This window comes from Actinokineospora sp. UTMC 2448, assembly GCF_024760565.1.
Classification (GTDB): domain Bacteria; phylum Actinomycetota; class Actinomycetes; order Mycobacteriales; family Pseudonocardiaceae; genus Actinokineospora; species Actinokineospora fastidiosa.
Genome location: NZ_CP031087.1, coordinates 2095137 through 2151618 on the forward strand (window position 1 = coordinate 2095137; position 56482 = coordinate 2151618).

Below are 56482 nucleotides of genomic sequence, written 5' to 3' on the forward strand. Positions count from 1 at the left end.
ACGCCACGCCGGGGACATCGACCCGCAGCTCCCGGTAAGTCACCCCGGCAGTGTCGCAGCGCCCACCGACACGGCCCACCGGGCGAGCGGCATGACCCGCCCGGTGCTCGGCGTCAGCAGCTGCCGCAGCAGCCGCAGCCGGGGCCGGAGCAGTTGCTGCAGCCGCAGCCGCAGCCCGCGGGCCGGACAGACTTTGCGCGGGGACGAGTGCTCATCGCGGGTCACCTCTCGTGCGCGGTCAGTGACCTATACGCTACTCGCTATATATCGAGGTAGGCAGCGGACGAAAGCGGGACAGGCGGTCCCCCGGACGGCCCAAGCCCCGATCTCAGGCGGCGAGGGCCTTCTCGATGGTCACCGCGACCGCGGGCGCGCCGTCGCGGCCGCCGCCCGCCACCCCGCCCTCGGCGATCTTGTCCAGCACCGCGAGGCTCGCCTCGTCCAGCGTCGCGAAGACCGCGTAGGTCGGAGGCAGCGTCGAATCGGCGTACACGAGGAAGAACTGGCTGCCGCCGCTGTGCGGCTCGCCCGTGTTGGCCATGGCGACGGTGCCGCGCGGGTAGGTCACGTAGCCCGCCGTGCTCGCGGGCTTGAGGTCCGTCGGGTTCTCGTCCGGCAGCGTGTAGCCCGGGCCGCCGGAACCCGTGCCGGTCGGGTCGCCGCACTGGAGCACGGACAGGGTCTCGGCCTTGGTCATGCGGTGGCACGGGGAGCCGGTGTAGAAGCCGGACGTGGCCAGGTGCGAGATGCTCGCCGTGGTGCACGGCGTCGCGCGCGACATCGCCATGGTGATCTCGCCGTGGTTGGTCAGCAGGATCACCACGTCCGGGGCGGCGACGCCGGACGGCAGGCCGACGTCCCTGCCGTCCGCGGGCGGGTCCTCGGGGGTCGGGCGGTAGTCGCAGGACGCCGAGGTGGTGGCGACCGTGGTCGTAGTCGCGGTTGTCGCGGCGGACGCCGCGGCGCTGTCCGGAGTGGACGCGTCACAGCCCGCCGCGCAGGCCAGCAGCGCGACGGCCATGACGAACCGCACTCTCACGCGACCTCGACGCCGCTGATCACGACCTCGGCCGAGGGCTTGCCGTCGCCCGGCATGCCCTCGGAGACCGTGCCCGCCTTGGCGATCTCGTCGACCACCGCCATGCTCGCGGCGTCGATGCTGCCGAAGACGGTGTAGTTCGGCGGGATCTCGCAGGCGCCGTAGACGATGAAGAACTGGCTGCCGTTGGTGCCGTTGCCGTCCGATCCGGTGCCCGCGTTGGCCATGGCCAGCATGCCGCGCCCGTACTCGAGTTCGGGGAACACCTCGTCGTCGAAGGTGTAGCCGGGGCCGCCGCTGCCCGTTCCGGTCGGGTCGCCGCACTGCAGGACCTGCAGCGACTCCGCCGTCGTCAGGCGGTGGCACGTCGTGTCGTCGTAGTAGCCCTGCTTGGCGAGGCTGACGAAGTTGTTCACCGCGCACGGGGCGAGCGCGCGGTCCAGCGTGACCGCCACGTCGCCGCCGCCGAGCGCGATGGTCGCGGCCGCGGTGCCCTGCGCGGACACGCCGGTCGCGGGCGGGGCGTCGACGTCCTTGGCCGGTGCCGCGCCCTGCTCCGTCCGGTACTCGCAGTCGACCTTGGCCGGGAGCGCCGTGGTCCGCTTGGGCATCGGCGCCAGTTCCGTCGGGATGCTCGCCGGGACGTCCACGTCACCCGCGGGCGCGGTGCTCGTCGTGGTCCTCTCGGTCGTGGTCCGCTCGGTGGTCGACCCCGACCCGCTGGCGCTGCCGGACACGGTGGACGCGCAGGCGGTCAGCGCCGCCGCGCCGCAGAGCAGCGCGGCGGCCAGGCCGACCCGGGGCGCGATCACGCGATCTCGACCGCGGTGATCGCCACCTCGGTCTTGGGCTTGCCGTCCCCGGGCATGCCCTGGGAGATGGTGCCCGCCTTGGCGATCTCGTCGATCACCTTCATGCTCTCGGCGTCGATGCTGCCGAAGACGGTGTAGTCCGGGGGCAGCTCGGCGGAGCCGTAGACGATGAAGAACTGGCTGCCGTTGGTGCCCTCGCCCTTCTTGGTGCCGCCCGCGTTCGCCATGGCCAGGATGCCGCGGCCGTACTTGATCTCCGGGAAGGTCTCGTTGTCGAAGACGTAGCCGGGGCCGCCGCTGCCGGTGCCGGTCGGGTCGCCGCACTGCAGGACCTGCAGGCCCTCGCCGGTGGTCAGGCGGTGGCAGGGGGCGTCGGCGAAGTAGCCCTGCTTGGCGAGGCTCACGAAGCTGTTCACGGTGCACGGCGCCAGGGCGCGGTCCAGCGTTGCCTTCACGTCGCCCGTCGAGAGCTTGATGGTGGCCTGCACGGTGCCCGTCGCGGACACGTCCGCGGTCGGCGGGGCGTCGACCTCCTTGGCGGGCTCGGCGCCCTCCTCGGTGCGGTACTCGCAGGTCGTCGTCGCGGGCAGCGCCTTGGGCCGCTTGGGCACCGCCGCCAGCTCCGTCGGGATGCTCGCGGGCACGTCCGGCGTCGCCTCGGGCGCGGTGGTGTCGGTCTGCGCCGCCGGGTCGGTGGTGTCGTCGCCGCCGATCGTGGTGAGCCAATAGATCAGCCCCACGACGAGCACGACGCCGATGACGGTGGCGCCGACGGCGAAGATGCGCCGCTTCTTGGCGCGCTCAGCCCGGCGGACCATCTGGCGTTCCAGCTTCCGCTTCGCCGCTTCCCGGCGCTGCTGGTTGGTCGGCACCTGGCACCCTCCCGTGACGTGATCCCTGGCAGGCGCGCAGTCTAGGGGGCACCGGGGTAAGAACAGCGTGGGAGGTCGCCCCGACTAGGCTCGCGCGGAGAGGAAATCGGCTCCCGGAGGTCCGCCCGTGCTCGTCGTCGGCTTCCCCGCCGGTGCTTTCCAGACCAACTGCTACCTGGTCGCCGCGGGCGATGGGGCGCCCTGCGTGATCGTCGACCCAGGTCAGGAGGCCGAGGCGGGCGTCGCGGAGGCGATCGCCAAGTACCGGCTGTCCCCGGTCGCGGTCGTGCTGACCCACGGCCACCTCGACCACACGTTCTCGGTGACGCCGGTCTGCGACGGCAACGACATCCCCGCCTGGATCCACCCCGAGGACCGCGTGCTGCTGTCGGACCCGATGCTCGGGATGAGCAAGGAGGCCGCCGCGTTCTTCGGCGAGCTGGCGATGCGCGAGCCCGCCGAGGTCCGGGAGATGACCGACGGCGCGGAACTGGACCTCGCGGGCCTGACGCTCACCGTCGACCACACCCCCGGCCACACCCGGGGCTCGGTCACCTTCCGCACCGCGACCGAGGAGGGCGGCGAGCTGATGTTCGCGGGCGACACCCTCTTCGCCGGGTCCATCGGCCGCACCGACCTGCCCGGCGGGTCGATGGCGGAGATGACCGAGTCGCTGCGCACCAAGATCCTCCCGCTGCCCGACGACACCGTGGTGCTGCCCGGGCACGGCCCGGCGACCACGATCGGCCGCGAGCGGGCGAGCAACCCGTTCCTCACCGGCATGATCGACCTGTCCGACCCGGGGTCGGCGCACCGCGGCCGGGGCCGGGGCATCTGATGGAGGCCGTCCCGCTCAGCGTCCCGACCCGGCAGACCCGGCGCGGCTGCGCGACGGCGGTCGTCGCCCTGCTCGGCGTGGGGGTCGGCGCGGTCGTCGGGCTGGTCGTGGGGCTCATCGCGGGGTCGACGGCCGGTTTGACCACGGGTCTGGTGACCGCGGCCGTGCTGGTGGCCGTGTTCCTGCTCGTCTCGTGGGCAGCAGGGCGAAGGCGGCTGACGCTGGAGGGCACGACGGTCGTCGCCCGCACCATCGGCAGCAAGTCCGTCGACCTGCGGCACGCCGACCGCATCGAGCTGCTGGTCAGCGACGTGCGCGGCATGCGGACGGTCAGCGTGCTGGTCGCGCAGGGCAGGCGCACGATCAACATCACGCTGGCGGTGTACGCCGGGACCGGCGGGCGCGAGCTGGGCATCCTCGCGCTGCGCAGGCTGGCCGACGCGATGGCCGCCAGCGAGCACTCGGCGGGCCTGGTGTTCTCCCAGCTCCTGGTCGCCCAGCTGCGGGCGGAGGCCAAGGGCGAGGCCGCGCCGGAGCGGCCGCTCTACCAGCTGGCGGCGGCCGCCCCGCAGGGCAAGCTCGCCCAGCGGCTCAGCGGCGACGCCGTCACCCGGTTCGTGGCGTCGCTGGACTGACCTCGCGCACGGCGACCAGGGCCGCCAGCGCGGTCGTCACGGGCACGGCGGCCACGAGGCCGATGCTGCCCACCAGGGTCCGCACGATCTCCTGGGCGATGTCCTGGGACCCCAGGATCGCGCCCGCGCCGACGCCGGAGACCGACGAGTAGAGCAGCAGCGGCAGGGCGGCGCCCGCGTACGCCATGACGAGCGTGTTCACCGCGGAGGCGACGTGGTCGCGGCCGATGCGCACCCCGGCGGCGTACAGCTCCCGCCATCCCAGGGACGGGTTGGCCGCGCGGAGCTCCCACACGGCGCTGGTCTGGGTCACGGTCACGTCGTCGAGCACGCCCAGGGCGCCGATGACGATGCCCGCCAGCAGCAGCCCGCGCGTGTCCACCTCGCGCCCGAGGACGCCCACCAGCGTCGCGGTCTCCTCGTCCAGCCCGGTCAGCGCCGCGAACGCGGAGAACAGGGCGCTGAGCGCCCCGATCAGGGCGAGGCTGACCATCGTCCCGAGCACCGCGGTCGACGTCCGCGCCGAGAACCCGTGCGTCAGGTACAGGACCGCGAACATGATCACGCCCGCCGCCGTGATGCCCACCAGCAGCGGGTTCTCCCCGCGCACGATGGCGGGCAGCACGAAGACGACCAGCACCCCGATGCTCACCCCGAGCGCGGCGAGCGCGGACAGCCCCTTCCACCGGGCCAGCGCGATGACGGCCATCGCGAACACCGCGGCCAGCAGGACCAGCGGAAACCCGCGCTGGAAGTCGACGACCTGGTAGGACTGCCCGCTCAACGGCTCGCCGCCGTTGTAGGCGAGCACGACGTCGTCCCCCACGGCGAAGCGGGGGGTGCTCGGCTCCAGCGGCACGGTGGTGCGGATGTCGCTACCCGCCCCCGCCCCTTCGGTGAGCTGGACGGTGAGCGTGAGGCAGTCGGTGCCCCCCACGTCCCCCTCGGAGCACGGCCCCGCCTGCGCGGCCGTCACGGTCCCGTCGATCGGGGTCAACCCGGAACTGCTGACCGCGGGCGCGTCCCCGGTGGGGAACAACAGCACCAACCCGACCAGCGAGGCCAGGGCGAAGGGGGTGAGGAGGATGGCCAGCAGCTGCCGCACGCGAGTGGACGCCGGAGTGGCCGGTCCATGGCCGTGTCCGTGCCCGGTGGGCAGGGGAGGGGAGTCCGCCCCCCGGTCCTCGTCGTCGGCAGGCTCACCAGGAGCCTCGGCGCCCGCCGGACGTGCCGCAGGGCCGGAGCGTCCCGTGGCCCGGCGCTGCGGCGATTCAGCAGCCCCACCCGGCGCGGGCTCGGAGGAGCCGCTTTCGTCCCATCGGTTGCCGGGCGGTTCTGCGCCGGGCCTGCGCGGTGGGGGTTGGGCGGCGCTTTCGAACCAGTCGCCGGCAGGCGGCTCGCCGGCTGACCTGCGCGGGGCGGGGTCGGAGGAACCGCCATCAGACCAGCGACTGGGCGGCTCTGCACCGGAGTCTTGCCATGCGGGTTCGGAGCCGCCTTCGGCCCAGCCGGGCGGTTCGGCGCCGGACCCGTGGGACGGGGGTTGGGCAGCGCTTGCGAACCAGCTTCCAGCGACTGGTTCGTCGGCTGGCCCGCGGGGCGGGGGTTCGGGCGAGCGGTCCTCGGGCCAGTGGCCGGTGGGTGGTTCGGCGCCGGGTGTGTGGGGCGTGGGTCCGGAGGTGCCGCCTTCGGACCAGCGGGTGGCCGAAGGGTCGGCGGCTGGTCCACGCGCGTGCCTGCCTCCGCTGCGCTGCTGACCGCCAGTCGCGTGCTGGCCGCTGGTGGGGTGTGTGCCGCTTGTCGGGTGCGGGCCGCTGGCGGGGTGCGGTCCGCCGATGGGGTGCGGTCCGCCGGTGGAGTGTGTGCCGCTGGTGGGGTGCTGGCCGCTGGTGGGGTGCTGGCCGCTGGTGGAGTGTGTGCCGCCTGTCGGGTGTGGGCCGTTGGTGGGGTGCGGGCTGCCGGAGGGCGGGTTCGGGACGCGGGGGATGGGGTGGGTGGGCCAGTCGTCCACGCTGGTCATCCTTCCTCGGTCGCCGGGGTGAGCGGGGGCGCCCAGCGCAGGTGGGTGCGCATGGCCTCGGCGCACGCGCGGGCGGCGCGGCGCAGTCGGTGGCGCGGTGTTCCCGACAGCAGTACCCACGGCACGCCCCGATCGCGCAGGGCGCTGGCGAAACGGGCGGTCATCCACGCGCGCAGGTGCTCGCCGTCGCGCCAGCCGTCCTGCTCGAAGGGGACGCCGACGTGGTCGGTCAGCAGGTACAGCGCGGGCGTGCGGGACGGGATCGGCAGCGCGCACGGCCTGCCCAGGTACCGCTCCGCCCACACCGTCGCCGCCCAGGCGTCGTTGTCGCACACGAGCAGGGGGCCCTGGCCCGCCGCCGCGTCCTCGGCCGCCGACTGGCGCAGCGCCACGTCGACGAAGTCCCCGTCGGTCCACACCAGCTCGTCCAGCCCGGGCGGGGCCGCCTTCTCCAGCTCGCGGGCCGCCGCCAGCTTGCGCTCGGTGTGCTCGCGCCCGTACTCCCCGACCCACGGCGCGCCGAAGTGCTCGGCCAGGGCACGGGACAGCGTCGTCGTCCCCGTCGACTCCGCGCCCACGACCACCACCCGCACCGCCAGCCCCGCCCGGGTCGACGACGCCAGGTCGCCCCACCGGCCCACGGGGTCGCGCCGCACCGCCGTCCCCGACACCGACAGCCGCTCCACCCGGACGTGGGCGGCCCCCAGCCGCGCGGCCAGCTCCGGCCCGTAGTCCTCGCCGCTGAACACCGCGTCCACCACCGGAGATCCGCCGTCGGCCATCGCCCGGCGCGCCAGCACCGCCCGGATCACGCCCAGGTGCGCTTCCCACACGGCGTCATCGTGGAAGTCGATCGGGTGGTCGTCGAGGTCCCCGAGCACCATCACGCCCGGGTCGCCCGCGTGCTCGGCCGACAGCCACGACACCCGGTCCGGGATGGACATCGACTCCACCGACGCCCCCAGCATGGCCACCGTGGTCCGCTCCGACACCGCCGCCGCCGACCGGATCAGGTGGTGGTGCCCGCGGTGCGGCGGGTAGAACTTGCCCACCACCAGCGCGTGCCGGAACCTCACGCCGCCACCGGCGAGCGCAGGTCCGCCGACCACCGCCGCAGGCCGTTGACGCAGAGCGCCATGAATCCGATGTAGAGGATCGCGGTCAGCCACAGCTCCTTGTACCCGTACAGCGGCACGTAGATCACGTCGGCCGCGATCCACAGCCACCAGCACTCGACCTTCTTGCGCGCCTGCCCCCAGGTGGCCAACAGCGACAGCACCGTGGTGACAGCGTCCCAGAACGGCACGGTCGAATCCGTGGCCACCACGAGGATCCACGTCAACAGCGCCGTGCCCGCTACCCCGACCGCGGCGAGCGCCTGCCACTCCCGCACCGACGTCCGGGTCACCGGCAGCGTGCCGCTCGCGTCGCCGCCGCGCAGCCACTTCCACCAGCCGAATACCGCCAACGCGAGGTACACCACCTGCAGCCACGCGTCCGCATACAGCCCCGCGGTGATGAACAGCGCGAAGAACGCGACGTTGTTGACCATCCCGATCGGCCAGTTCCACGGGTTCTGCCTGGCCACCAGCCAGACGCACAGCGCCCCGGTGAGGAACCCGATCACCTCCATCCGGGAGGTGGGCGCGCCGAACAGGGTGAACGCCGTGGCCCGCAGCGGGTCGAGCACCTGATCGAGTGACACGGCCGCAGCCTACGGGCACTTGCCATGATCTCGAACATGTGTTCGACTGTGGGCGTGCGATGGGACGGGCAGCGGGTCGATCGGGGCGGCGAGCCCGCCCTGCCGGGGATTCCCGGGCTGGTGCGCAGCGTGCGCGCCCCGGAGTTCGCGGACACGGTGTTCCACGAGGTCCTGGCCAAGTCGGTGCTCAACAGACTCCCCGACGGCGCGCCGATGCCGTTCCGCTGGACGGTCAACCCGTACCGCGGCTGCACCCACGCCTGCAGCTACTGCCTGCACGGCGACACCCCGGTGCTGATGGCCGACGGCACGGTCAAGCCGATCTCCAGGTTGGTCGTCGGCGACCGCATCTACGGCACCGAGCGGCGCGGCAGCTACCGCCACTACGTGCCCACGGAGGTGCTCGCGCACTGGTCGACGGTCAAGCCCGCCTACCGGGTCACCCTGGCCGACGGCACCGCGCTCATCGCCAGCGGCGACCACCGGTTCCTCACCGAGCGCGGCTGGAAGCACGTCACCGGCGACATGGTCGGCGGCAACCGCCGCCCGCACCTGACCACCGGCAACAAGCTGATGGGCACCGGCCGCTTCGCGCTGCCGCCCAAGGACACCGCCGACTACCGCCGCGGCTACCTCGCCGGGGTCGCCCGCGGCGACGGCGGCCCGGCCGCGCTGGACCAGGCCGCCGCCCGCGTGGTCGAGTACCTCGACAGCGAGCTGGGCGTGAGCCTGCCCGTGCCATGGCCGCGAACCCCGACCGACGAGTGGCGCAAGGGCCTGCTCGCGGGCGTGTTCGACGCCGACGGCACCTACGCCAACCGCATCGTCCGCCTGCCCAACCTCGGCGCCCGCGCGCTGGCCGCGGTCACCGAGGCGCTGACCGTCTTCGGCTTCCGGCACGCGATCGAGCTGCGCAGGGCCCCGGACGGCAAGGCGTGCGTGCGCGTCGACGGCGGCCTGGCCGAGCACCTGCGCCTGTTCCACACCATCGACCCGGCGGTCACCGCCAAGCGGGCCATCGACGGCGCGGCCATCAAGTCCGACGTCGACCTCAAGGTGGTCTCGGTGGCCCCGCTGGGCCTCGAACTGCCCCTGTACGACATCACCACGGGCACCGGCGACTTCATCGCCAACGGCGTGGTGAGCCACAACTGCTTCGCCAGGCAGACGGCCTTTCGCGCTGCAGTCGTGGACTGAGGGGTTTGTGTCTGGACGGACACGTCCGGTCGACGTACTGAAACGCGCCACTGACCACTATCCTCCGACCCGGCCAGCCCGGCGCGGACCGCGTGTCCAGTCGCCGACCACCGCGCTTGGGAGGTTCGTTGCCGAAGGTGCCTGGCGCTCGCAGACCCAGCCGTGCGGCGGTCAACGCGTTGCGGACGCTTCTGGAGCGACACGATCACATCGTTCAGGAGGTGGACGGCCAGAACGACTTCGGCGAGGACCAACACGTCACGTTCACCGAGGACGGTGAGGTTACCGGCGACCTGGTCAAGATCCAGGTCAAGGGTGGCCGTTCGTGGCGCAGGGCCGACGGATACGCCGTGCCGATTGGTGACCACGGCCGCACCTGGGCTGATGGGAACCTCCCAGTGCTCTGCGTTGTGCATGACCCGGACACCGGTGGTCTCTACTGGGCCAATGCCACCAAGCAACTGCTGGCGGCTCGACGCCAAGGCGAGTTGCTCAAGACGATCACCATCAGCCCCGACCAGGAGTTGAACGACGAATCCATCGCGGATTTCGTTGCCGAGGTCAGAGGGTACCTAAGCCGCTATCGGGGCAACCGGATTATCCAAGCCCAGCTGGGTGAGATGGCGGGCGTCGAGTTCGGTCCATCGGACATCGTGCAGCACCATGTGAACGTGCATGGCGAGGATTTGATCTTCTGGCAGCGCCGGGGTGAGGGATTCGCAATGCTGCTCCACAGGGACCTCGACTGGCACCCGGAGCGCATCGGCCCTGAGCATTTCCATCCCAACGGGCGCCCAAATCTGCTTCCCGGCGTGCCCGTCGTGGGGAACACGATACTGAGCAGGGCGGAGGCGCAGTGGTTGGCAGCCTGCTTCGACGCGGCTCAGCGAGCCCGCAAACCTGCCGTTGACGATCCGCCGCTCCACACCAACGTCGTTGCCGGCGACAACTACGTGTCCAGCCGGTTGAACACCATCTCCGGATCGAACCCGATTCGTTGACCCGGTCGATCCAGATGCTCCGCACCGAAACCGAGACCGACCACGACCTGGATGACGTCGCCACGGAGTCGGAGTCGGATGCCGAGGCATACGCCGAAGCGCTCTCGAAACTGTGGCACGAACTGTCGGACAAGGCGCGCAGGCTGGTCACGTTCTACCTGGTCAAAGAGGTGCACGCGGGTTCCCCCGCGCTGCCGATCGACGAGCAGTTCCGAATCACCTGGCGATTCCCCCCCGGCCGACCGACGAATACGGATTCGACGCGCGGGTCGGGCAGCCGAGTACTCGCAAGTCGTCGCACCGAGAACTCGTGCCCCTTGCAAGCTCAGGCCGGGCGACCGGATCTACTGGCTGAGCAAATACGGGAGCGAACGCGGCCGGAACGTGGCGGCCGTCTGGGATTCCGAAGACACCCCGGCGCCGTCTGCGTGCTTTTCGATCGGCTGATGCTCGGAGACACCTTCTGGCCAGAGGAGTTCTTCGTCCGGAAGGTGTCCGCCAAGCCGCAGTGACGGGTCGACAGCAGCAACTGCCGAGGATCCGGGAATATCCCTCACGGATCGCTGGGCCACTTGTCCGAGACGTCTTCCCGGACTTCGTCGCCGAGTTGGCCGCCCTCTTGTGGAATGCAGGCGAACCCGAGTTGGCTGTCAGTGTGAGGGGCCTTCGATTGGTTGGAAGGTGCGGCTGCGGCGATGACTTTTGTCAGAGCATTCGGACGGCAGATCATCCGGAAGGGCAGCCGTTTGGGGCTGGCCATGGGTGCGTGAACTCAATGCCGTCGAAAGGCATTTTGGTTCTGGACGTCGTGGACGACCGGATCATGTATATCGAGATGCTCGATCGACCGCCTTTGGTTTGACGGTTCCGGTTCGCGTGCTGGCCGTTTTTCCTGGTCAATGCCAGTCGGCTACGTCCGGTCGCGGTGGGAGCGAGTCATTGATGCTTGTTTGGGTGTAGAAGCGGGTTGTCTCCCGCTTTGGGTACTTCGAGACGCGTACGCTGGTCAGTCTTGGTGCAGATTCCAAGTCACTCAAGGACTTGTTCGCAGGTCGGATGCCGAACAGTTCGAGATGGGTCAAGCGCGCAAGTCTGGCGAGCGGTTCTAGCGACTTGACAGTGGTGACCTTCCCTGCCCCGTCCCATCCGGGCAGTGTTTCCAGTCGCAAGATGCGCAGCTGCTGGAGGTGGATCAACGGCGTCAGGTCGACGACTTTCGGTAGGTGGACAAGGTGTAGATATTCAAGGCGGCTCAACGCGGCAATTGGGTCAAGGTCCGCATCGGGGTAGGTCGCTACCACCAGTGTCCGCACGTTCGTATAACGGCTCAGATCCTTCAATGTTGCGTAGTTGCAGTGCCACACGCGAACGGCTGTGACACTGGCCGCGTTGTCGTCAGCAGGCAGCGTCTTGGCCTTATCCCTCACGAAGTCGCGAATCACCGTTGCGAGCATAGTGACCACAACGTCGCGGGCGCCGACTTCGACCGCCAGATCGTGGTCAAGGTCAACGCCGCCGAGGTGCTGGCCCGACAGGTGAAGGCGCGCTCCTGGCAGCGCGAGCACGTCGCCATGGGCACCAACACCGACCCGTACCAGCGCGCGGAGGGCCGCTACCGGCTCATGCCGGGCATCATCGCCGCGCTCGCCGACTCCGGCACGCCGTTCTCGATCCTCACCAAGGGCACGGTGCTCGGCCGCGACCTGCCGCTGCTGGCCGACGTCGACGTGCCGGTCAGCCTCGCGGTGTCGATCGCCCTGCTCGACCGCGATCTGCAGCGCACGCTGGAGCCGGGCACGCCCAGCCCGAAGGCCCGGCTCGACCTGGTCCGCCGGATCACCGACGCGGGCCTGCCCTGCGGGGTGATGGTCGCGCCCGTGCTGCCCGGCATCACCGACTCCGCCGAACGGCTCGACGCGCTGCTCGCCGAGATCGCCGCGGCGGGCGCCACGGGCGTCACGATGATCCCGCTGCGGCTGCCGCGCGGGGCGCGCGAGTGGTACCTGGCCTGGCTGGGCCGGGAGCGGCCCGACCTGGTGGCCGCCTACCGCGATCTCTACCGCGGCGGCGCCACCGCGTCCGCGCACTACCGCTCCGCGCTCGCCGAGCGGTTCGCCCCGCTGGCCCGCGCGCACGGGCTCGACCGGGGTATGCCGAGGTCGCAAGCCGTGCCGCCGGTCGAGGGCCCCCGCCAGCTGACGCTTCTGTGAGTACCCTCCGCAGTTGATTGCGTACCGGTACTACGAGACGTACGGATTGTTAGCGCGGCACGCCTCCCGCGATCGTGGTCACCACATGACCATCGCAGGAGGACCGTCGTGGTCTACGCGTTCGACCCGTTCCTCGACGAGGACACCCCACACGGCGACTTCGGGGTCGCGGTGCGGCCGCTGTCGCTGTGCGTCGGGCAGCTCGCCGAGGCCAGCGCGCACATCCGCACCTGGGCGGGACCCGCGCCGCTGCCGCTGACCCTGACCGTGTCCGGCCTGCCGGAGGCGGTGCTGGGGCTGTTCGAGCCGGACTGCCTCGCCGCGGGCGCGGAGAGCAGGCTGACCGTGACCGTGGGGGCGTCGGCCGCCAGGCGCACGTACGCCGTCACGGTCACGGCGACGTGCCCGGACGGCCGGATCGCGCGGGCCTACTTGTCACTGACGATCCGCTGAGGGGTGTCCGCGGAGACCCCTCAGCGGGTGGCGTCAGTCCGGCCACTCCCAGCGCACGCACATGATCCCCGGGCCGAAGTCCAGGGCCACCGCGTGCGCCTTGCCGTCGGGGGAGATCTCCAGCTTGCGCCTGCTGGTCACCTGGTCGTCGGGGTCGGCGGTGTACTGCTCCAGGTACGTGGGCAGCGCGCGCGGGTCGAACCGCAGCTCCAGCACGAACTCCCGCACCGGGCTGGTGAACTTGCGGCAGTAGCTGTCGTCGCCGCGCGAGTAGGGCGGTCCGGGGTGCTGCAGGGCGTAGTCCACGATCGTGGTGTCGCCGCGGCCCAGCGGCCGGTCCAGCAGGATCTCCGCGGCGATCAGGCCCGCGTCCTCGTCCCTGGCCACGCGGCCGATGCGGCAGGTGTCGCCCGCGACGACCCTGGGGAACGGCCTGCCGGGCAGTTCGAGGTCGTAGACCATGATCGTGCGGTCGGCCCCGTCGCGTTCGGCGCGGAAGACCTGGCGCACGCCGATCAGCTTCTCGCCGCGGTCGGCGCCGATCTCCATCCGGTCGTGCTGGCTGAGCTTGGTCAGCGCGGCGTCGGTGGTGAAGTCGATGCGCTTGAGCAGGAGCGCGATCGGCTCGGTGTTGCCCCAGAGAGCCTCGATGGACAGCCGGGAGGACTCGCGGTTGACCCGTCCCCTCGGCCGAGGGGGACCGAGCAGGGCGATCAGCGAGCCGGTGGGCACGCCGAGCACGTCCTCGAGGTGGCCGAGCGCCGCGAGCGACTCCGCCCGCTCCGGCCTGCGTCTTCCCGACTGCCAGTAGCTCAGTGCCGTCACGCTGATCGAGACCCCACGCGCCCGCAGCCGGTACTGGATGCGATCGAGGCTCAACCCGCTGGCCTGGATCGCGGCCCGCAGTGCGGTGGGGAACGCGTCGGCCGCCAGGGACTCCGGCTGTTCTGCCGTCACCGCCTGGCGGACCCTCCCGTTCTGGTGAAGTTCACGAACTGGCTCGCGGGTGATACCGCTACCCATGTTCACTCCCTGGGTTACCCCTTACGCCCTGCGGGTCACACTACGTCGTGGACGCCCCCGTGGGTAGCCGCAGTGTTAATTAATGGGTAACCAAATCGCTGCCAGCGGTGACCGGATAGGGCGAACAGCGGTAAAACTATACGTCCGTTCGGGTGTATAAGACCACCTAAGTGCACCACCCGGCCGAGGGAGAGGCCCCTAGTCGGGTGACGCCGGGGGCGCGGAAACCTGCTGGACGGGCGCGCCGGTCGATTGGCTAGCCTCATGGCCACCCATTACCTGGACTAGGAGCAGCGACGACCGTGATCCGCACCCATGAGGCCGGAACCCTCCGCGCCGAGCACGCCGGGCAGACCGTCACCCTGAGCGGCTGGGTGGCCCGGCGGCGGGATCACGGCGGCGTCATCTTCATCGATCTGCGCGACGCCTCCGGTGTCGCCCAGGTCGTGTTCCGCGAGGGCGAGATGGCCGAGCGCGCCCACCGGCTGCGCGCGGAGTTCTGCGTCCGCGTCGTCGGCGAGGTCGCCGCGCGCCCGGCGGGCAACGAGAACCCGGAGATCGCCACCGGCGCGATCGAGGTGCTGGCCACCGAGCTCGAGGTGCTGAGCGAGGCCGCCCCGCTGCCGTTCCCGATCGACGAGCACCTGACCGTCGGCGAGGAGGCGCGGCTGCGCCACCGCTACCTCGACCTGCGCCGCGGCGGCCCCGCCCGGGCCATGCGCATGCGCAGCGAGGCCAACCGCATCGCCCGCGACGTGCTGCACGGCGAGCGCTTCCTCGAGGTCGAGACCCCGACGCTGACCCGGTCGACCCCCGAGGGCGCGCGCGACTTCCTGGTGCCCGCCCGCCTGCAGCCCGGCTCCTGGTACGCGCTGCCGCAGTCCCCACAGCTGTTCAAGCAGCTGCTCATGGTCGGCGGCCTGGAGCGGTACTACCAGATCGCCCGCTGCTACCGCGACGAGGACTTCCGCGCCGACCGGCAGCCGGAGTTCACCCAGCTCGACATCGAGATGAGCTTCGTCGAGCAGGACGACGTCATCGCCCTGGGCGAGAAGATCATCGGCGCGCTCTGGAAGGAGCTGGCCGAGGTCGAGCTGCCCACGCCGTTCCCGCGCATCAGCTACGCCGACGCCATGTCCCGCTACGGCTCGGACAAGCCGGACCTGCGGTTCGACCTGCAGCTGACCGAGATGACCGAGTACTTCGCCAACACCCCGTTCCGGGTGTTCCAGGCGCCCTACGTCGGCGCCGTGGTCATGCCCGGTGGCGCGTCCCAGCCGCGCAAGCAGCTCGACGCCTGGCAGGAGTGGGCCAAGCAGCGCGGCCACAAGGGCCTGGCGTACGTGCTCGTCGGCGAGGACGGCACGCTCGGCGGCCCGGTCGCCAAGAACCTGTCCGAGACCGAGCGCGAGGGCCTGGCCAAGGCCGCGGGCGCCGAGCCCGGCGACTGCGTCTTCTTCGCCGCGGGCGAGGCCAACTCCGCGCGCGGGCTGCTCGGCGCGGCCCGGCTGGAGATCGGCCACCGCTGCGGGCTGATCGACGAGTCGGCGTGGTCGCTGGTGTGGGTCGTGGACTTCCCGCTGTTCGAGGAGGCCGAGGCCGCCGCGAGCGCGGGCGACGTGGCCGTCGGCAGCGGCCGCTGGACCGCGCTGCACCACGCGTTCACCTCGCCGACCCCGGAGTGGATCGACCGGCTGGAGGAGGACCCGGGCAACGCCCTGGCCTACGCCTACGACCTGGTCTGCAACGGCAACGAGATCGGCGGCGGGTCCATCCGTATCCACCGCAAGGACGTGCAGGAGCGGGTGTTCGCGCTGATGGGCATCGGCGCGGAGGAGGCAAGGGAGAAGTTCGGCTTCCTGCTGGAGGCCTTCGCCTACGGCCCGCCCCCGCACGGCGGCATCGCCTTCGGCTGGGACCGCATCGTCATGCTGCTGGCGGGCGAGCAGTCCATCCGCGACGTCATCGCCTTTCCGAAGACCGGCGGCGGCTACGACCCGCTGACCGGCGCGCCCGCGCCCATCACCGCGGACCAGCGCAAGGAGGCGGGCGTGGACGCCAAGCCGAAGGCGCCCGCGACCGACTGATGCTGCACCTGCGCGCGGTCTGCCCGGCAGACGACGCGTCCGCGGTGCTGTCCGTCCTGCGGACGCACCCGGGCGCGGCGCACCTGGTGCACCTGCCGGGCGCCGCCGTGCACCCGGCGGGCGATGTCATCGAGGCGATGGTGGCCCGCGAGGCGGCCGACGAGATCCTGGCCGCCCTCGCCGGGCTGGGCATCGACCACTGCGGCGGGCTGAGCCTCGAGCAGATCGACGTCGTGCTGTCCGACCAGGCCGACGAGGCCGAGGCGCGCGCGCCCGGCGAGGCCGCCGACGCGGTCGTGTGGGAGAACCTGCTCGCCAAGACCGGCGAGGAGTCCCGGCTCAACGGCACGTTCCTGGCGTTCCTCGTCATCGCCTGCCTGCTCGCCGCGGTCGGGGTGATCACCGACTCGCCGGTGACGATCGTGGGCGCGATGGTCGTCGGCCCGGAGTTCGGTCCGCTGGCAGGCGTGGCCGTCGGGCTGGTCCGCAAGCGGTTCGACCTGGTCAGGCGGGCCGCGCTGGCGCTGGCCGTCGGGTTCCCGCTGGCCATCCTCGTCACCGCGCTCGGCGCCTGGCTGGGCAACGCGGCCGGGCTGTTCGACGCCTCGGCCATCGCCGGGGAGGACCACCAGGTCGACTTCGTCTACGAGGTCGGGCCGTGGTCGCTGATCGTGGCCGTGCTCGCGGGCGCTGCCGGGATGCTGTCGATGACCTCGGCGAAGTCCGCCGCGCTCGTCGGGGTGTTCATCTCGGTGACCACCGTGCCCGCCGCCGGTTACGTGGCCGTCGCCGCCATCCTCGGGCAGTGGGAGCGGATGGGGCAGTCGGCGGCGCAGCTGGCCATCAACCTGGTGGGTATCGTCGCGGCGGCGGCCGCCGTGCTGGTGCTGCGGCGCCGCGCGGCAGGGGACGCCAACCGCCCGCTGTCGCCGGGCTGACACTGGTCCGACCTCGTTATTTCGCCGGGCGGACCTCCCTCTTGATCGATGACCACCAGTACGGTCGCCAGGAGCGCCTGCACGCCGGTCAAGGGAAGAAGACGGAGCGGGAGTAGGGTCGGAGAGGATGACAGTGGAGATCACCACCGATCCGCCCGAGGACAGCCGCGACGCCGCGGAGGCAGAGGTCCTGGCCACTGTCGTCGCCGCGGAGTCGGTGCTCAGCAAGCGGTTCGGCGCGCGCATCCAGCTCGGGGACCCCGAGGACCTCGGCGGCAGCGACCGGTCCGTCGTGCTGCGGGTGAAGGTGGCGGCCAGCCCGTTCTCCCTGCCCCGCACGCTGGCGGTGAAGCGCTACGTGCCGACCGGCGCCGCCCCGCGCGACTCGTGGGTGCGCGAGGCCGTCAGCTACCAGATGTTCAACGCGCTGGCCGCCGAGGACCGCATGTGCCCGGAGCTGTTCGCCCACGACGGCGAGGCCGGGCTGCTGGTGATGGAGGACCTCGGCCGCGCGCCGACGCTGGCCGACAAGCTGCACGGGACCGACTCCCGCGCCGCCGAGGCCGCCCTGCTGTCCTGGGCGCGGTCGCTGGGCCGCCTGCACGCCACGACCGCGGGCCGCGAGGCCGACTTCGACGCCCTGCTGCGCAGGCTCAACCCGCCGACCAACAAGGACCCGCTGTCCGAGGACGGCCCGATCGCCATCGCCGACCTGCCCCGGCTGCTGCTGGCGGAGTTCGGCGTGGCCACCTCCGATGAGGTCATCGGCCACGCCGCGGGCACGCTCAACCTGCTCGACGCCGCCCGCCACCGGGCGTTCAGCCCGTCCGACACCTGCCCGGACAACAACCTGATCACCAGCCGCGGCGTGCGGTTCCTGGACTTCGAGGGCGGCTGCGTCCGCAACATGATGTTCGACGCGGCCGCCATCGCCGTGCCGTTCCCGTCGTGCTGGTGCGCCTTCGCGCTGCCGCCCGGGATGATCGAGGCGATGATCGCGGCGTGGCGCGCCGAGGTCACCGCCATGTGGCCCGACCTCGCCGAGGACTCCGTCCTGCTGCCCCGGCTGCTCGACGCCCACCTCTTCTGGGTGTGGCTGGCGACCTGGCGGCACCTGACCCACCCGTCCGCGGAGCGGGTGGGCTCGCGGCACTCGGGGCCGACGCCGGACCAGGGGCCGCTGCTGGCCGCCCGGTGGACGGGCCTGGCCACCGCCGCGCACCGCGGCGGGGCCGACCACATCGCCGAGCACGCGATCGCCGTCGCCCGCGGGCTGCGGGCCCGCTTCGGCGACACGCCGCTGCCGCTGTACCCGGCGTTCAGCTCCTGAGCAGCCGCCCGAGCGTGGCCAGGACCAGGTCGGCGCGCTCGACGCGGGCGTTGTGGCCCATCAGGCCGATGCGCCACACGGACGCGGCGTAGCGGCCCGCGCCCGCGCCGATCTCGATGTTGTGCTCGGTCAGCAGGATCTGCCGGATCTTGGCCGAGTCGACACCGTCGGGGACGGTGACGGTGGTCAGCTCGGGCAGCCGGTGGCCTTCCTCGGCGAACAGGGTGAGGCCCAGGTCCTGGAGTCCCCGCTGCAGGTGCTCGCCCGCCGCCCGGTGGCGCTCGTAGACCGCTTCCAGGCCCTCATCGAGGATGCGGCCCAGCGCGGCGTGCAGCGACGCGATCAGCGCGACCGGCGCGGTGTGGTGGTAGGTCCGGCCGCCCTGCGAGCCGTCGACGTACGCGCCGATGAGGTTGAGGTCGAGGTACCAGGTCGGCGGGCGCTGCGCGCGCCGCTCCCAGGCGCGCTCGGACACGGTGAACGGGGCGAGGCCGGGGGAGACGCCGAGGCACTTCTGCGTGCCCGCGTAGGCGATGTCGACGCCCCACCCGTCGATGTCGACGGGGATGCCCGCCAGCGAGGTGACGCAGTCGGCCAGGACGAGTGCGCTGTCGGGGGCCGCCGCTGCCAGGGCCGCGATGTCGCTGCGCACGCCGGTCGAGGTCTCGGCGTGCACGGCGGCGATGATCGCCGGGCTCGGGTGCGCCTCGACGACCCGCTGGACGTCGACCGGCTGGCCCCACTCGTGGTCGACCCGCACGACGTCCGCGCCGTAGCGGGCGGCGACGTCGGTCATGCGCTCGCCGAACAGGCCGTTGACGGCGACCACGACGGTGTCGCCGGGGTGCACGAAGTTGGCGAACGCCGCCTCCATGCCGATCGAGCCGGTGCCCGACAGCGGCAGCGTGCGGGCGTTCCCCGTGCGCCAGACGGCGCGCAGGCGCGCGCAGGTCTCGTCCAGGATCCGGAGGAACTCCGGGTCGAGGTGGCCCAGCAGCGGCGCGGCCAGCGCGGCGGTGGCCTCGGGGTAGGGGTTGGACGGGCCGGGGCCCAACAGGGTGCGGTCGACCAGTGGCATGCCCGCACCCTACGTCCGGCGCTCGACCACCGCGCGCACCATCAGCGGGATCAGGTCGCGGCCCCGTCGGCACACCCAGGGGATGCCCCGCACGATCAACCAGGCGATGTGGTGGGCGACGGTGATCCGGCGTCCGCCCTGGCAGACCAGGCTCACCGGGGTGCTGATCGCGCACCCGGTCTCCGCCAGCCGCGCGGCGAAACCCTCGGCGAGCAGCCGGTGCCCCAGCTCGGAGGGGTGCAGCCGATCGACACTCCACACGGCGTGCTCGTACGCGCCCGGGATGGCGTCGAGGTCGAGGAGCCCGGCCTTGGTGTCGGCCTGCACCTGGTCGATGACGTCGTTGAGCTGGTCGATCCGCTTCTTCAGGGCTCGCTTCAGGACTGACGGCATGCGGAAGACCCGTCCGTGGTCGTGATAGCGCGCGAGCACCACCCGAGCCCCGCTCGCTTGCAACCGCGTCACGATGTGCCCGAGGTCCTCCCGCAACCGTGCCGGATCGAAGTCCGACCGCAGCGTGTCGTTCATCCCGGCGATCACGATGGCGGCGTCGGGCCTGCCCTCCAGCACCAGGGGCAACTGCCGCTCCCGCACACACGCGACCCGGGCCCCCTCGAACGCCACGTTGTGCTCCACGGCCCCCAACGCCTCGGCCAGCAGCGCCCCCACCCCGCGCCACCCGCCCGCCACCGGGTCCCCGACCCCAACCCCCGTGGAATCGCCCAACACAGCCAACCGCGTCGCGGTCCAGGTGAGCGGAGTAATCCCCAGCGCCGTCACGCTCACACGATCGAGCCCCCGCCCTCACCACCGGTGAGATCTGGGTGTCGCCAGGTAGACGACCCGCCAAAGAATCAGTGCTCACGTCTCAGCGCTTGCTCCGCACCCCTCCCACCTGCACCTCCCGGCGCCTGGGGCCGGGGTTGGGGGGACGGGAGTGAGCAGGCACCTCGGCGACCTGGTCCAGGCTCAGCGGCAGTTCCTCCGCAGGGCGGGGAAGACGTTCTCTCCGCTGGACACGATCACGTCGTCGTGGCGGCCGGAGACGAACAGGCGGCGGTTGTCAGCCGCTGTCGCCCGTTGGTTCTGTCGCCCGGTTGGTTCTGTGGCCGGTCGGTTCCGTCGCCGGTGCACCCCGACGACACCGTCCCAGCCGGGTTCACCTACCTGGGGCCAGTTCGTCTGTTCCGTGGCCGGTCGTCGTCGCGCCAACCGTTCCGTCGGCACCCGTCGGTCGCTTCGATTGGCGGTTGTTTCGATCGGTGGTCGTTTCGGGTCGCCAGCCGTTTCGATCGGTGGGTGCTTCGATCGGCCGTGCTTTGGGTCGCCAGCTGCTTCCGTCGCGCGTGGGTGTCGGTGCGAGGGTGCCGTTGCGGGCTGCTGCCGTCACCGGTCGCAGGTGGTGCGCCCGGCGGCCTTTCTGCTGTGGAAAGCTTCGCCCCGCCCCTCGGGAAGCTCAGCCAGCGGTGGCGAGAGGACACCACCCGGCGCGTCTCGTGCTGCTTCCTCGCGCGGGCGCGCCGACTTGTCCCGACGCGCTGGCCTTCGTGGCTGGTGTCAGCCGTCGACCATGAATTGGTCGTGGCGGGCGTAGAGGTCCTTCCACTCCTCCGGGGACAGGGTGAGGCCCTTGTCGGCGACCTCGGCCAGTTCCTGGAAGTAGTTCTCCCTCGGCGAGCCGGGGGCGAAGAGGATCAGCATGTCGGCGGGGGCGTCGGAGTCGTTGCGGAAGGCGTGGACGCCGCCCTCGGGGACGAAGAGGAAGTCGCCCGCGGTGGCGTCGATCCACTTCTCGCCGTTGTAGAGGCGGACGGTGCCGTCGAGGACGTAGAACGACTCGGAGAACGTGCGGTGGAAGTGGGCGCTCGGACCGCCCGCCCTCGGGGCCATCTGCCAGCGGAACAGGCCGAACTTGCCGTCGGTGGCGGAGCCGGGGGCGACGAACGTGGCGGTCGACTTCGGGCGGACCAGGGCCTCGATGCCGTCGGCGGGGCGGTAGATCCCGCTGACCTCGCCGGTGTCCCCGCGGTACGGGTCGTCCGTCTGGGCGGATGAGTGGGAACCGAGGTACGACATGTCTCCCCCTGGTGTGTCGGATGTGCCCCGTCATCCTGACACGGCCGACGACCAGTCGAGCATGGTCGGTGGCATGGGATAATGGCGTCCCGTGGCGTTGATTCCGGTGATTCTGCTGTCCGGCCCGTCGGGGTCCGGGAAGTCCACACTGGCGGCTCGGCTCGGCTTGCCGGTGGTGCGGCTGGACGACTTCTACCGCGAGGGCGGCGACCCGCTGCTGCCCAGGGACGCCGCCGGACGGGTCGACTGGGACGCCCCCGGCTCCTGGAACGCCGACGACGCCCTCGCGGCCATCGTGCGCCTTGCCACAACCGGCGAGGCGGACATCCCGACCTACGACATCGCGACCGACCGACGAGTGGGCTCCACCCGGGTCATAGCGACGGGAGCCCCCGCCTTCATCGCCGAGGGCCTGTTCGCCGACCGGATCGTCACCGCCTGCCGCGACGCCGGAGTCCTGGCCGACGCCGTTGTCCTGGCCCCCGGCGGCGCCCGCACCTTCATTCGCCGCCTGGCCCGCGACGTCGCCGAGTCCCGCAAGAACGTCACCCTCCTGATCCGCCGCGGCCTACGCCTCTGGCGCGAACACGGCGACGTGGTCCGCCGCTGCACCGACGCCGGGATGTGGCGGTGCACCCCCCAAGACGCACCCCACCGCCTGTCCCAGTGGGCAGCAGTCCACCAGGCCGAAGCCGCCTAGCCCCCGCACCGCCCACAGACGACGAGGGAGGGCAGACACCCCGACCGCGACAGGCAGCACGGCGACGACCAGCGACCGCTGCGATCAGCGACCGTGACGGCCCGGCGACCGCACTGGCCAGCGACCACGACGACTGACGACCGCGACGGCCAGCGACGGCTGGCGACCGCGACGACCAGCGGCGCGACGACCAGCCGCGCGGCGGCCAGTGACGGCGGCCGACGGCGGCGGCTGGCGACCGCGACGGCGAGCGACGCGGCGGCCAGTGTCGGCGGCCGACGGCGGCGGCTCGGGACCGCGACGGCGAGCGACGCGGCGGCCAGTGTCGGCGGCCGACGGCGGCGGCTCGGGACCGCGACGGCGAGCGACGCGGCGGCCAGTGTCGGTGACCAATGGCGGCGGCTGGCGTCCTCGGCGACCAGCGTCCTCGGCGAGCAGGGACGGCGGCGACCCAGGTCAGCGGGCACGGATCAGGACGCCCAGGCAGGGCTCGGGGAAGCTGGCGTCGGTGGCCGAGGGCCGTGTGGACGCACCACCGACCGCCTGGGCCGTGAGTTCGGGCCGAGGTCGTGGGCGCGGTGTGGGCTGACCACCTGTGGTCGCGATTCTCGGGGTAGCGGGTAGCGTCGGGGGTTGTGGAACAGGAGTTCGACTTCGACCTGCACGGCGCTGAGGCTGCACCGGCCACCCGGGTGGCTGACCAGCGGGCGCCGCTGGCTGTCCGGATGCGGCCCGCGTCGTTGGACGAGGTCGTGGGGCAGGACCACCTGCTGGGGCCGGGGGCGCCGTTGCGCAGGTTGGTCGAGGGGGCCGCGCCCGCCTCCCTGCTGCTCTACGGACCGCCCGGGACCGGGAAGACGACCCTGGCCACGCTCGTCTCCTCCGCCATCGGCAGGCGCTTCGTCGCGCTCTCCGCGCTCACCGCGGGCGTGAAGGAGGTCCGCGCCGTCATCGACGACGCCCGTCGCAGGTTGGGGCGCTCCGGGGAGTCGACCGTCCTGTTCATCGACGAGGTCCACCGCTTCTCCCGCACCCAGCAGGACGCCCTGCTCGGGGCGGTCGAGGACCGGACCGTGCTGCTGGTCGCCGCGACCACCGAGAACCCGTTCTTCTCCGTCGTCTCACCACTCCTTTCCCGTTCGCTCGTGCTCCAGCTCAAGCCCCTCGAGGACGACCACGTCCGCGCGCTCGTCCGCCGCGCCGTCGGCGACGAGCGCGGACTCGGCGGCGCCGTCACCCTCGACGCCGACGCCGAGGACCACATCGTCCGGCTCGCCGGTGGCGACGCCCGGCGCGCGCTCACCGCGCTGGAGGCCGCGGCGGACTCGGCGGGCGCGACCCAGGCCAAGGTCGTCGACCTCGCCACCGTCGAGGCCACAGTGGACAAGGCCGCCGTCCGCTACGACCGCCAGGGCGATCAGCACTACGACGTCACCAGCGCGTTCATCAAGTCGATCCGAGGCTCCGACGTGGACGCCGCCCTGCACTACCTGGCGCGCATGATCGAGGCGGGCGAGGATCCGCGGTTCATCGCCCGGCGGCTGATCGTGCACGCCAGTGAGGACATCGGCATGGCCGACCCGACGGCGCTGCAGACGGCCGTCGCCGCCGCGCAGGCCGTGCAGCTGATCGGCATGCCCGAGGGCAGGCTCGCGCTGGCGCAGGCCACCGTGCACCTGGCCACCGCCCCCAAGTCGAACGCCGTCATCACCGCCATCGACGCCGCGATGTCCGATGTGCGCGCGGGCGCGGCGGGGAGCGTCCCCACGCACCTGCGGGACGGGCACTACGCGGGCGCCAAGAAGCTCGGCAACGCCACCGGATACCGCTATCCGCACAACGTGCCCGAGGGTGTGCTCGCCCAGCAGTACCCGCCGGACGAGCTTGTCGGTCGTGACTACTACAACCCCACGAATCGTGGTTCCGAACGCGCATTGGCCGATCGCCTTCCGAAATTGCGGCGGGTGATACGTGACCAGTGAACCGGGAATCGGCCGGGCTTCGGCGGCAGTTGTCCACAGGCCCGAAGTTGTCCACATTCGCGAAATCTGAGTGGCTACGGCTCACAAGGGCGCGGACACTGGTCCGGCAGCACCGGCCGCCGGACCGCGCGGTAGCCTGACGCCGATCAATCCGGACGAGGAGGGCGTGTGACCGCAGGGGAGATTGCCTGGCTGATCGGCGCGGGCGCGTTCGCGGTCGTGGCGATCGTGCTGTGCATCGTGCTGTTCAAGCTCGGTCGCACCCTGGACGCCGTCACCAGCGCCGTCCAGAAGGCGGAGCGCAACAGCGACCCGCTCTTCACCGGCGCCAACACCACGATCACCCACGTGAACACGCAGCTGGAGCGGGTCGACGGCATCACGGCCAACGCCCAGGCCGTCACCGGCAACGTCTCCGCGCTGACCTCGGTGTTCACCGCGACCCTCGGCGGCCCCCTGGTCAAGGCCGCCGCCCTGTCCTACGGCATCGGCAAGGCGATCAAGGCCCGCCGCCGCGCCAAGGGCGAGATCGAGGGCAAGCACGCCCGGCGCAAGCGGGGTGCGCGCTGATGAGCCGGATCTTCTGGGTCGGCGTCGGCCTCGCCGCGGGCGTCGCCCTGTCCCGCAAGGCGCGGCGCACCGCCCACGCCGTCACCCCGTCGGGCATGGCCGAGAACGTCGGTGACGCCGTCCGCGAGCTCGCGGGCGCCATCGGCGCGTTCGGCGCCGACGTGCGCGCGGGCATGGCCGAGCGCGAGGACGAGCTGGCCGACATGGTGGAGCGCCGCAGCGGCGTGCGCACCCGCCGCACCGACGCGCGAGCGCGCCGGGCGGACGGCCGAGCCTGACCGCCGTCCGCCGCAGCCCGCCCGCCTGTCAGACCAACCGAGGACCAAGACCGTGCAGACCCACGAGATCTCCCGCCGTTTCCTGACGCATTTCACGAACGCCGGGCACACCGAGGTGCCCAGCGCGTCGCTGATCCTGGACGACCCCAACCTCCTGTTCGTCAATGCCGGGATGGTGCAGTTCAAGCCGTACTTCCTGGGAGAGGCCCCGCCGCCTTATCCGCGCGCCACGAGCGTGCAGAAGTGCGTGCGCACCGGTGACATCGATGAGGTCGGGAAGACCACCCGCCACAACACGTTCTTCCAGATGGCGGGCAACTTCTCCTTCGGCGACTACTTCAAGGCCGAGGCCATCGAGCACGCCTGGAACCTGATCACCGGGAGCCAGGAGAGCGGCGGCTACGGCTTCGACCCCGAGCGCATCTGGGTCACCGTCTACCTCGACGACGACGAGGCCTTCCACCTCTGGCAGAAGATCGCGGGCATGCCCGCCGAGCGGATCCAGCGGCGCGGTGTCGAGGACAACTTCTGGTCGATGGGCGTCCCCGGCCCGTGCGGCCCCTGCTCGGAGATCTACTACGACCGCGGCCCCGAGCACGGCCGCGAGGGCGGCCCGGTCGTGGATGAGGACCGGTATCTGGAGATCTGGAACCTCGTCTTCATGCAGAACGAGCGCGGCGAGGGCGGGGCGAAGAAGGATTACCCGATCCTGGGCGAGCTGCCCGCCAAGAACATCGATACCGGAATGGGCATCGAGCGCGTCGCCTATCTGCTGCAGGGCGTCGACAACGTCTACGAGACCGATCTGGTGCGCCCGGTCATCACGAAGGCCGAGGAGATGTCCGGACGCCGCTACGGCGCGGGCAACCCGGTCGACGACGTGCGCTTCCGCGTCATCGCCGACCACGCCCGCAGCGGCGTGATGCTGGTCGGCGACGGCGTCACCCCCGGCAACGAGGCCCGCGGCTACGTGCTGCGCCGCCTGCTGCGCCGCATCGTGCGCTCGGTGCGCCTGCTGGGCGTCTCCGAGCCGGTCCTGCCCGAGTTCGCCGCCGTGGTGCGCGACACGATGGGCCCGTCGTACCCGGAGCTGGTCAAGGACTTCCCGCGCATCGAGTCGGTCGTGCGCAACGAGGAGGAGACCTTCCTCGGCACGCTGGCCAGCGGCCTGAAGATCTTCGACATGGCCGCTGGCGAGATCAAGTCCTCCGGTGGCTCGCAGCTGCCCGGCGACAAGGCCTTCCAGCTGCACGACACCTACGGCTTCCCCATCGACCTCACCCTGGAGATGGCCGCCGAGAAGGGCCTGTCGGTCGACGAGCAGGGCTTCCGCGACCTGATGGCCGAGCAGCGCGCCCGCGCCAAGGCCGCGGTCAAGAAGACCGGCCACGGCGACCAGACGGTCTACCGCGACCTGCTCGCCCTCGGCGCCACCGAGTTCACCGGCTACCAGGAGCTCGACACCGAGGCCGTCGTCCGCGGCCTGGTCCGCGAGGGCGTGCGGGTGCCGTCCGCGGTGGAGGGCGACATCGTCGAGGTCGTCGTCGACCGCACGTCGCTGTACGCCGAGTCCGGCGGCCAGGAGTCCGACGCCGGGCTGATCGTCGGCGACGGCGTCGAGCTGGAAGTCCTCGACGTGCAGAAGGTCGCCCGCAAGCTCTGGGTGCACCAGGCCCGCGTGCGCCGCGGCGAGGTCACCGAAGGGCTGGCCGTGCAGACCCGCGTCGACCCCGAGTGGCGCATCGGCGCCCGGCAGGGCCACTCCGGGACGCACGTCGTGCACGCCGCGCTGCGCGAGGTGCTCGGCCCGTCGGCGCTGCAGAGCGGCTCCTACAACAAGCCCGGCTACCTGCGCCTGGACTTCGCCTGGTCCGGCGCGCTCTCCCCGGAGACGCGCAGCGAGATCGAGGAGGTCTCCAACCTCGCCGTGCGCAACGACCTGCCCGTCCGCGTGGTCTACACGGACATGGGCGGCGCCCAGGAGATGGGCGCGGTCGCCCTGTTCGGCGAGACCTACGACGAGACCGTGCGCGTGGTCGAGATCGGCGGCCCGTGGTCGCGCGAGCTCTGCGGTGGCACGCACGTCGAGCGCTCGGCCCAGATCGGCCCGCTCACGCTGATCGGCGAGTCGTCGGTCGGCTCGGGCAGCCGCCGTCTCGAGGCGTACGTCGGCATGGACGCCATGCGCTACCTGGCCAAGGAGCGCGCGCTCGTGCAGAACCTCGCCTCGATGCTGCGCGTGCCCGACGAGGACGTGCCCGCGCGCGTCGAGGCCCTGGTGGAGCGTCTGCGCCAGGCCGAGAAGGAGCTGGACAAGCTGCGCGCCGCCCAGCTGCTGTCCTCCGCCGGTGAGCTGGCGGGCGCCGCAGAGGACATCAACGGCACCGCCCTGGTCGCGCTGCGCGCCCCGGACGGCATCGGCGGCAACGACCTGCGCACGCTCGCCGTCGAGGTCCGCAACCGGCTCGGCTCGCGCCCCGGCGTGGTCGCGCTGTTCTCCGCCGACGGCCCCAAGGTCGCCTTCGTCGTGGCCACCACGGCCGCGGGCCGGGACGCCGGGCTGGCCGCAGGCAAGCTCGTGCCCGCCTTCGCCCCGTCCATCGGCGGCCGCGGCGGCGGCAAGCCCGACATGGCCCAGGGCGGTGGCACCGAGCCCGGCGGGATCGACGCGGCCATCACCGCCCTGCGCGGCGCGCTGGCCTCGTGACCCGTCCCGACCGGCCCGGGGCCGACGACCCCGGCCGCGGGCGCAGGCTCGCGGTCGACGTCGGCTCCGTGCGGGTCGGGGTCGCGCTGAGCGATCCGGCTCCGGTGCTCGCCACGCCGCTCGTTACGCTGTCCCGCGACGAGCGGACTCTCAAGGACCTCGACCAGCTCGCCGCGCTCGTCGCCGAGCACGAGGTGGTGGAAGTGGTGGTCGGACTGCCGCGCACGCTCGCCGGACGGCACGGGCCCGCCGCGGAGGGCGCGCGGGCCTACGCTGCCGCGCTCGGCGAGCGGATCGCGCCTGTGCCGGTCCGGCTCGCCGACGAGCGCCTCACCACGGTCTCGGCCTCGCGGATGCTCAGCGACCGCGGGGTACGCGGGAAGAAGCAGCGGGCGGTCGTCGACCAGGCCGCCGCCGTGGAGATCCTGCAGGGCTGGCTGGACGCCAGGGCGGCGGCGCTCGCCCGGACCGCGGAGGAGCCATGAACGACGGACTCGACCTGTTCGACGACCACTCCGACCGCGACCACCGCTCCCGGGGCAAGCGGGTCAAGCTGGCGGTCTTCGGGCTGCTGATAGTCCTGCTGATCGGCGCGGGCGTCTGGTACGGCTGGCGGCAGCTCTCCGGCCTGGGCGGGTACGACGACTTCGCCGGGCCCGGCGAGACCGACATCGTCATCGAGGTCAAACCGGGCGACTCGACCGGCGCGATCGCCGGGACGCTGGTCGAGCAGGGCGTGGTGGCCAGCTCGCGGGCGTTCGTGGCGGCCGCGGAGAACAACGCGCAGGTACGGTCGATCCAGCCGGGCTTTTACGTGATGCGCACGAAGATCTCCGGGCAGGACGCGGTCACCCGCATCGTCGACCCCGAGGCGCGGGTCGGGAACCTGCAGATCAAGCCGGGGACGCAGCTCCACGACATCAAGAAGGCCGACAACACCGTGACGCCGGGCGTCGCGTCCCTGTTGTCGAAGGCGTCCTGCGCGGAGCTGAACGGCAAGAGCACGTGCGTGGCCGCCAAGGACCTGCTGCAGGTGGCGGAGAAGGCCGACCTGGCGAACCTGGGCGTGCCGGACTGGGCGCTCGCCGACGCGAACAAGGCGCCGCGTGAGCGCAGGCTGGAAGGGCTGGTCGCGCCCGCGGTCTACGACGTGCGGCCGGGCGCGACGGCCGAGGAGCTGTGGACGAAGCTGCTCGCGGACTCCTCCGCGCACTGGCAGAGCTACGGCATGCCCGGGATCGCCGACTCCTCCGGGTTCACCCCGTACCAGTTCCTCACCATGGCCTCCCTCGTGCAGCGCGAGGGGATCGAGAAGGACTTCGGCAAGGTCGCGCGGGTCATCTACAACCGGCTCGAGATCGGCATGGAGCTGGCGTTCGACTCGACGGTGAACTACGTGCTGGATCGGCCGAACATCGCCACCAGCGACGCCGACCGGGAGCGCGCGGGGCCGTATAACACGTACAAGAACATGGGCCTCACGCCGACGCCGATCTCATCCGCGAGCAAGGAGGCGCTGGCGGCGGTCGCCGAGCCCCCGGCGGGCAAGTGGCTGTTCTTCGTCCTGTGCCAGAAGGACGGCACGTCGTGCTTCGCCGAGACCTACGAGGAGCACCTGGACAACCGCGACCTGGCCAGGGAGAACGGCGCGTTCTGATGGAGCGGACTCGGGCTGCCGTGCTGGGTTCCCCGGTGGCGCACTCGCTGTCGCCGGTGCTGCACTCGGCCGCGTACGCGGCGCTGGGCCTGGACTGGACCTACGACCGGGTCGAGTGCGATGAGCGGCGGCTGCCCGGCCTGGTGGGGTCGCTGGGCCCGGAGTGGGCGGGCCTGTCGGTGACGATGCCGGGCAAGCGGGCGGCGCTCGCGGTGGCGGACTCGGCGACGGACCGGGCGCGGGCGGTCGGCGCGGCGAACACGCTGGTGCGGGTCGACTCGGGCTGGCGCGCGGACTGCACGGACATCGACGGGGTCACGGGTGCGCTTCGGGCCAACGGGTTCGCCCCGGGGCCCGGGGACGCGGTGGTCCTGGGGGCGGGCGGGACGGCGTGCGCGGCGTTGGCCGCCGTGGTCGAGCTGGGGATTCCCGGTGCGGTGGTGGTCGTTCGGGAGCCCGCGCGGGCGGGTGACGCGGTGGTGTGCGCGGAGCGGCTGGGCCTGGCGCTGCGGGTGCTGCGGTGGACGGAGACGGATTTCGCCGCGCTGGCCGAGTCGGCGTCCGTGCTGGTGAACACCGCTCCGGCGGGGGCGACCGAGGAGTTGGCCTCGTCGTTGGCGCGGGCCCCGCATGTGCTGGACGTGATCTATCACCCGTGGCCGACGCCGTTGGCCGAGGCGCGGGACGGGGTGCTGGCGACGGGGCTGGATATGTTGCTGCACCAGGCTTTCGGGCAGGTCGAGCAGTTCACGGGCAGGGAAGCGCCGCGCCGGGAGATGCGGGACGCCCTGCGCTCGGCCACCGGCGGAGTGCTGCCCCTTCCGCTCTGAGTGAACTCCCTGGCGTCGAACGCCTGTTCGTGCGTACCGTAGCAATCGGAGCGAGTGCTCCGATTGATGCGAACGGGAGATCTTCGATGCGTACTGGACTTCTTGTCGGCTTGCTCGGCGTCGCCGCGATGGCTGTGGCGTTGCTGGTCGCCGAACCAGCCGTCGCGGTGGTTCTGGCCGTCCTCGGTGGCGGCGCTGCCGGGGTGGCTGCGCGCTTGCTGGTGAGCGCTCTGCCTCGGGGAACGCCGGTGCCGCCTGGACCGTGCGAGGTGGCGACGGCGGCCCTGTGGGCGGTGATCACGGCGCAGTGGGCGGCAGGCGGCTTACCCGGGTGGTGGGTGCCGACGGCATGCGTGCTGACGTGGGTGGCGGTGCCGCTCGTGCTCGTGGACATCCGCCATCGGCGCTTGCCCGACGCGCTGACCCTGGGTGTGTTGCCGCTGCTCGCGGCCGCTCTGGCGATCGCGGCGGTGGCGGGTGGCGGCGGTGAGGTGGCCGTGCGCGCGGTGCTCGGGGCGGTCGGGTTCTTCGCGGTGCACGCGGTGATCGCGTGGGTGCGGCCGGGCTCGCTCGGCGGGGGCGACGTGAAACTGGCGCTGATGGTCGGTGCGGTGCTGGGTGTGGTCGGCGTGGAGGCGTTGCTGGTGGCGCTCGTGGGCGCGTCGCTGGTGACGTTGGCGCTGATCGCCGCGGTGCCCCGGTGGCGGTCGGGCGCGCCCCACGGGCCGGGGATGCTCGGGGCGGCGTGCGCTTTGGTGATCGTCGGGATGTGAGGTCGTGATGTCACTTGATGCAGATTCCGGGAGGTGGTTCGGTGTCCGGTGAGCGGACGCGGGTGGTCTGAGCTGCGGATTCGCGGGTGCTCCCGTGGTGGCTCGGGGTGATCCCGGCGACCGGGCGCGCGGCGGGCATGGAAGTATTCCGGGCGTGCTGCGTTGGATGACCGCTGGAGAGTCGCACGGACCCGCGCTGGTGGCCGTGCTCGAGGGAATGGTGGCCGGAGTCGAGGTCACCACCGCCGACCTGGGCGCGCAGATGGCCCGCAGGCGGCTCGGGTTCGGGCGCAGCCCGCGGATGGGGTTCGAGACCGATCAGGTCGAGATCCTCGGCGGGGTGCGGCACGGGATCACCCAGGGCGGGCCGATCGCGGTGCGGATCGAGAACGCCGAGTGGCCCAAGTGGGAGACCGTCATGGCGGCCGACCCGGTGGACCCCGAGGTGCTGGCCAGCCAGGCCCGCAACGAGCCGCTGACCCGGCCTCGGCCGGGGCACGCCGACCTGCCGGGCATGCAGAAGTACGGGTTCGACGAGGCGCGGCCCGTGCTCGAGCGGGCCAGCGCGCGGGAGACGGCGGCGCGGACGGCGGCCGGGACGGTGGCGCGGAACTTCCTGCGGCAGTTGTTCGGGGCCGAGATCGTCAGCCACGTGGTGTCGATCGGCGGGGCGCGGGCGCCGGAGGGGCCGCTGCCGGGGCCCGGTGACCTCGCGGCCATCGACGAGAGCCCGGTGCGCGCGTTCGACCCGGCGGGGACCGAGGCGATGGTCGCCGAGGTGGAGGCCGTCAAGAAGGCGGGCGACACCGTCGGCGGGGTCATCGAGGTCATCACCTACGGGCTGCCGCCCGGGCTGGGCTCGCACGTGCACTGGGACCGCAGGCTCGACGCGCGGCTGGCCGGGGCGCTGATGGGTGTGCAGGCCATGAAGGGGGTCGAGATCGGCGACGGGTTCACCACCGCGACGCGGTGGGGGAGCCAGGCGCACGACGAGATCGACCGGGCCGAGGGCACCGTCACCGGGGTCAGCAGGCGGTCCAACCGGGCCGGTGGGCTCGAGGGCGGCATCACCAACGGCGAGCCGCTGCGGGTGCGGGTGGCGATGAAGCCGATCTCCACCGTGCCCAGGGCGCTGGCGACCGTCGACGTGGTGACCGGCGAGCCCGCCGTGGCCATCCACCAGCGCTCCGACGTCTGCGCCGTGCCGAGGGCGGGCGTCGTGCTGGAGTCCGTGGTGGCGCTGGTGGTGGCCGATGCGGCGCTGGAGAAGTTCGGCGGCGACTCGCTGCCGGAGACCCGGCGCAACGTCGAGGGCTACCTCGCGTCGCTGCGGGAGCGCTGGTGAGTCCGGGCGGGGGAGGGGGCGGGGGCGGGGCCCGTCCCGTCGCCGTGGTCGTGGGGCCGCCGGGGGCCGGGAAGACGACCGTGGGCGAGGCGCTGGCTGCGGCGCTTGGGGTCGGGTTCCGCGACACCGATGCCGATGTCGTAGCTGCTGTGGGCAAGTCCGTGGCGGAGATCTTCACCGAGGACGGCGAGGAGGCGTTCCGGGCCGCAGAGGAGGACGCGGTCGCCAGGGCGCTGGCTGAGCACGACGGGGTGCTGTCCCTTGGCGGTGGGGCCGTGCTGTCGGCGCGGACGCGGGAGCGGCTGAGCGGGCACACCGTGGTGTTCCTCAACGTCGGGCTGGCCGAGGGTGTCCGGCGGACGGGGCTGTCCACGGCACGGCCGCTGTTGGCCGGGGTGAACCCGAGGGCGAAGTTCAAGGAGCTGTTGGACGCGCGGTTGCCGCTGTACCGGGAGGTGGCCACCGTGGAGGTCGACACCGACCACAGCAGCGCCGAGGACGTGGTGGCCCGGCTGACCGCCGAACTCGCCAAGGCGTGACGGGCCCGGCGTGACCGAGAGGACTGGAGAGACCGTGGGAACCGAGCAGCCGGTGCGGATCAGGGTGGCCACCGGCCAGCCGTACGACGTGGTGATCGGCAAGGGGCTGCTCGGCGAACTCGTCGAGGTGGTGCGGGGGTCGTCGAAGGCGGCCATCGTGCACCAGCCGACGTTGACCGCGACCGCTGAGCAGATCCGCGAGGAGCTGGCCGCGGCCGGGGTCGACGCGCACCGCATCGAGATCCCGGACGCCGAGGACGGCAAGGCGCTGTCGGTGGCCGGGTTCTGCTGGGAGGTGCTCGGGCGGATCGGGCTCGACCGGCAGGGCACGGTCGTGGCGCTCGGCGGCGGGGCGGTGACGGACCTGGCCGGGTTCGTCGCGGCCACCTGGATGCGCGGCGTGCGGCTGGTCAACGTGCCCACGACGCTGCTGGGCATGGTCGACGCCGCCGTCGGCGGCAAGACCGGGATCAACACCGACGCGGGCAAGAACCTGGTCGGGGCGTTCCACGAGCCCGCCGCCGTGCTGGTGGACCTGGCGACGCTGGGGTCGCTGCCGCGCAACGAGCTGGTCGCGGGCATGGCCGAGGTGGTCAAGGGCGGCTTCATCGCCGACCCGGTGATCCTCGACCTGATCGAGGCCGACCCGGCCGCCGCCGTCGACCCCGACGGCGAGGTGATCGCCGAGCTGGTGCGGCGCAAGATCCAGGTCAAGGCCGACGTGGTGGCCAGCGACCTGCGCGAGTCGAGCCTGCGGGAGATCCTCAACTACGGGCACACCCTCGGCCACGCCATCGAGCGCCGCGAGCGCTACCGCTGGCGGCACGGCGCGGCGATCAGCGTCGGCATGGTGTTCGCCGCCGAGCTGGCCCGGCTGGCGGGCAGGCTCGACGACGCCACCGCCGACCGGCACCGGGCGATCCTCACCGCGCTGGGGCTGCCGGTCAGCTACGACGCCGACGCGCTGCCGCAGCTGATCGAGGGCATGCTCGGGGACAAGAAGACCAAGTCGGGCGTGCTGCGCTTCGTCGTGCTCGACGGCCTGGCCAAGCCGACCCGGCTGGAGGGGCCCGACCCGGCGCTGCTGGCCGCGGCCTACTCGGCGGTCGCCGCCGAGCCCAGCGGGGGCGGGGTGCTGCTGTGATCCTCGTCCTCAACGGCCCGAACCTGGGCAGGCTGGGCACCCGCGAACCCGAGGTGTACGGCAGCACCACGCACGCCGACCTGGTCGAGCTGTGCGTGAAGACCGGCCTGGACCTCGGCGTCGAGGTCGAGGTGCGGCAGACCGACCACGAGGGCGAGATGGTCGGCTGGCTGCACGAGGCCGCCGACCGCAAGCTGCCGGTCGTGCTCAACGCGGGCGCGTGGACGCACTACTCCATCGCCGTGCGCGACGCCGCGGCGCAGCTCAGCGCGCCGCTGGTGGAGGTGCACATCTCCAACGTGCACAAGCGCGAGGAGTTCCGCAGGCACAGCGTCCTGTCCGACATCGCGGTGGGCGTGATCGTCGGCCTCGGCGTCGACGGCTACGCGCTGGCGCTGCGCTGGCTGGCGGGGGCCGTCCGGGCCTGAGCGCCCGGGTGTGATCAATTCGGCCATGTCGCCGAACGCGGCCGTGGGCCGATCGGCGCTCCTAGACTGGGCGGAACGCGTCACCGGCACGAAAGGTCCCCACCGCTCATGCTCAGCCGGGTCCGGCGACCGCGGCTCGCCGTGGTCCTGGCTCTCCTCGTCGTGGCCGGGTGCACGACCGGCACCGGCGTGGTCGAGCCGCCGCCCTCGGGCGAGCGGGTCACGACCACGCCGCCCGCCGTGCAGCCCCGCCCTGCCGCGCCCGCCCCGTTGGGCACCGACCGGGGCAGGCAGAGCAAGGGCGTCGTCGCCGCGGGCAGCGCGGGCGCGCCCTACAACTACGCGCCGACGCTGCTGCGCGAGGGCGGCAAGTACCGGATGTGGTGGTGCAGCCAGCTCGGCTCCGCCGCCCCGCCCGGCGACGACCTGCTGCTCGCCGAGACCACCGACCTCGCCAAGCCCTTCCGGGGGCCGGACGGCAGCGGCGGGCAGGCGGTGTTCTCCGGCAGCCGGACCGGCTTCGACGGCATGCACACCTGCGACCCGTCGGTGATCCGGGTCGGCGGGATCTACTACCTCTACTACACCGGCGCCGCGGGCGACCACGCGCACGGCAACGCCATCGGGCTGGCCACCAGCACCGACGGCAAGCGCTGGACCAGGGCGAACGGCGGCAGGCCCATCGTGACCTCCGCCCGCGACGAACTCCGCGACAACGCCTACGGCGCGGGCCAGCCCGCCGCGGTGTTCCTCGACGGCCGCTTCCACCTGATGTTCACCGACACCACCGGCCGGGCGGCCGGGTGGAACGGGGCGGGCCAGTTCGTGCTGCGCTCGTCCGACCCGGCGTTCCGGTCCGGGGTCGAGGTGCTCGGCCCGGACGGCTTCGTCCCCGGTGGCACCGGCGGCCCCCGCCTCCGCTCGGTGGTCGACGCGTTCAGCGTGGACTTCATGTGGGTCGACGCGCTCGCCGCGTTCGCCATCGCCCACGAGACCGACGGCGGCACCACGCTGACCTTCTGGGACCGCGAGTTCCGCACCCAGCCCTACGACCCGGTCCTGGTGCCGGGCCCGTGGGCCGAGGGGCCCGGGCTGGTCAGGAACGGCAGCGGGCACGCCGTCCCGTCCCGGACCGACCCGTGCGACCGCGTCCCCGTCGACCTCGTCCGGGCGACCCGGGTCGAGGCGGCCCCGACCGACCTGGCGCACTTCGGGCTGGACCTCACCGACACCGCGGCCTGCGACGACCCGGCCCGCATCCTGGCCGCGCTCGACGGCTTCGCCGTCCCGTCGCCCCGCCGCACGGTCGACGTCATCCGCGACGGGCGGGTCCTGCGGGTCGAGCGGCGGTCGGTCGCCGAGCGGATCTCCTACCGCGTGCTGCCCCGCGTCCCCGGGCTCGACGCCGTGCCGGTCGCCGCGCACCTGCCCGCGGGCGCCCCGGCCGTCCGCGCGGGGTCACGCGTGGGCTTCGTCCTGGACGACGGCAGGCTCTGGACCATCACCGACCCGGTGCTGCTCGCCGTCAACGGCTCCCGCGCGACCGAGATCAGCCAGGCCGAGTGGGACGCCTACCCGCGCGGAGCGCACCTCTAGCGCGTCGCCAGGCGGGGACCGACCAGCAGGCCGAGCCCGGCCGGGACCAGCACCAGCAGCGCGGTGAAGGCCGCGCCGCCGGTCAGCGCCGAGCCCAGCGCGCTCACGCCCGTCTCGTCCACGAACACCGCCCGCCCGATGACGCCCAGCACGGCCGAGCCCACGCCCGCGATCAGGGCCGCGTACACCCAGGTCCGGCCCCGGTCGGGCAGGCCCCGCCAGCCGTCAACCGCGGCCCAGACCGCCGCCACCCCGGCGAGCAGACCGAGCACCAGCGCCGACAGCGTGGACTGCCCGGTCGGGTCGCTCGCCCTCAGCAGCGCCACGAGGACGGCCGCCGCCGCGTGGACGACCGCCAGCACCGCGCCGCGCACCAGCCACATCCGCATTACTGGAGGGTAGCCGCCGCCCTGCCTAGGCTCGCGGGTATGGCCGAATCCCACGCTCCCCGCCGGGACGCCCTGCGCGCCCTCCTGCGCGACCGCGACCTGGACGCGCTTCTCGTCGTCGACCTGCTCAACATCCGGTACCTGACGGGCTTCACCGGGTCCAACGCCGCCCTCCTGGTCACCGCGGACGGCGACGACGTCTTCTGCACCGACGGCCGCTACACGACCCAGGCGCAGCGCCAGGTGCCCGACCTGCGCCACGTCATCGAGCGGGCCAGCGCGCCCGCCGTCGCCGCCGAGGCGCGCGGCCGGGTGGGGTTCGAGAGCCAGCACGTCACCGTCGACGGGCTCGACGTGCTCAAGGCGGCCACCGAGGCCGAGCTGACCCGCGCGCCGGACCTGGTCGAGCGACTGCGCCTGGTGAAGGACGAGACCGAGGTCGACGCCCTGCGCATGGCCTGCGCCGCCGCCGACCGCGCGCTCGCCGACCTGGTCGAGCACGGCGGCATCCGGCCGGGGCGCACCGAGCGGGAGGTGGCGCGCGAGCTGGAGGCCCGCATGCTCGACCACGGCGCGGCCGCCCCCAGCTTCGAGTCCATCGTCGCCGCGGGCGCGAACTCGGCGATCCCGCACCACCGGCCCACCGACGCCGTCCTCCAGCAGGGCGACTTCGTCAAGCTCGACTTCGGCGCGCTCGTCGACGGGTACCACTCGGACATGACCCGCACCCTGGTGATCGGCGAGCCCGAGGACTGGCAGCGGGAGCTGTACGAGCTGGTCGCGCTGGCCCAGGCCGAGGGCAGGGCGGCGGTCAGGCCCGGCGCCGAGGTCGCCGCGGTCGACGCCGCGGCCAGGCAGGTGATCGAGGAGGCGGGCCAGGGCGAGTTCTTCCCGCACGGCCTCGGCCACGGCGTCGGGCTGCGGATCCACGAGGCCCCGAGTCTGGCCAAGACCGGCGACGGTACACTCGCCGCTGGCATGGCGGTCACCGTCGAGCCGGGCGTCTACCTGCCCGGCAGGGGCGGCGTCCGCATCGAGGACACGCTCGTCGTGCGGGACGCAGGTCCTGAACTCCTCACGCTGACCACCAAGCAGCTCATGGTCGTCTGACCCCGTCGGACGCCACCCGGGCGCGCCGGAAACACAGGAGAACAACCCCGTGGCCTCGACCAACGACCTGAAGAACGGCCTGGTGCTCAACCTGGAGGGCCAGCTCTGGTCCGTCGTGGAGTTCCAGCACGTCAAGCCCGGCAAGGGCCCCGCGTTCGTGCGCACCAAGCTCAAGCACGTGCTGACCGGCAAGGTCGTCGACAAGACCTTCAACGCGGGCGTCAAGGTCGACACCGCGACCGTCGACCGCCGGGACATGACGTACCTGTACAACGACGGGTCCGAGTACGTCTTCATGGACACCGACACCTACGAGCAGATCAGCATCGACCCCAAGGTCGTCGGCGACGCCGCCAAGTACATGCTGGAGAACAGCACCGCGACGGTGAACTCGCACGAGGGCACCCCGCTGTTCATCGAGCTGCCGACCTCCGTCGAGCTGGTCATCGAGCACACCGACCCGGGCCTGCAGGGCGACCGGTCCACCGGCGGCACCAAGCCCGCGCGGCTGGAGACCGGCGCGGAGATCCAGGTGCCGCTGTTCGTCAGCACCGGCGAGAAGGTCAAGGTCGACACCCGCGACGGCCGCTACCTCGGCCGGGTCAGCGGCTGAGATGGGAGCGCGGAGCAAGGCCCGCAAGCGGGCGGTAGACCTGTTGTTCGAGGCCGCCGTCCGCGGCGTCGACCCGGTCACCCTGCTCGCCGACCGGGTCGGTTCGCCCGACGTGCCGCCGGTCAACGACTACACCGTGACCCTGGTGGAGGGCGTCTCCGCGCACCGGGCGCGCATCGACGAGCTGCTCACCGAGCACGCCCAGGGTTGGACCCTGGAGCGCATGCCCGCCGTGGACCTCGCGATCCTGCGGATGGGCCTCTACGAGCTGCTGTGGGCGACGGATGTGCCCGACCCGGTGGCCATCGACGAGGCCGTCCAGCTGGCCAAGTCGCTGTCGACCGACGACTCGCCCCGGTTCGTCAACGGCGTGCTCGGCCGCATCGGCGGGATCGCCGACCGGCTGCGGGCCACCCTCTAGCGATGCGGAAGCGGGCGCACCCTCGGCATGGAGGTGCGCCCGCTTTCCCGTCAGTCTTCCTTGGACGGCCTGGCCTCGGGGGGCAGCACGCCCCAGTCGATGAGCTGCTCGGTCAGCTCGCCCGGGGTCATGTCGTAGATGATCGCCAGCGACCGCAGGTCCTCGGTCCGGATGGACAGGACCTTGCCGTTGTAGTCGCCGCGCTGGCTCTGGATGGTGGCGGCGTAGCGGGCCAGCGGTCCCACTTTCTCCGCGGGCAGCTGTTGCAGCCGCTCCAGGTTGATCACGATCTTGGTGGCGGGTTCGGCGCCGGAGGGCACCCGGCCCTCGGGCAGGAGCTCCACCACCGGCACGCCGTAGAAGTCCGCGAGCTCGGCCAGCTTCTGCACGGTGACGGCCCGGTCGCCGCGCTCGTAGGAGCCGACGACGACAGCCTTCCACCGGCCACCGGACTTCTGCTCGACGCCATGCAGGGACAGCCCCTGCTGCTGGCGGATCGCGCGGAGCTTGGCTCCTAGCGCCTTGGCGTAGTCGCCCATGCGGCGGTTCTCCATTCGTTCGCCCCGTCGGCGCTATGGACTGCCGCGGGTAGCTTCAAATCGACACGCAGAGTAATGGTTACCCAGAGTTGTCACCAGGTCAAGCTGGGTCTTTTTCCAAACCGTGTCGAACCGGGCACACCACCCGCTCGGGTCCGCGCCCGCGCCTGGTACCGTCGCGGTGGCTCCAGGTCAGGAGCCTAACCGACATCCTTTAAGGACCCGTCCAGCGAGGCGGGGAAGGAGTCCAGCGTGGCGCCGCGAGACCGTGGCGCGACGGACCCGGCCGGGCGGCGCGAGCTGCTGACGCCGGGCGACGTCGCGCGCACCATCGCCCGGATGGCCCATCAGGTCATCGAGAAGACCTCGCTCGACGCGAGCGAGGCCCGCCCTGTGGTGTTACTGGGCATCCCGACCAGGGGGGTCCCCCTGGCCCGGCGGCTGGCCGCCAAGATCGCCGAGTTCAGCGACGTGACCGTGCCCACGGGCACCCTCGACGTCACCCTCTACCGCGACGACCTGCGCCGCCGCCCGACGCGTCCGCTCGGGGCGACCGAGCTGCCCGCGTCCGGGGTGGACGACGCGCTGGTCATCCTGGTCGACGACGTGCTGTTCTCCGGCCGCACCATCCGCTCGGCCCTTGACGCGCTGCGCGACGCGGGCCGCCCCCGCGCGGTCCAGCTGGCCGTCCTCGTCGACCGCGGCCACCGCGAGCTGCCGATCCGCGCCGACTACGTCGGCAAGAACGTGCCCACCGCACGCACCGAGGAGGTCTCCGTCCTGTTCGCCGAGATCGACGGCCGCGACGCCGTCCTGCTCAACCGCGGGGACACCCTATGAGGCATCTGCTCGGCGCCGACCGCCTCGACGCGGACACCGCGCTGGCGATCCTGGACACCGCGGACGGTCTCAAGCGGACGCTGCTGGGCCGCGAGGTGAAGAAGCTGCCGACGCTGCGCGGGCGCACCGTGATCACCATGTTCTACGAGAACTCCACCCGGACCCGGGTCTCCTTCGAGATCGCCGGGAAGTGGATGAGCGCCGATGTGGTGAACGTCTCCGCGGGCGGGTCGTCGGTCGGCAAGGGCGAGTCCCTGCGCGACACCGCGCTGACCCTGGCCGCCGCGGGCGCGGACTGCGTGATCGTCCGCCACCCGGCATCCGGCGCCGCGCACCGGTTGGCGGGCTGGCTGTCCGATGTGGGCACCTGCGTGGTCAACGCGGGCGACGGCACGCACGAGCACCCGACCCAGGCGCTGCTGGACGCGGCCACCCTGCGGGACCGGCTCGGCGGGATCGACGGCCGCCGGATCGGCATCGTCGGCGACGTGCTGCACAGCCGGGTGGCCCGGTCCAATGTGCATCTGCTGACCACCCTCGGCGCGGAGGTGGTGGTCGTCGCGCCGCCGACGCTGTTGCCGACGGCACTGGCCGACTGGCCGGTGAGCGGTCTCACGGTCTCCTACGACCTCGACGCCGAACTGCCTACGTTGGACGCGGTGATGATGCTGCGCGTGCAGGCCGAGCGCATGCACGGCGGCTTCTTCCCGTCCGCCCGCGAGTACGCGGTCCACTACGGGCTCAACGCGACGCGGCTGGCGATGCTCCCCGAGCACGCCGTCGTGCTGCACCCGGGCCCGATGCTGCGCGGCATGGAGATCGCGCACGCGGTCGCCGACTCGCCGCGGGCGGCCATCACCGAGCAGGTCGCCAACGGCGTGCACGTGCGGATGGCGGTCCTGTACCACCTGCTGGCCGGAGAGGAGGACCAAGCGTGATCGTGCTGAAGAACGTCCGCCCCTACGGCGAGGACGCGGTCGACATCAGGGTCGAGGACGGCGTCATCACCGAGATCGGCCAGGACCTGACCGCGGGCGAGACCTTCGACGCGCAGGGCGCCGTGGCCCTGCCCGGCTTCGTCGACCTGCACACCCACCTGCGCGAGCCGGGCCGTGAGGACACCGAGACCATCGAGACCGGCTCGCGGGCCGCCGCCCTCGGCGGGTACACGGCGGTCTTCGCCATGGCCAACACCGACCCGGTCGCCGACAACGCCGTCGTCGTCGAGCACGTGTGGCGCCGCGGCCGCGAGGTCGGCCTGGTCGACGTGCACCCGGTCGGCGCGGTCACCGTCGGCCTCAAGGGCGAGAAGCTGGCCGAGCTGGGCACGATGGCCCGCTCGCAGGCGAACGTCCGGCTGTTCTCCGACGACGGACTCTGCGTCGCCGACCCGCTGATCATGCGCCGCGCCCTGGAGTACACCAAGGCGCTCGACGCGGTGATCGCCCAGCACGCCGAGGAGCCCCGGCTGACCGTCGGCGCGCAGGCGCACGAGGGCGAGGCCGCCGCCCGCCTCGGCCTGGCGGGCTGGCCCGCGGTCGCCGAGGAGGCCATCGTCGCCCGCGACTGCCTGCTGGCCCGGCACGTCGGCGCCCGGCTGCACGTCTGCCACGTCTCCACCGCGGGCACGGTCGACGTCCTGGCATGGGCGAAGGCGCGCGGCACCCGGGTCTCCGCCGAGGTCACCCCGCACCACCTGCTGCTGGACGACTCCCGGCTGGCCACCTACGACCCGGTCAACAAGGTCAACCCGCCGCTGCGCGGCCACTCCGACGCCGCGGCGCTCCGCCAGGCGCTGGCCGACGGGGTGGTGGACTGCGTCGCCACCGACCACGCCCCGCACGCCCCGCAGGACAAGGACTGCGAGTGGTCCGCGGCGCGCCCGGGCATGCTCGGCCTGCAGACGGCGCTGGGCATCGTGGTCAAGACCATGGTCGAGCCGGGCCTGCTCGACTGGCGCGGCGTCGCGCGGGTCATGAGCGAGCGGCCCGCCGAGATCGCCGGGCTGCCCGACCACGGCCGCCCGATCGCCGTCGGCGAGCCCGCCACGCTGGCCCTGGTCGACCCGGACGCCCGGTGGACCGTCGACGGCGCCGCCCTGGCCAGCATCGCGGGCAACACCCCGTACGAGGGCATGGAGCTGCCCGGCGCGGTCATTGCCACCCTGCTGCGCGGGCGCTTCACCGCGCGGGACGGGAAGGTGGCCTGATGAACGACTCCGCGACCGTGGACTCCGGGAAGGCGGACCGCTGATGGCCAGGGCGCTGCTCACCCTCGCGACGCTCGCGGTGCTGGTCGGGCTGGTCGCGCTGATGTGGTGGGGCTACCGCAACCGCCGCAGGCGCCAGGCCGACCTGCCCGCCTTCCCGCAGGCGCCCGCCGACCTGCTGGCCGCGGTCCGCGCGGGCACCGCCGCCGACCTGCTGCCGCCGAGCACCGGCGTCTACGCCAGCACCGTCACCGACGCGGGCTGGCAGGACCGGGTCGCGGTGGGCGACGTCGGCTTCCGCGCCGAGGCCACCGCCCACCTGCTCGCCGACGGCGTGCTGTTCGACCGGACCGGCGCCGAGCCGGTCTGGATCCCCGCGGAGGACGTGGTCGACGCCCGCACCGCGCCCGGCATCGCCGGGAAGGTGATGGGCGGCGACGGGCTGCTGGTCGTGCGCTGGCGCGTCGACGGCCACGAGTTCGACACCGGCTTCCGCGCCGACGACAAGGACGACTACCAGACGTGGGTGCCCGCGCTCCGCGCGCTCACGGGAGGAACCCCATGACCACCACACGCACACCGGCCGCGCTCGTGCTGGAGGACGGCCGGGTGTTCCGCGGCAGCGCCTTCGGCGCGCACGGCGCCACCTTCGGCGAGGTGGTGTTCTGCACCGCCATGACCGGCTACCAGGAGACGCTGACCGACCCGTCCTACCACCGGCAGATCGTGGTGGCCACGGCGCCGCAGATCGGCAACACCGGCTGGAACGACGAGGACGACGAGTCCACCCGCATCTGGGTCTCCGGCTACGTCGTGCGCGATCCCGCGCGGACGCCGTCGAACTGGCGCTCCCGCCGCTCGCTGGACGACGAGCTGACCAGCCAGGGCGTCGTCGGCATCAGCGGGGTCGACACCCGCTCGCTGACCCGCCACATCCGCGAGCGTGGGGCCATGCGCGCAGGCGTCTTCTCCGGCGAGGCCCTGACCACCGACGACGCGATGGTCGTCCAGGTGCTGGAGAGCCCGAGGATGCTGGGCGCCGCGCTGGCCGACGAGGTCACCACGCGCGAGACCTACGTCGTCCCCGCCGCGGGCGAGACCCGGTTCCGCGTGGCCGCGCTGGACCTGGGCATCAAGTCCAACACCCCGCGCATGATGGCCGCGCGCGGCATCGAGACCCATGTGCTGCCCGCCACCAGCGCAATCGACGACCTGCTGGCCGTCGAGCCGGACGGGGTCTTCCTGTCCAACGGGCCCGGCGACCCGGCGACGATGGACCACGCGGTCGAGCTGACCAGGGCCGCGCTGGAGCGGCGCATCCCGCTGTTCGGCATCTGCTTCGGCAACCAGATCCTCGGCCGCGCGCTCGGCCGGGGGACCTACAAGATGCGCTACGGCCACCGCGGCATCAACATCCCGGTGATCGACGTGGAGACCGGGGCGGTCGCCATCACCGCGCAGAACCACGGGTTCGCGCTGGAGGGCGAGGCGGGCGAGGAGTTCGACACGCCCTTCGGCAGCGCCAAGGTCAGCCACGTCTGCCCCAACGACGGGACGGTCGAGGGTCTGCGCGCGCTCGACGTGCCCGCCTTCTCCGTGCAGTACCACCCCGAGGCCGCCGCGGGCCCGCACGACGCCGCGGACCTGTTCGACCGGTTCGCGAACCTGATGGAGGGCGGTCGCTGATGCCCAAGCGCGACGACATCCAGCACGTGCTGGTCATCGGCTCCGGCCCGATCGTCATCGGCCAGGCCTGCGAGTTCGACTACTCCGGCACCCAGGCCTGCCGCGTGCTGCGCAGCGAGGGCATCCGGGTCAGCCTGGTGAACTCCAACCCGGCCACGATCATGACCGACCCGGAGTTCGCCGACGCCACCTACGTCGAGCCGATCACCCCGGAGTTCGTGGAGAAGGTGATCGCCAGGGAGCGCCCGGACGCGATCCTGGCCACCCTGGGCGGGCAGACCGCGCTCAACACCGCGGTCGCGCTGCACGAGCGCGGCGTCCTGGAGAAGTACGGCGTCGAGCTGATCGGCGCCGACATCGACGCCATCCAGCGCGGCGAGGACCGGCAGAAGTTCAAGGACATCGTCGCCGAGATCGGCGGCGAGACCCCGCGCAGCCGGGTGTGCCACTCGATGGACGAGGTCCGCGAGACCGTCGCCGAGCTGGGCCTGCCGGTCGTCATCCGGCCGTCGTTCACCATGGGCGGGCTCGGCTCCGGCATGGCGCACACCCACGAGGAGCTGGAGCGGCTGGCCTCCACCGGGCTCGCCGAGAGCCCGGTCACCGAGGTGCTCATCGAGGAGAGCGTCCTCGGCTGGAAGGAGTACGAGCTGGAGCTGATGCGCGACCGCCGCGACAACGTGGTCGTCATCTGCTCCATCGAGAACATCGACCCGATGGGCGTGCACACCGGCGACTCGGTGACCGTCGCCCCGGCGATGACGCTGACCGACCGCGAGTACCAGGTCATGCGCGACACCGGCATCGCCGTGCTGCGCGCGGTCGGCGTGGACACCGGCGGCTGCAACATCCAGTTCGCCATCCACCCGCAGACCGGGCGCATGGTCGTCATCGAGATGAACCCGCGCGTGTCGCGCTCCAGCGCGCTGGCGTCGAAGGCGACCGGCTTCCCGATCGCCAAGATCGCCGCGCGGCTGGCCATCGGCTACACCCTCGACGAGATCACCAACGACATCACCGGCGAGACCCCGGCCTCCTTCGAGCCCACGCTGGACTACGTCGTGGTGAAGGTGCCGCGGTTCGCCTTCGAGAAGTTCCCCGGCGCCGACCCGACCCTGACCACCACGATGAAGTCCGTCGGCGAGGCGATGAGCCTGGGCCGCAACTTCGCCGAGGCGCTGGGCAAGGCGCTGCGGTCGATGGAGACGAAGGCCGTCGGCTTCTGGACGACGCCCGACCCCGACACCATGACCCAGGAGTCCGCGCTCGACGCGCTCCGCACCGGGCACGACGGCCGCCTCTACACGGTCGAACGCGCGCTGCGGATGGGCGCGTCGGTCGCCGACGTGCACGACGCCTCCGGCATCGACCCGTGGTTCATCGACCAGATCGCGATGCTGGTCGAGCTGCGCGCGGAGATCGAGTCCGCGCCGGTGCTGGACGAGGACCTGCTGCGGCGGGCCAAGCACAACGGCCTCTCCGACCGCCAGATCGCCGCGCTGCGGCCCGAGCTGGCTGGCGAGGACGGCGTCCGCGCGCTGCGCCACCGGCTGCGGGTGCGGCCGGTGTTCAAGACCGTCGACACCTGCGCCGCCGAGTTCGCCGCCCGCACGCCGTACCACTACTCGACCTACGAGCTGGACCCCGCCGCGGAGTCCGAGGTCACGCCCCAGCACGAGAAGCCCAAGGTGCTCATCCTGGGCTCCGGGCCCAACCGCATCGGGCAGGGCATCGAGTTCGACTACTCGTGCGTGCACGCGGCGATGGCGCTGCGGGGGGCCGGCTACGAGACGGTCATGGTCAACTGCAACCCGGAGACCGTGTCCACCGACTACGACACCTCCGACCGGCTGTACTTCGAGCCGCTGACCTTCGAGGACGTCCTGGAGGTCGTGCACTCCGAGCGCATGTCCGGCACGGTCGCGGGCGTGGTCGTCCAGCTCGGCGGGCAGACCCCGCTGGGGCTGGCGCGGCGGCTGGCCGACGCGGGCGTCCCGGTCGTGGGGACCTCGCCGCAGGCCATCCACCTGGCCGAGGACCGGGGCGCGTTCGGCGAGGTGCTCACCTCCGCCGGGCTGCCCGCGCCCAAGTACGGCACGGCCACCTCGTTCGCCGCGGCCAAGCGCATCGCCGACGAGATCGGCTACCCGGTGCTCGTGCGCCCGTCCTACGTGCTGGGCGGCCGCGGCATGGAGATCGTCTACGACGAGGACTCCCTGGCCGGGTACATCAAGCGCGCCACCGAGATCACCCCGGAGCACCCGGTGCTGGTCGACCGGTTCCTCGACGACGCCATCGAGATCGACGTCGACGCCCTGTGCGACGGCGAGGAGGTCTACCTCGGCGGCGTCATGGAGCACATCGAGGAGGCGGGCATCCACTCCGGCGACTCCGCCTGCGCGCTGCCGCCGATCACGCTGGGCCGCACCGACCTGGAGGCCGTGCGCCGCTCGACCGAGGCCATCGCCAAGGGCATCGGCGTGCGGGGACTGCTGAACGTGCAGTACGCGCTGAAGGACGACGTGCTCTACGTGCTGGAGGCCAACCCGCGCGCGAGCCGCACGGTGCCGTTCGTGTCGAAGGCGACGGCCGTGCCGCTGGCCAAGGCCGCCGCCCGGATCATGCTCGGCGCCACGATCGCCGACCTGCGCGCCGAGGGCATGCTCCCGGCCGACGGCGACGGGGCCGAGTTGACCGAGGGCGCGCCGGTCGCGGTCAAGGAGGCCGTGCTGCCGTTCCACCGGTTCCGCACGCCCGAGGGCCACGGCGTCGACTCGCTGCTGGGCCCGGAGATGAAGTCCACCGGCGAGGTCATGGGCATCGACGAGTCCTTCGGCAAGGCGTTCGCCAAGTCGCAGACGGCCTCCTACGGCTCGCTTCCGACCTCCGGCAAGGTGTTCGTCTCCGTGGCCAACCGCGACAAGCGCGCGATGGTGTTCCCGGTGAAGCGCCTGGCGGACCTGGGCTTCGAGGTCCTGGCGACCTCGGGCACCGCGGAGGTCCTGCGCCGCAACGGGATCCCGTGCACCGTTGTGCGCAAGCACTTCGAGGGCAAGGACAACATCGTCGAGCTGATCCACTCCGGCGGCGTCGACATGGTGATCAACACCCCGTACGGCAACCACGGCCCCCGCGTGGACGGCTACGAGATCCGCACGGCCGCGGTGGCCCGCGACATCCCGTGCGTCACGACGATCCAGGGCGCAGCGGCCGCGGTGCACGGCATCGAGGCGCTCATCCGCGACGAGATCGGCGTGCGGCCGCTGCAGGAGCTGCAGACCGCGCTGCGGGCGTCCCGGTGACCGGCTTCGGCGCGCGGCTGGCCGCCGCGGTCGACGCCCGGGGAGCGCTGTGCGTGGGCATCGACCCGCACCCCGGCCTGCTGGACGCGTGGGGCCTGCCCCGCGACGCCGAGGGGCTGGAGCGGTTCGCGCTGACCTGCGTCGAGGCGCTGGCGGGCGAGATCGCGGTGCTCAAGCCGCAGTCGGCCTTCTTCGAGGCCCACGGCTCGCGCGGGGTCGCCGTCCTGGAACGGGTCATCGCCGAGGCCGGGGCGGCGGGCGCACTGGTGCTGGTCGACGCCAAGCGCGGCGACATCGGCTCCACGATGGCCGCCTACGCCCAGGCCTACCTCGCCGACGGCTCGCCGCTGGCCGGGGACGCGGTCACGCTGTCGCCCTACCTCGGGTTCGGCTCGCTGGAGCCCGCGCTGGCGACCGCGGAGGCCACCGGGCGCGGGGTGTTCGTGCTGGCGCTGACGTCCAACCCCGAGGGCGCGCAGGTCCAGCGGGCGCGGGCGGACGGCCGGTCGGTGGCCCAGGCCGTGGTGGACGCCGCCGCGGCCCGCAACGCGGGCGCCGTGCCGATGGGGTCGGTCGGCCTGGTCGTCGGCGCGACGCTGGCCGAGACCGGGGTCGACCTGAACGCGCTAAACGGCCCGATCCTGGCCCCGGGCGTCGGCGCGCAGGGCGCGGGCCCGGCCGACCTGGCCCGCCTGTTCGGCGCCGGTCGGCACGTGCTGCCGACCAGCTCGCGCGACGTCCTGCGGCACGGCCCCGACGCGGCCGCCGTCCGCGCGGCGGCGCTGCGGCTGCGCGACGAGGTGGCCGCCACCGTCTGACGCACGTTTTGTCCGGACCCGGACGGCCGACTCGCGGCCGTTCGGGTCCTCTTTGTCCCCATTCACATCGTTAGCGCAGGTCGCGACGTTGCTCTGTCCGGGTGGACTCCGGCGGCCTGGTGAGTGGCGCACGCCTCACCGTGCGCAGCACGTGGGCGGACGGGCGCGGTGGGTGACGAAATCCCGAGGTGTCCGGTTTAGTGCTGTTTCGCCTGGTCAACTCGGTCTGCCGTCACCGATCGTTGATCAACTTTAGCGCCGCCGTCACCGCCGGTACAACCCGGCCCCCGCGTTGTCGTCGCAGGCCAGGGCTCGGTAACGTCGCGGCACCGATCCGGAAATCCCACCCCACGGAGGAAATCGTGGCCCTTCCCCAGCTGACCGACGAGCAGCGGGCCGCAGCGCTGGAGAAGGCGGCTGCCGCCCGACGCGCCCGCGCCGAACTCAAAGAGCGCCTGAAGCGAGGCGGCACCACCCTCAAGGACGTCCTGGCCCAGTCCGACAACGACGAGGTGCTGGGCAAGATGAAGGTCACCGCGTTGCTGGAGGCCCTACCGGGCGTCGGCAAGGTGCGGGCCCAGCAGATCATCGAGCGCCTGGAGATCGCGCCCAGCCGCAGGCTGCGTGGCCTGGGCGACCGCCAGCGCAAGGCGCTGCTCGCCGAGTTCTCCGGCGAGTGACCGAGCCGATGAGCGGCCGTGGGCCGGGGTCGGGCGAGCACATCGCCCGGCCCCGGCTCACTGTCGTGTCGGGGCCATCCGGGGTCGGGAAGTCCAGCGTGGTGGCGGAGCTGCGCCGCCTCCACCCGGACATCTACTTCAGCGTGTCGGTGACCACCCGGGCCGCCCGGCCCGGGGAGGTCGACGGCGCGCACTACCACTTCGTCGATCGGCCGGAGTTCGACCGCATGGTCGCCGACGGCGAGCTGCTGGAGCACGCCGAGTACGCGGGCAACTGCTACGGCACGCCCCGCGCGGCGGTCGCGGACGCGCTCGCCCAGGGCAGGCCCGCGGTGCTGGAGATCGAGCTGCAGGGGGCCCGCCAGGTGCGCGCGGCGATGCCCGACGCGCAGCTCGTCATGCTGATGCCGCCCAGCTGGGAGACGCTCGTCGCCCGGCTCACCGGCCGAGGGACCGAACCGGAGGACGTGGTCGCGCGTAGGCTGGAGGTGGCCAAGCGTGAGCTGGCCGCCGCCGAGGAGTTCGACGCCGTCGTGGTCAACGCCGACGTCAGGACCGCCGCCGCGGAGTTGCTAACCTTGGTGCTCACGGATTCGTCTGACAAGCTGGAGCGTTGCGAGTGATCACCCCCACCGAGCTGGGAATCGGCGAGCAGACCGGCACGCCGCTGGAAGGCATCACCAACCCCCCGATCGATGACCTGCTCGACAAGGTCAGCTCGAAGTACGCCCTGGTGATCTACGCGGCCAAGCGCGCCCGCCAGATCAACGACTACTACGCCCAGCTGGGCGAGGGCCTGCTGGAGTACGTCGGCCCGCTGGTCGAGCCCGGCCCGCGCGAGAAGCCGCTGTCCATCGCCCTGCGCGAGATCCACTCGGGGCTGCTCGAGCACACCGAGGGCGAGTGACCGCCCGCCGTCCCCGGGTCGTACTCGGCGTCGGTGGCGGCATCGCCGCCTACAAGGCGTGCGAGGTGCTGCGCGGCCTGACCGAGACCGGTCACGACGTGCGCGTCGTGCCGACCGAGGCGGCCCTGCGGTTCGTGGGGGCGGCGACGTTCGAGGCGCTGTCCGGGCAGAAGGTGGCCACCGGCGTCTTCGCCGACGTGCCCGAGGTGCCGCACGTGCGGCTCGGACAGGAAGCCGATCTGGTCGTGGTGGTGCCCGCCACGGCCGACCTGCTGGCCAAGGCCGCGACCGGCCTGGCCGACGATCTGCTCACCAGCACGCTGCTCACCGCGCGCTGTCCGGTGCTGATGGCCCCGGCCATGCACACCGAGATGTGGGAGCACCCCGCCACCCGCGCCAACGTCGCCACGCTGCGCGAGCGCGGCGTCATCGTGCCCGACCCCGCCGCGGGCAGGCTGACCGGCGCGGACACCGGCAAGGGCAGGCTCGCCGACCCCGCCGAGATCATCGACCTCGCCCGGCTGCTGCTGAGCAGGCCGGACGCGCTGCCCCGCGACCTGGTGGGCCGCCGCGTGGTGGTCTCCGCGGGCGGCACGCGCGAGCCGCTGGACCCCGTGCGCTTCCTGGGCAACCGCTCGTCGGGCAAGCAGGGCTACGCGCTGGCCCGCACGGCCGCGGCCCGGGGCGCCGACGTGACCCTGGTGTCGGCGCACACGCTGCCGCTGCCCGAGCCCGCGGGCGTCGACCTCGTCCGGGTGGGCACCGCCGAGGAGCTGCGCGCCGCCGTGCACGCGGCCGCCGCGGACGCGGACATCGTCGTGATGGCCGCCGCGGTCGCCGACTTCCGGCCTGCGGAACGCGCCGAGTACAAGATCAAGAAGACCGGCCGCGACCCGGACCCTGTCGCGCTCGTGCGCAATCCCGACGTGCTCGCCGAGCTCGTCGAGGCCCGTTCGGGTGACCCGGAGCGCAAGGCGCAAGTGATCGTGGGTTTCGCCGCCGAGACCGGCGACAGCGGCGCGGACGTGCTCGACCACGCCCGCGACAAGCTCGCCCGCAAGGGCTGTGACCTGCTGGTTGTCAACGCCGTGGGGGAGGGCAAGGCGTTCGGCACCGAGGACAACTCCGGGTGGCTGCTCGCCGCCGACGGCGCCGAGCGGCCGATCGCGCTCGGGTCGAAAGCGCAAATGGCGACCGAAGTGTGGGACGCAGTCGCCAACATGCTCGGTTCGGTGCGGGAATGAATCCGGCCCCGATAATGGGCGTCAACCAGCAAACCCTCGGACGGATGAGTGGGGTACCCCGTGACTGAGACAGGCAGCCGCCGACTGTTCACCTCGGAGTCGGTCACCGAAGGGCATCCGGACAAGATCTGCGACGCCATCAGCGACTCCGTCCTGGACGCGCTGCTGGCCCAGGACCCCCGGTCCCGGGTCGCGGTGGAGACGCTGGTGACGACCGGCCAGGTGCACGTGGTCGGCGAGGTGACGACCGAGGCCTACGCCGACATCCCGACCATCGTGCGGGAGAAGATCCTCGAGATCGGCTACGACTCCTCCGCCAAGGGCTTCGACGGCAACTCCTGCGGCGTCAACGTCGCCATCGGCGCGCAGTCCCCGGACATCGCCCAGGGCGTCGACACCGCCTACGAGTCGCGGGTGGAGAACGCCGAGGACGAGATCGCCCGGCAGGGCGCTGGCGACCAGGGCCTGATGTTCGGCTACGCCTGTAACGACACCCCCGAGCTGATGCCGCTGCCGATCGCGCTGGCCCACCGCCTCGCGCGCAGGCTGACGAAGGTCCGCAAGGACGGCGTGCTGCCGTACCTGCGTCCGGACGGCAAGACCCAGGTCACCATCGAGTACGCCGGGGACAAGCCGGTCCGCCTGGACACGGTCGTGGTGTCGTCGCAGCACGCCGACGGCATCGACCTGGAGAAGCTGCTCGGCGCCGACGTGCGGGAGCAGGTCGTGCTGCCGGAGCTGGCGAACCTGGAGCTGGACACCGAGGGCGTCCGCCTGCTGGTGAACCCCACTGGTCGCTTCGTCATCGGTGGTCCGATGGGTGACGCTGGGCTGACGGGTCGCAAGATCATCGTCGACACCTACGGCGGCATGGCCCGGCACGGCGGCGGCGCGTTCTCCGGCAAGGACCCGTCGAAGGTCGACCGCTCGGCCGCCTACGCCATGCGCTGGGTCGCCAAGAACGCGATCGCCGCGGGCCTGGCCTCGCGCATCGAGGTCCAGATCGCCTACGCGATCGGCAAGGCCGCGCCGGTGGGGCTGTTCGTGGAGACCTTCGGCACCGAGAACGCCGACCCGGTGAAGATCCAGGAGGCGATCCGCGAGGTGTTCGACCTGCGCCCCGCCGCGATCATCCGCGACCTGGACCTGCTGCGGCCCATCTACGCCCCGACCGCCGCCTACGGGCACTTCGGGCGCACCGATGTCGACCTGCCGTGGGAGCGCACCGACCGCGCCGACGACCTCAAGCAGGCCGTCGGCTCCTGATCGACGCATTGCCGAGCGGGCCGTCCGACCGGGCGGCCCGCTCTGGGTTTCACCGGCGCCGACCCGGGCTAACCGGAAGGGATGACCCGGCATACCATCGAGGCCGTGCGGCCCGGTCCGTTGCGCTGGCTCTGGTACGCGGTCGGCGGCACCCTCCCCGACCGCTACCGCCCCTGGGTGCTGTGGGATCTCACGGCGCCGACCTGGGTGGCCCGCCACTTCGCCAGGGTGATGGTGCTGTTCCTGCCGCTGTGGCTGCTGCTGCTCGTCCCGGGGCCGCTGAGCCTGCGCCTGTCGATGATCGCGGCGGGCTACGTCACCGGCCTGTACTTCTCCCTGTCGTTCATGGAGGACGCCTCCGAGCGCAGGCTGATCAAGCACGGCTACCCGGTCGGGCTGAACCGGCGCATCCGGGAGGAGGCGGCCCCGGCGAACCGCGCCGAGGTCGCGGCCATGTACGCGGCCTACCACGACGACTCCGGGCCCGGCGACGATCCCGGCCGGCGTGACGACTCCGGTGGGCGCGACCCCCGATCCCGGTAACCGTCGTCGTGGTCTGATACACCACGGGCATGCCTGACACCGACCCCGACGCGCTGTTCACCGTCGAGGTCCCCGCCCCGCCGCCGCCGAAGGGCCGACCGGAGCCCGCCGCGCGGCTGCCGGTGGCCAAGGTGTACGTCGACGTGCCGCTGGCGCACCTCGACCAGCTCTTCGACTACCTGGTCCCGGCCCGCTTCGACGCCGAGGCCGTGCCGGGCGCGCGGGTGCGGGTCCGGTTCGCCGGTCAGCTGGTGGACGCGTTCCTCATCGAGCGGGTGGCGCGCTCCGAGCACAAGAACCCGTCCTTTCTGGACAAGGTGATCTCCCCGGAGCCGGTGCTGGCTCCGGAGATCGCGGCGCTGTGCCGCGCGGTGGCCGACCGCTACGCGGGCGCGATGATCGACGTCCTGCGGCTGGCCGTCCCGCCGAGGCACGCCCGCGTCGAGGCCGAGCCGCCCGGCGAGCCAGCGCCCGTGCCCGCCGCGCCGCCCGCCGACGGCTGGGCCGAGTACCCGCGCGGGCGCGCGTTCCTGGACGCCATCCGGTCCGGCAGGCAGGCCAACGCGGTGTGGCAGGCGCTGCCGGGGGAGGACTGGCCCGCCCGCCTTGCCGAGGTCGCGGTGACGGCGGCGTCCGCGGGGCGCGGCGCGGTGCTGGTCGTGCCGGACCACCGCGACGTCGCCCGGCTGCACGCGGCGTGCGTGGCGCTGGCGGGCGAGGACGCGGTGGTCGCGTTGTCCGCCGATCTGGGGCCCGCCAAGCGGTACCGGGCGTGGCTGCGGGTGCGCCGCGGTGGGGCGCGCATCGTGGTCGGCACCCGGGCCGCGGCCTACGCGCCGGTCGCCGACCCGGGCGTGCTGGTGATCTGGGACGACGGCGACGACCAGCACGCCGACCAGCGGTCGCCGTACCCGCACGTGCGGGAGGTGCTGATCGAGCGGGCGCGGCTCGGCGGCGCGGGCGTGCTGGTGGCCGGGTTCGCCAGGACGGCCGAGGCGCAGCTGCTGGCCGAGTCCGGCTGGGCGCCGCAGATCATCGCCGGGCGCGACCGGGTGCGGGCGAGCGCGCCCCGGGTGAGCGCGGTCGGCGAGCACGACTCGCAGCTGGCCCGCGACCCGGCTGCCCGCACGGCGCGCATCCCGTCCCTGGCCTTCGACGCGGCGCGCGCGTCGATCAAGGCGGGCCGCCCGGTGCTGGTGCAGGTGCCGCGCCGGGGCTACGTGCCCGCGGTGACCTGCCAGGACTGCCGCACCCCGGCCCGGTGCCGCCGCTGCGCCGGGCCGCTCGGCCTGGTCGGCGGTCCCGACCGGCCGCCGGTCTGCCGCTGGTGCGCGACGCCCGCTGCCGATTTCCGCTGCTCGGCGTGCGGGTCGCGGCGGCTGCGCGCGGCCGTCGTCGGCGCCAAGCGCACCGCCGAGGAGCTGGGCCGCGCCTTCGCCGACGTCCCCGTGCGCACGTCCGGGGCGGCCGAGGTGCTCGCCCGCGTCGACGCCGAGCCCGCGCTGGTCGTGGCGACCCCGGGCGCCGAGCCCGTGGCCGACGGCGGCTACGGCGCCGCCCTGCTGCTCGACGGCTGGGCCCTGCTGTCGCGGGCCGACCTGCGCGCCGCCGAGGAGGCGCTGCGCCGGTGGATGACCGCCGCGGCGCTCGTCCGCCCCGGCGGCGACGGCGGCCGGGTCGTGGTCGTGGCCGACTCCGCGCTGCCCGCCGTGCAGGCGCTGGTCCGCTGGGACCCGGTGTGGCACGCCGACCTGGAGCTGTCGGGCCGGGTCGAGCTGGGGTTCCCGCCCGCGGTGCGGATGGCGTCGGTGGAGGGCAGCCCGGACGCTGTGGCCACCCTGCTGGCCGAGCTGCGCATGCCTGCGGGCGGCGAGGTGCTGGGCCCGGTCTCGGTCGCCGAGACGCGCGAGCGCGTGCTCGTCCGGGTCCCGAGGGCGCGCGGCCGGGAGCTGACCGAGGCCCTGAACCACGCCCAGCGCGGCCGCGCCATGCGCAAGGACCAGGAGCCGCTGCGGGTGCGGGTGGACCCGCTCGACCTCATCTGAACCACCCATAGACTGGTGGCCAGTCGACAGTAGGGAGAAGGCGTGACCGTCCAGCCGATCCGGCTCTTCGGTGATCCGGTGCTGCGCACGCCCGCGGTCGAGGTCGTGGACTTCGACAAGGAGCTGCGCACGCTGGTGAGCGACCTCTGGGACACCATGCAGTCCCAGGGCGGCGCCGGGCTGGCCGCGCCGCAGATCGGCATCGGGCTGCGGGTGTTCACCTACAACTGCGACGGGGTGGCCGGGCACCTGGTCAACCCGGCGTGGACCGCTGTCGGCGACGACGAGCAGGACGGCCAGGAGGGCTGCCTGTCGATCCCGGGCCTGTACTGGGACTGCGTGCGGGCCAAGAACGTCGTCGCGCGGGGCTGGAACATGCACGGCGAGCCGGTCGAGATCCAGGGCAGCGACCTGCTGGCCAGGGCCATCCAGCACGAGACCGACCACCTCGACGGCGTGCTGTTCCTCGACCGCCTCGACGAGGACACGCGCAAGCGGGCGATGGCCGAGATCCGGTCGGCGTCCTGGTTCGACGGGACGGTGCCCACCATCAAGCAGAGCCCCCACCCGCTGTTCGGGGCGCGCTGATGCGGGTGGTGTTCGCGGGAACCCCCGAAGCCGCCCTGCCCTCGCTGCGCGCGTTCCTGGCCAGCGGCCGCCACGAGGTCGTCGCCGTCGTCACCCGGCCGGACGCGCCCGCGGGCCGCGGCCGGGGGCTGGTCCGCTCGCCGGTCGGCGCGCTGGCCGACGAGCACGGCATCGAGGTGCTGACGCCCGTCAAGGCGTCCGACCCGGACTTCAAGGCCCGGCTCGCCGAACTCGCGCCGGACTGCTGCCCGGTCGTGGCCTACGGCAACCTGCTGCCCCAGTCGGTGCTGGACATCCCGAAGCACGGCTGGATCAACCTGCACTTCTCCGTCCTGCCCGCATGGCGCGGCGCCGCTCCGGTCCAGGCGGCGATCAAGCACGGTGACGAGATCACGGGGGCGACCACGTTCCGCATCGTCAGGGAACTGGACGCGGGCCCGGTGTTCGGCGTGCTCACCGAGCCCATCCGGCCCGATGACACCGCGGGCGACCTGCTCGGCAGGCTGGCCGAGGCGGGCGCGGGCCTGCTCGTGTCCACGGTGGACGGCGTCGCCACCGGGGCGCTGGCCGCCGTCGAGCAGCCCGCCGACGGCGTCAGCTACGCGCCGAAGGTCCTCGTCGAGGACGCCAAGGTCGACTTCAAGCACCCGGCGCTCGCGGTGGACCGGCTGGTCCGCTCCGTCACGCCCGACCCGGGCGCGTGGGCGCTGTTCCGCGGTGAGCGGGTCAAGCTGGGCCCGGTGACCACCGTCGCGGACGTGGACCTGGCCCCGGGGGAGTTGAGCGTGGAGCGCAAACGCGTGCTCGTGGGCACCGCGACGCACGCCGTCGCGCTGGGCGACGTGCAGGCGCAGGGCAAGAAGCGCATGGCCGCGACCGACTGGGCCCGCGGCGTGCGTCCGGAGCCGGGGGAGGCCCTGTCGTGAACCGCCGCCCCGCCCGCCCGCCGCGCTCGCACCCGCCGCGGCGCTCGTCGGGCCCGGCCCGGCCGCCCGTCGACGACCCGGCCCGCAGGGCCGCGCTCGACACCATCCGCGCCGTGCGCGCCGACGACGCCTACGCCAACCTCGTGCTGCCCAAGCTCCTGCGCGAGCGCAGGCTGTCCACCCGGGACGCCGCGCTGGCCACCGAGCTGGCCTACGGAACCTGCCGCGCCTGGGGCCTGCTCGACGAGGTCCTCGCCGCGTGCGTCGACCGTCCGCTGTCCAAAGTGGAGCCTCCGCTGCTCGACGCCCTGCGCCTGGGCGCCTATCAGCTGCTGCGCACCCGCATCCCCGCGCACGCTGCCGTCGCCGCGACCGTCGACCTGGTCCGCGCCGACCTCGGCTCCCGCGTCACCGGCTTCGCCAACGCCGTCCTGCGCCGCGTCGCCGAGAACGACGAGGACGCCTGGCTCGACCGGCTCGCCCCGGACGACCC

The 56482-nt window shown here is 72.7% G+C and carries 60 protein-coding genes (2 of these 60 only partly in view); 44 read left to right on the plus strand and 16 right to left on the minus strand.

The features are described 5' to 3' along the window. The 5 genes from Actkin_RS09930 to Actkin_RS09950 all read right to left on the minus strand — a co-directional run. Positions 1–43: the 5' portion of a helix-turn-helix domain-containing protein gene (locus tag Actkin_RS09930; RefSeq protein WP_258906818.1), read on the minus strand. Its footprint begins 641 nt before the window's first position; 43 of the gene's 684 nt are visible here — the first part of the coding sequence; it begins with the start codon at positions 41–43; its stop codon lies beyond the left edge, outside the window. Beyond that, complete coding sequence (locus tag Actkin_RS09935; protein WP_258906819.1) at positions 40–225, minus strand: hypothetical protein; 186 nt, start codon at positions 223–225, stop codon at positions 40–42. Before Actkin_RS09935 ends, Actkin_RS09930 begins: the two co-directional genes overlap by 4 nt. Before the next feature lie 103 nt (positions 226–328). Then, positions 329–1039: a peptidylprolyl isomerase gene (locus tag Actkin_RS09940; RefSeq protein WP_309569128.1), complete on the minus strand. Its 711-nt coding sequence runs from the start codon at positions 1037–1039 to the stop codon at positions 329–331. Then, positions 1036–1851, minus strand: a complete 816-nt coding sequence (locus Actkin_RS09945) for a peptidylprolyl isomerase (RefSeq protein WP_258906820.1) — start codon at positions 1849–1851, stop codon at positions 1036–1038. Before Actkin_RS09945 ends, Actkin_RS09940 begins: the two co-directional genes overlap by 4 nt. Further along, positions 1848–2723, minus strand: a complete 876-nt coding sequence (locus Actkin_RS09950) for a peptidylprolyl isomerase (RefSeq protein WP_189212992.1) — start codon at positions 2721–2723, stop codon at positions 1848–1850. Before Actkin_RS09950 ends, Actkin_RS09945 begins: the two co-directional genes overlap by 4 nt. Positions 2724–2850: 127 nt before the next feature. Between Actkin_RS09950 and Actkin_RS09955 the strand changes: the two genes are divergently transcribed. Then, complete coding sequence (locus Actkin_RS09955; protein ID WP_258906821.1) at positions 2851–3561, plus strand: MBL fold metallo-hydrolase; 711 nt, start codon at positions 2851–2853, stop codon at positions 3559–3561. Further along, entirely contained in the window at positions 3561–4196 is a 636-nt protein-coding gene (locus Actkin_RS09960) for a hypothetical protein (protein ID WP_189212990.1), read from the plus strand. The genes Actkin_RS09955 and Actkin_RS09960 overlap by 1 nt, the downstream gene beginning before the upstream one ends. Here the strand turns inward: Actkin_RS09960 and Actkin_RS09965 are convergent. The 3 genes from Actkin_RS09965 to pnuC all read right to left on the minus strand — a co-directional run bounded on the left by Actkin_RS09965 (position 4168) and on the right by pnuC (position 7921). Next, positions 4168–5301, minus strand: a complete 1134-nt coding sequence (locus Actkin_RS09965; RefSeq protein ID WP_396122954.1) for a YibE/F family protein — start codon at positions 5299–5301, stop codon at positions 4168–4170. The genes Actkin_RS09960 and Actkin_RS09965 overlap by 29 nt on opposite strands. A 911-nt stretch (positions 5302–6212) precedes the next feature. Further along, positions 6213–7292, minus strand: a complete 1080-nt coding sequence (locus Actkin_RS09970; RefSeq protein WP_258906822.1) for an AAA family ATPase — start codon at positions 7290–7292, stop codon at positions 6213–6215. After that, a complete protein-coding gene (pnuC, locus tag Actkin_RS09975; RefSeq protein WP_229787836.1) occupies positions 7289–7921 on the minus strand; it encodes a nicotinamide riboside transporter PnuC in 633 nt (210 codons plus the stop codon). The genes Actkin_RS09970 and pnuC overlap by 4 nt, the downstream gene beginning before the upstream one ends. Before the next feature lie 36 nt (positions 7922–7957). Here pnuC and Actkin_RS09980 point away from each other — a divergent pair, with 36 nt between their 5' ends. From Actkin_RS09980 to Actkin_RS09990, 3 genes are all read left to right on the plus strand, one after another. After that, a complete protein-coding gene (locus tag Actkin_RS09980) occupies positions 7958–9118 on the plus strand; it encodes an intein-containing protein (RefSeq protein ID WP_258906824.1) in 1161 nt (386 codons plus the stop codon). A gap of 137 nt (positions 9119–9255) precedes the next feature. Further along, complete coding sequence (locus tag Actkin_RS09985; RefSeq protein ID WP_258907896.1) at positions 9256–10119, plus strand: DUF4365 domain-containing protein; 864 nt, start codon at positions 9256–9258, stop codon at positions 10117–10119. Positions 10120–10133: 14 nt separating this feature from the next. Beyond that, complete coding sequence (locus Actkin_RS09990; RefSeq protein ID WP_258906825.1) at positions 10134–10631, plus strand: hypothetical protein; 498 nt, start codon at positions 10134–10136, stop codon at positions 10629–10631. Between the two features lie 384 nt (positions 10632–11015). Here Actkin_RS09990 and Actkin_RS09995 read toward each other — a convergent pair whose 3' ends face one another. Further along, a complete protein-coding gene (locus tag Actkin_RS09995) occupies positions 11016–11561 on the minus strand; it encodes a hypothetical protein (RefSeq protein ID WP_258906826.1) in 546 nt (181 codons plus the stop codon). 54 nt (positions 11562–11615) lie between these two features. On the opposite strand from Actkin_RS09995, the gene Actkin_RS10000 reads away from it, so the two are divergent. Together Actkin_RS10000 and Actkin_RS10005 are read left to right on the plus strand one after the other, a co-directional pair. Beyond that, positions 11616–12329 (plus strand): radical SAM protein, encoded by a 714-nt coding sequence (locus Actkin_RS10000; protein WP_258906827.1) that lies wholly within the window; start codon positions 11616–11618, stop codon positions 12327–12329. A gap of 108 nt (positions 12330–12437) precedes the next feature. Continuing rightward, a complete protein-coding gene (locus Actkin_RS10005) occupies positions 12438–12782 on the plus strand; it encodes a hypothetical protein (RefSeq protein WP_258906828.1) in 345 nt (114 codons plus the stop codon). Positions 12783–12815: 33 nt separating this feature from the next. On the opposite strand, the gene Actkin_RS10010 is transcribed toward Actkin_RS10005, so the two are convergent. Then, on the minus strand, positions 12816–13739 hold the full coding sequence (locus tag Actkin_RS10010; RefSeq protein WP_258906829.1) for a helix-turn-helix domain-containing protein: 924 nt from the start codon (positions 13737–13739) through the stop codon (positions 12816–12818). A 368-nt stretch (positions 13740–14107) separates the two neighbouring features. Here Actkin_RS10010 and aspS point away from each other — a divergent pair, with 368 nt between their 5' ends. The 3 genes from aspS to Actkin_RS10025 all read left to right on the plus strand — a co-directional run bounded on the left by aspS (position 14108) and on the right by Actkin_RS10025 (position 18160). Then, positions 14108–15892 carry an aspartate--tRNA ligase gene (gene aspS, locus Actkin_RS10015; RefSeq protein WP_189214382.1) on the plus strand — a complete coding sequence of 595 codons (1785 nt, stop codon included), beginning with the start codon at positions 14108–14110 and terminating at the stop codon, positions 15890–15892. After that, entirely contained in the window at positions 15892–16830 is a 939-nt protein-coding gene (locus tag Actkin_RS10020; RefSeq protein ID WP_258906831.1) for a DUF389 domain-containing protein, read from the plus strand. The genes aspS and Actkin_RS10020 overlap by 1 nt, the downstream gene beginning before the upstream one ends. A 127-nt stretch (positions 16831–16957) precedes the next feature. Continuing rightward, positions 16958–18160, plus strand: a complete 1203-nt coding sequence (locus Actkin_RS10025; RefSeq protein ID WP_189214384.1) for a hypothetical protein — start codon at positions 16958–16960, stop codon at positions 18158–18160. On the opposite strand, the gene Actkin_RS10030 is transcribed toward Actkin_RS10025, so the two are convergent. The 3 genes from Actkin_RS10030 to Actkin_RS10040 form a co-directional block, all read right to left on the minus strand. Next, a complete protein-coding gene (locus Actkin_RS10030; RefSeq protein ID WP_258906832.1) occupies positions 18150–19238 on the minus strand; it encodes a pyridoxal-phosphate-dependent aminotransferase family protein in 1089 nt (362 codons plus the stop codon). The genes Actkin_RS10025 and Actkin_RS10030 overlap by 11 nt on opposite strands. Before the next feature lie 9 nt (positions 19239–19247). Further along, the gene (locus Actkin_RS10035) at positions 19248–20018 is read right to left on the minus strand and encodes an SGNH/GDSL hydrolase family protein (protein ID WP_258906833.1); all 771 of its coding nucleotides are present in this window, start codon (positions 20016–20018) and stop codon (positions 19248–19250) included. A gap of 777 nt (positions 20019–20795) precedes the next feature. Beyond that, a complete protein-coding gene (locus tag Actkin_RS10040; RefSeq protein ID WP_258906834.1) occupies positions 20796–21314 on the minus strand; it encodes a cupin domain-containing protein in 519 nt (172 codons plus the stop codon). A gap of 91 nt (positions 21315–21405) precedes the next feature. Here Actkin_RS10040 and Actkin_RS10045 point away from each other — a divergent pair, with 91 nt between their 5' ends. Continuing rightward, positions 21406–22014, plus strand: a complete 609-nt coding sequence (locus tag Actkin_RS10045; protein WP_258906835.1) for a uridine kinase family protein — start codon at positions 21406–21408, stop codon at positions 22012–22014. Here the strand turns inward: Actkin_RS10045 and Actkin_RS10050 are convergent. Then, entirely contained in the window at positions 22011–22481 is a 471-nt protein-coding gene (locus tag Actkin_RS10050) for a hypothetical protein (protein ID WP_258906836.1), read from the minus strand. The two genes, Actkin_RS10045 and Actkin_RS10050, sit on opposite strands and share 4 nt — an antisense overlap. Positions 22482–22673: 192 nt before the next feature. Here Actkin_RS10050 and Actkin_RS10055 point away from each other — a divergent pair, with 192 nt between their 5' ends. The 13 genes from Actkin_RS10055 (at position 22674) to Actkin_RS10115 (ending at position 35863) form a co-directional block, all read left to right on the plus strand. Next, complete coding sequence (locus tag Actkin_RS10055) at positions 22674–23996, plus strand: replication-associated recombination protein A (protein WP_258907897.1); 1323 nt, start codon at positions 22674–22676, stop codon at positions 23994–23996. 168 nt (positions 23997–24164) lie between these two features. Beyond that, positions 24165–24566 (plus strand): DUF948 domain-containing protein, encoded by a 402-nt coding sequence (locus Actkin_RS10060; RefSeq protein WP_189214388.1) that lies wholly within the window; start codon positions 24165–24167, stop codon positions 24564–24566. Further along, on the plus strand, positions 24566–24844 hold the full coding sequence (locus Actkin_RS10065) for a hypothetical protein (protein WP_189214389.1): 279 nt from the start codon (positions 24566–24568) through the stop codon (positions 24842–24844). Before Actkin_RS10060 ends, Actkin_RS10065 begins: the two co-directional genes overlap by 1 nt. A 52-nt stretch (positions 24845–24896) precedes the next feature. Beyond that, complete coding sequence (alaS, locus tag Actkin_RS10070; protein ID WP_258906837.1) at positions 24897–27551, plus strand: alanine--tRNA ligase; 2655 nt, start codon at positions 24897–24899, stop codon at positions 27549–27551. Next, on the plus strand, positions 27548–28036 hold the full coding sequence (ruvX, locus tag Actkin_RS10075) for a Holliday junction resolvase RuvX (protein WP_189214391.1): 489 nt from the start codon (positions 27548–27550) through the stop codon (positions 28034–28036). Before alaS ends, ruvX begins: the two co-directional genes overlap by 4 nt. Continuing rightward, on the plus strand, positions 28033–29208 hold the full coding sequence (gene mltG, locus Actkin_RS10080; protein ID WP_258906838.1) for an endolytic transglycosylase MltG: 1176 nt from the start codon (positions 28033–28035) through the stop codon (positions 29206–29208). The genes ruvX and mltG overlap by 4 nt, the downstream gene beginning before the upstream one ends. Next, positions 29208–30038 carry a shikimate dehydrogenase gene (locus Actkin_RS10085; protein WP_258906839.1) on the plus strand — a complete coding sequence of 277 codons (831 nt, stop codon included), beginning with the start codon at positions 29208–29210 and terminating at the stop codon, positions 30036–30038. Before mltG ends, Actkin_RS10085 begins: the two co-directional genes overlap by 1 nt. A 110-nt stretch (positions 30039–30148) precedes the next feature. Further along, the gene (locus Actkin_RS10090) at positions 30149–30811 is read left to right on the plus strand and encodes a prepilin peptidase (RefSeq protein WP_258906840.1); all 663 of its coding nucleotides are present in this window, start codon (positions 30149–30151) and stop codon (positions 30809–30811) included. A 154-nt stretch (positions 30812–30965) separates the two neighbouring features. After that, the gene (gene aroC, locus Actkin_RS10095; RefSeq protein WP_189214395.1) at positions 30966–32156 is read left to right on the plus strand and encodes a chorismate synthase; all 1191 of its coding nucleotides are present in this window, start codon (positions 30966–30968) and stop codon (positions 32154–32156) included. A 44-nt stretch (positions 32157–32200) separates the two neighbouring features. After that, positions 32201–32695, plus strand: coding sequence for a shikimate kinase (locus Actkin_RS10100; protein WP_258907898.1), 495 nt, complete (start codon positions 32201–32203; stop codon positions 32693–32695). Positions 32696–32729: 34 nt separating this feature from the next. Beyond that, positions 32730–33839 (plus strand): 3-dehydroquinate synthase, encoded by a 1110-nt coding sequence (aroB, locus tag Actkin_RS10105; RefSeq protein WP_189214396.1) that lies wholly within the window; start codon positions 32730–32732, stop codon positions 33837–33839. Beyond that, positions 33839–34267 (plus strand): type II 3-dehydroquinate dehydratase, encoded by a 429-nt coding sequence (gene aroQ, locus Actkin_RS10110; protein WP_258907899.1) that lies wholly within the window; start codon positions 33839–33841, stop codon positions 34265–34267. Before aroB ends, aroQ begins: the two co-directional genes overlap by 1 nt. 108 nt (positions 34268–34375) lie before the next feature. Further along, the gene (locus Actkin_RS10115) at positions 34376–35863 is read left to right on the plus strand and encodes a glycoside hydrolase family protein (RefSeq protein WP_258906841.1); all 1488 of its coding nucleotides are present in this window, start codon (positions 34376–34378) and stop codon (positions 35861–35863) included. On the opposite strand, the gene Actkin_RS10120 is transcribed toward Actkin_RS10115, so the two are convergent. Further along, on the minus strand, positions 35860–36252 hold the full coding sequence (locus Actkin_RS10120) for a B-4DMT family transporter (protein WP_189214398.1): 393 nt from the start codon (positions 36250–36252) through the stop codon (positions 35860–35862). The genes Actkin_RS10115 and Actkin_RS10120 overlap by 4 nt on opposite strands. A gap of 39 nt (positions 36253–36291) precedes the next feature. Here Actkin_RS10120 and Actkin_RS10125 point away from each other — a divergent pair, with 39 nt between their 5' ends. Genes Actkin_RS10125 through nusB form a run of 3 tightly spaced genes read left to right on the plus strand, consistent with a single transcriptional unit; the run spans position 36292 to position 38396 of the window. Then, positions 36292–37362 (plus strand): M24 family metallopeptidase, encoded by a 1071-nt coding sequence (locus Actkin_RS10125; protein ID WP_258906842.1) that lies wholly within the window; start codon positions 36292–36294, stop codon positions 37360–37362. 49 nt (positions 37363–37411) lie between these two features. Then, positions 37412–37975 carry an elongation factor P gene (gene efp / locus Actkin_RS10130; protein WP_189214400.1) on the plus strand — a complete coding sequence of 188 codons (564 nt, stop codon included), beginning with the start codon at positions 37412–37414 and terminating at the stop codon, positions 37973–37975. A 1-nt stretch (position 37976) separates the two neighbouring features. Then, positions 37977–38396, plus strand: a complete 420-nt coding sequence (gene nusB, locus Actkin_RS10135; RefSeq protein WP_189214401.1) for a transcription antitermination factor NusB — start codon at positions 37977–37979, stop codon at positions 38394–38396. Between the two features lie 50 nt (positions 38397–38446). Here nusB and Actkin_RS10140 read toward each other — a convergent pair whose 3' ends face one another. After that, positions 38447–38935 (minus strand): transcriptional regulator BldD, encoded by a 489-nt coding sequence (locus tag Actkin_RS10140; RefSeq protein ID WP_018686187.1) that lies wholly within the window; start codon positions 38933–38935, stop codon positions 38447–38449. Between the two features lie 252 nt (positions 38936–39187). Here Actkin_RS10140 and pyrR point away from each other — a divergent pair, with 252 nt between their 5' ends. The 17 genes from pyrR to Actkin_RS10225 form a co-directional block, all read left to right on the plus strand. Then, positions 39188–39775, plus strand: coding sequence for a bifunctional pyr operon transcriptional regulator/uracil phosphoribosyltransferase PyrR (pyrR, locus tag Actkin_RS10145; protein WP_258906843.1), 588 nt, complete (start codon positions 39188–39190; stop codon positions 39773–39775). Beyond that, on the plus strand, positions 39772–40713 hold the full coding sequence (locus Actkin_RS10150; RefSeq protein ID WP_189214403.1) for an aspartate carbamoyltransferase catalytic subunit: 942 nt from the start codon (positions 39772–39774) through the stop codon (positions 40711–40713). Before pyrR ends, Actkin_RS10150 begins: the two co-directional genes overlap by 4 nt. Beyond that, positions 40710–41984: a dihydroorotase gene (locus Actkin_RS10155; RefSeq protein WP_258906845.1), complete on the plus strand. Its 1275-nt coding sequence runs from the start codon at positions 40710–40712 to the stop codon at positions 41982–41984. Before Actkin_RS10150 ends, Actkin_RS10155 begins: the two co-directional genes overlap by 4 nt. Positions 41985–42027: 43 nt before the next feature. Then, positions 42028–42549 carry a PH-like domain-containing protein gene (locus Actkin_RS10160; RefSeq protein ID WP_189214405.1) on the plus strand — a complete coding sequence of 174 codons (522 nt, stop codon included), beginning with the start codon at positions 42028–42030 and terminating at the stop codon, positions 42547–42549. Further along, entirely contained in the window at positions 42546–43670 is a 1125-nt protein-coding gene (carA, locus tag Actkin_RS10165) for a glutamine-hydrolyzing carbamoyl-phosphate synthase small subunit (protein WP_189214406.1), read from the plus strand. Before Actkin_RS10160 ends, carA begins: the two co-directional genes overlap by 4 nt. Further along, the gene (carB, locus tag Actkin_RS10170) at positions 43670–46972 is read left to right on the plus strand and encodes a carbamoyl-phosphate synthase large subunit (RefSeq protein WP_258906846.1); all 3303 of its coding nucleotides are present in this window, start codon (positions 43670–43672) and stop codon (positions 46970–46972) included. Before carA ends, carB begins: the two co-directional genes overlap by 1 nt. Next, complete coding sequence (pyrF, locus tag Actkin_RS10175; RefSeq protein ID WP_258906847.1) at positions 46969–47790, plus strand: orotidine-5'-phosphate decarboxylase; 822 nt, start codon at positions 46969–46971, stop codon at positions 47788–47790. The genes carB and pyrF overlap by 4 nt, the downstream gene beginning before the upstream one ends. Positions 47791–48152: 362 nt before the next feature. Then, entirely contained in the window at positions 48153–48470 is a 318-nt protein-coding gene (mihF, locus tag Actkin_RS10180) for an integration host factor, actinobacterial type (RefSeq protein WP_189214409.1), read from the plus strand. A gap of 8 nt (positions 48471–48478) precedes the next feature. Beyond that, entirely contained in the window at positions 48479–49093 is a 615-nt protein-coding gene (gmk, locus tag Actkin_RS10185; protein WP_189214410.1) for a guanylate kinase, read from the plus strand. Further along, entirely contained in the window at positions 49090–49377 is a 288-nt protein-coding gene (gene rpoZ, locus Actkin_RS10190) for a DNA-directed RNA polymerase subunit omega (protein WP_189214411.1), read from the plus strand. The genes gmk and rpoZ overlap by 4 nt, the downstream gene beginning before the upstream one ends. Next, positions 49374–50621: a bifunctional phosphopantothenoylcysteine decarboxylase/phosphopantothenate--cysteine ligase CoaBC gene (gene coaBC, locus Actkin_RS10195; RefSeq protein WP_258906848.1), complete on the plus strand. Its 1248-nt coding sequence runs from the start codon at positions 49374–49376 to the stop codon at positions 50619–50621. Before rpoZ ends, coaBC begins: the two co-directional genes overlap by 4 nt. A gap of 84 nt (positions 50622–50705) precedes the next feature. Further along, positions 50706–51887: a methionine adenosyltransferase gene (gene metK / locus Actkin_RS10200; RefSeq protein WP_229787846.1), complete on the plus strand. Its 1182-nt coding sequence runs from the start codon at positions 50706–50708 to the stop codon at positions 51885–51887. Positions 51888–51968: 81 nt separating this feature from the next. Continuing rightward, the gene (locus tag Actkin_RS10205; protein WP_258906849.1) at positions 51969–52430 is read left to right on the plus strand and encodes a DUF5313 family protein; all 462 of its coding nucleotides are present in this window, start codon (positions 51969–51971) and stop codon (positions 52428–52430) included. 29 nt (positions 52431–52459) lie between these two features. Then, positions 52460–54475, plus strand: a complete 2016-nt coding sequence (locus tag Actkin_RS10210) for a primosomal protein N' (protein ID WP_258906850.1) — start codon at positions 52460–52462, stop codon at positions 54473–54475. Positions 54476–54517: 42 nt separating this feature from the next. Next, positions 54518–55063, plus strand: coding sequence for a peptide deformylase (def, locus tag Actkin_RS10215; protein WP_189214416.1), 546 nt, complete (start codon positions 54518–54520; stop codon positions 55061–55063). Then, positions 55063–55989, plus strand: a complete 927-nt coding sequence (gene fmt / locus Actkin_RS10220; protein WP_258906851.1) for a methionyl-tRNA formyltransferase — start codon at positions 55063–55065, stop codon at positions 55987–55989. The genes def and fmt overlap by 1 nt, the downstream gene beginning before the upstream one ends. Beyond that, positions 55986–56482 carry the 5' end (the start) of an RsmB/NOP family class I SAM-dependent RNA methyltransferase gene (locus Actkin_RS10225; RefSeq protein WP_258906853.1) on the plus strand. The gene runs 904 nt beyond the window's last position, so only the first 497 of its 1401 coding nucleotides appear in the window; the start codon lies at positions 55986–55988; its stop codon lies beyond the right edge, outside the window. Before fmt ends, Actkin_RS10225 begins: the two co-directional genes overlap by 4 nt.

Coding starts and splice junctions, on each gene's coding strand:
- Actkin_RS10030 (WP_258906832.1), bottom strand. CDS start 19,238: ATGCCACTGGTCGACCGCACCCTGTTGGGCCCCGGCCCGTCCAACCCC.
- Actkin_RS10025 (WP_189214384.1), top strand. CDS start 16,958: ATGACAGTGGAGATCACCACCGATCCGCCCGAGGACAGCCGCGACGCC.
- mltG (WP_258906838.1), top strand. CDS start 28,033: ATGAACGACGGACTCGACCTGTTCGACGACCACTCCGACCGCGACCAC.
- Actkin_RS10085 (WP_258906839.1), top strand. CDS start 29,208: ATGGAGCGGACTCGGGCTGCCGTGCTGGGTTCCCCGGTGGCGCACTCG.
- Actkin_RS10065 (WP_189214389.1), top strand. CDS start 24,566: ATGAGCCGGATCTTCTGGGTCGGCGTCGGCCTCGCCGCGGGCGTCGCC.
- fmt (WP_258906851.1), top strand. CDS start 55,063: ATGCGGGTGGTGTTCGCGGGAACCCCCGAAGCCGCCCTGCCCTCGCTG.
- Actkin_RS09990 (WP_258906825.1), top strand. CDS start 10,134: ATGCTCCGCACCGAAACCGAGACCGACCACGACCTGGATGACGTCGCC.
- nusB (WP_189214401.1), top strand. CDS start 37,977: ATGGGAGCGCGGAGCAAGGCCCGCAAGCGGGCGGTAGACCTGTTGTTC.
- Actkin_RS10210 (WP_258906850.1), top strand. CDS start 52,460: ATGCCTGACACCGACCCCGACGCGCTGTTCACCGTCGAGGTCCCCGCC.
- Actkin_RS09960 (WP_189212990.1), top strand. CDS start 3,561: ATGGAGGCCGTCCCGCTCAGCGTCCCGACCCGGCAGACCCGGCGCGGC.
- Actkin_RS10115 (WP_258906841.1), top strand. CDS start 34,376: ATGCTCAGCCGGGTCCGGCGACCGCGGCTCGCCGTGGTCCTGGCTCTC.
- carB (WP_258906846.1), top strand. CDS start 43,670: ATGCCCAAGCGCGACGACATCCAGCACGTGCTGGTCATCGGCTCCGGC.
- Actkin_RS10120 (WP_189214398.1), bottom strand. CDS start 36,252: ATGCGGATGTGGCTGGTGCGCGGCGCGGTGCTGGCGGTCGTCCACGCG.
- Actkin_RS10040 (WP_258906834.1), bottom strand. CDS start 21,314: ATGTCGTACCTCGGTTCCCACTCATCCGCCCAGACGGACGACCCGTAC.
- Actkin_RS10150 (WP_189214403.1), top strand. CDS start 39,772: ATGAGGCATCTGCTCGGCGCCGACCGCCTCGACGCGGACACCGCGCTG.
- carA (WP_189214406.1), top strand. CDS start 42,546: ATGACCACCACACGCACACCGGCCGCGCTCGTGCTGGAGGACGGCCGG.
- Actkin_RS10160 (WP_189214405.1), top strand. CDS start 42,028: ATGGCCAGGGCGCTGCTCACCCTCGCGACGCTCGCGGTGCTGGTCGGG.
- Actkin_RS10140 (WP_018686187.1), bottom strand. CDS start 38,935: ATGGGCGACTACGCCAAGGCGCTAGGAGCCAAGCTCCGCGCGATCCGC.
- gmk (WP_189214410.1), top strand. CDS start 48,479: ATGAGCGGCCGTGGGCCGGGGTCGGGCGAGCACATCGCCCGGCCCCGG.
- Actkin_RS10020 (WP_258906831.1), top strand. CDS start 15,892: ATGCTGCACCTGCGCGCGGTCTGCCCGGCAGACGACGCGTCCGCGGTG.
- Actkin_RS10205 (WP_258906849.1), top strand. CDS start 51,969: ATGACCCGGCATACCATCGAGGCCGTGCGGCCCGGTCCGTTGCGCTGG.
- Actkin_RS09980 (WP_258906824.1), top strand. CDS start 7,958: ATGTGTTCGACTGTGGGCGTGCGATGGGACGGGCAGCGGGTCGATCGG.
- Actkin_RS10125 (WP_258906842.1), top strand. CDS start 36,292: ATGGCCGAATCCCACGCTCCCCGCCGGGACGCCCTGCGCGCCCTCCTG.